The organism is Pseudomonas sp. 09C 129 (genome assembly GCF_002843625.1).
In the GTDB taxonomy this organism is placed as follows: domain Bacteria; phylum Pseudomonadota; class Gammaproteobacteria; order Pseudomonadales; family Pseudomonadaceae; genus Aquipseudomonas; species Aquipseudomonas chlororaphis.
In genome coordinates this window covers 1930634-1986964 of sequence record NZ_CP025261.1, presented here as the reverse complement: position 1 = coordinate 1986964, position 56331 = coordinate 1930634, and the positions used below count along the sequence as shown (strand labels likewise).

At 62.9% G+C, this 56331-nt stretch carries 53 protein-coding genes (2 of these 53 only partly in view); 28 read left to right on the top strand and 25 right to left on the bottom strand.

Annotated elements, in window-relative coordinates:
* Positions 1-236 carry the end of a lysophospholipid acyltransferase family protein gene (locus tag CXQ81_RS09145; RefSeq protein WP_101337047.1) on the top strand. Its footprint begins 559 nt before the window's first position, so only the last 236 of its 795 coding nucleotides appear in the window; its start codon lies beyond the left edge, outside the window; it ends in the stop codon at positions 234-236.
* Between the two features lie 27 nt (positions 237-263).
* Here the strand turns inward: CXQ81_RS09145 and CXQ81_RS09140 are convergent, their stop codons facing one another.
* The gene (locus CXQ81_RS09140) at positions 264-845 is read right to left on the bottom strand and encodes an ACP phosphodiesterase (RefSeq protein WP_007926560.1); all 582 of its coding nucleotides are present in this window, start codon (positions 843-845) and stop codon (positions 264-266) included.
* A 153-nt stretch (positions 846-998) separates the two neighbouring features.
* Between CXQ81_RS09140 and CXQ81_RS09135 the strand changes: the two genes are divergently transcribed.
* The 3 genes from CXQ81_RS09135 to CXQ81_RS09125 are packed head-to-tail and all read left to right on the top strand — an operon-like array spanning position 999 to position 3571.
* Complete coding sequence (locus CXQ81_RS09135; RefSeq protein WP_007926562.1) at positions 999-1313, top strand: helix-turn-helix transcriptional regulator; 315 nt, start codon at positions 999-1001, stop codon at positions 1311-1313.
* Between the two features lie 13 nt (positions 1314-1326).
* Positions 1327-2493 carry an MFS transporter gene (locus CXQ81_RS09130; RefSeq protein ID WP_007926564.1) on the top strand — a complete coding sequence of 389 codons (1167 nt, stop codon included), beginning with the start codon at positions 1327-1329 and terminating at the stop codon, positions 2491-2493.
* A gap of 28 nt (positions 2494-2521) precedes the next feature.
* Positions 2522-3571: an alkene reductase gene (locus CXQ81_RS09125; protein ID WP_007926565.1), complete on the top strand. Its 1050-nt coding sequence runs from the start codon at positions 2522-2524 to the stop codon at positions 3569-3571.
* A gap of 77 nt (positions 3572-3648) precedes the next feature.
* On the opposite strand, the gene CXQ81_RS09120 is transcribed toward CXQ81_RS09125, so the two are convergent.
* Together CXQ81_RS09120 and emhR are read right to left on the bottom strand one after the other, a co-directional pair.
* Positions 3649-4536 (bottom strand): DMT family transporter, encoded by an 888-nt coding sequence (locus CXQ81_RS09120; protein ID WP_101337046.1) that lies wholly within the window; start codon positions 4534-4536, stop codon positions 3649-3651.
* A 162-nt stretch (positions 4537-4698) separates the two neighbouring features.
* Entirely contained in the window at positions 4699-5331 is a 633-nt protein-coding gene (gene emhR, locus CXQ81_RS09115) for an efflux system transcriptional repressor EmhR (protein ID WP_101337045.1), read from the bottom strand.
* 264 nt (positions 5332-5595) lie between these two features.
* Between emhR and emhA the strand changes: the two genes are divergently transcribed.
* The 4 genes from emhA to CXQ81_RS09095 all read left to right on the top strand — a co-directional run bounded on the left by emhA (position 5596) and on the right by CXQ81_RS09095 (position 12925).
* Entirely contained in the window at positions 5596-6753 is a 1158-nt protein-coding gene (gene emhA / locus CXQ81_RS09110; RefSeq protein ID WP_009047413.1) for an efflux RND transporter periplasmic adaptor subunit EmhA, read from the top strand.
* A 3-nt stretch (positions 6754-6756) separates the two neighbouring features.
* The gene (gene emhB, locus CXQ81_RS09105) at positions 6757-9903 is read left to right on the top strand and encodes an efflux RND transporter permease subunit EmhB (RefSeq protein ID WP_101337044.1); all 3147 of its coding nucleotides are present in this window, start codon (positions 6757-6759) and stop codon (positions 9901-9903) included.
* A complete protein-coding gene (adeC, locus tag CXQ81_RS09100) occupies positions 9900-11360 on the top strand; it encodes an AdeC/AdeK/OprM family multidrug efflux complex outer membrane factor (protein WP_053259877.1) in 1461 nt (486 codons plus the stop codon). Before emhB ends, adeC begins: the two co-directional genes overlap by 4 nt.
* Before the next feature lie 299 nt (positions 11361-11659).
* On the top strand, positions 11660-12925 hold the full coding sequence (locus CXQ81_RS09095) for an OprD family porin (RefSeq protein WP_101337043.1): 1266 nt from the start codon (positions 11660-11662) through the stop codon (positions 12923-12925).
* A gap of 223 nt (positions 12926-13148) precedes the next feature.
* Here CXQ81_RS09095 and pcaC read toward each other — a convergent pair whose 3' ends face one another.
* The 11 genes from pcaC to pcaR form a co-directional block, all read right to left on the bottom strand.
* Positions 13149-13541: a 4-carboxymuconolactone decarboxylase gene (gene pcaC / locus CXQ81_RS09090; protein WP_007926582.1), complete on the bottom strand. Its 393-nt coding sequence runs from the start codon at positions 13539-13541 to the stop codon at positions 13149-13151.
* Positions 13542-13551: 10 nt separating this feature from the next.
* Complete coding sequence (gene pcaD / locus CXQ81_RS09085; RefSeq protein ID WP_101337042.1) at positions 13552-14352, bottom strand: 3-oxoadipate enol-lactonase; 801 nt, start codon at positions 14350-14352, stop codon at positions 13552-13554.
* Positions 14353-14363: 11 nt separating this feature from the next.
* On the bottom strand, positions 14364-15728 hold the full coding sequence (locus tag CXQ81_RS09080; RefSeq protein WP_101337041.1) for a 3-carboxy-cis,cis-muconate cycloisomerase: 1365 nt from the start codon (positions 15726-15728) through the stop codon (positions 14364-14366).
* Between the two features lie 47 nt (positions 15729-15775).
* Positions 15776-17071: an MFS family transporter gene (locus tag CXQ81_RS09075; protein WP_007926588.1), complete on the bottom strand. Its 1296-nt coding sequence runs from the start codon at positions 17069-17071 to the stop codon at positions 15776-15778.
* 130 nt (positions 17072-17201) lie between these two features.
* Entirely contained in the window at positions 17202-17768 is a 567-nt protein-coding gene (gene pcaG / locus CXQ81_RS09070; protein WP_101337040.1) for a protocatechuate 3,4-dioxygenase subunit alpha, read from the bottom strand.
* Between the two features lies 1 nt (position 17769).
* On the bottom strand, positions 17770-18474 hold the full coding sequence (gene pcaH / locus CXQ81_RS09065; RefSeq protein WP_101337039.1) for a protocatechuate 3,4-dioxygenase subunit beta: 705 nt from the start codon (positions 18472-18474) through the stop codon (positions 17770-17772).
* A gap of 29 nt (positions 18475-18503) precedes the next feature.
* Positions 18504-19709 carry a 3-oxoadipyl-CoA thiolase gene (pcaF, locus tag CXQ81_RS09060; RefSeq protein WP_178081096.1) on the bottom strand — a complete coding sequence of 402 codons (1206 nt, stop codon included), beginning with the start codon at positions 19707-19709 and terminating at the stop codon, positions 18504-18506.
* Positions 19706-20488, bottom strand: coding sequence for a CoA-transferase subunit beta (locus tag CXQ81_RS09055; protein WP_172833204.1), 783 nt, complete (start codon positions 20486-20488; stop codon positions 19706-19708). The genes pcaF and CXQ81_RS09055 overlap by 4 nt, the downstream gene beginning before the upstream one ends.
* Positions 20485-21342 (bottom strand): CoA transferase subunit A, encoded by an 858-nt coding sequence (locus tag CXQ81_RS09050; RefSeq protein ID WP_009042497.1) that lies wholly within the window; start codon positions 21340-21342, stop codon positions 20485-20487. The genes CXQ81_RS09055 and CXQ81_RS09050 overlap by 4 nt, the downstream gene beginning before the upstream one ends.
* 312 nt (positions 21343-21654) lie before the next feature.
* Entirely contained in the window at positions 21655-23001 is a 1347-nt protein-coding gene (locus CXQ81_RS09045; RefSeq protein ID WP_101337037.1) for an MFS transporter, read from the bottom strand.
* A gap of 310 nt (positions 23002-23311) precedes the next feature.
* A complete protein-coding gene (gene pcaR / locus CXQ81_RS09040; RefSeq protein ID WP_007926599.1) occupies positions 23312-24154 on the bottom strand; it encodes a pca regulon transcriptional regulator PcaR in 843 nt (280 codons plus the stop codon).
* Between the two features lie 626 nt (positions 24155-24780).
* On the opposite strand from pcaR, the gene CXQ81_RS09030 reads away from it, so the two are divergent.
* Positions 24781-24981, top strand: coding sequence for a hypothetical protein (locus CXQ81_RS09030; protein WP_009042495.1), 201 nt, complete (start codon positions 24781-24783; stop codon positions 24979-24981).
* A 353-nt stretch (positions 24982-25334) separates the two neighbouring features.
* A complete protein-coding gene (locus tag CXQ81_RS09025) occupies positions 25335-26810 on the top strand; it encodes an inorganic phosphate transporter (RefSeq protein WP_007926602.1) in 1476 nt (491 codons plus the stop codon).
* Positions 26811-26962: 152 nt separating this feature from the next.
* On the opposite strand, the gene ccoM is transcribed toward CXQ81_RS09025, so the two are convergent.
* The 3 genes from ccoM to CXQ81_RS09020 all read right to left on the bottom strand — a co-directional run bounded on the left by ccoM (position 26963) and on the right by CXQ81_RS09020 (position 27956).
* Positions 26963-27079, bottom strand: coding sequence for a cytochrome c oxidase subunit CcoM (gene ccoM / locus CXQ81_RS31615; RefSeq protein WP_007926603.1), 117 nt, complete (start codon positions 27077-27079; stop codon positions 26963-26965).
* A gap of 145 nt (positions 27080-27224) precedes the next feature.
* Positions 27225-27383, bottom strand: coding sequence for a hypothetical protein (locus tag CXQ81_RS31185; RefSeq protein ID WP_023968072.1), 159 nt, complete (start codon positions 27381-27383; stop codon positions 27225-27227).
* A gap of 225 nt (positions 27384-27608) precedes the next feature.
* Positions 27609-27956, bottom strand: a complete 348-nt coding sequence (locus tag CXQ81_RS09020; protein WP_085530013.1) for an aspartate-semialdehyde dehydrogenase — start codon at positions 27954-27956, stop codon at positions 27609-27611.
* A gap of 219 nt (positions 27957-28175) precedes the next feature.
* Here CXQ81_RS09020 and rapA point away from each other — a divergent pair, with 219 nt between their 5' ends.
* Complete coding sequence (gene rapA / locus CXQ81_RS09015; RefSeq protein WP_101337036.1) at positions 28176-31022, top strand: RNA polymerase-associated protein RapA; 2847 nt, start codon at positions 28176-28178, stop codon at positions 31020-31022.
* Between the two features lie 76 nt (positions 31023-31098).
* Here rapA and CXQ81_RS09010 read toward each other — a convergent pair whose 3' ends face one another.
* On the bottom strand, positions 31099-32445 hold the full coding sequence (locus CXQ81_RS09010; RefSeq protein WP_101337035.1) for an MFS transporter: 1347 nt from the start codon (positions 32443-32445) through the stop codon (positions 31099-31101).
* A gap of 337 nt (positions 32446-32782) precedes the next feature.
* On the opposite strand from CXQ81_RS09010, the gene CXQ81_RS09000 reads away from it, so the two are divergent.
* Together CXQ81_RS09000 and CXQ81_RS08995 are read left to right on the top strand one after the other, a co-directional pair.
* Positions 32783-33142 carry a YkgJ family cysteine cluster protein gene (locus CXQ81_RS09000; RefSeq protein ID WP_007926609.1) on the top strand — a complete coding sequence of 120 codons (360 nt, stop codon included), beginning with the start codon at positions 32783-32785 and terminating at the stop codon, positions 33140-33142.
* A gap of 143 nt (positions 33143-33285) precedes the next feature.
* A complete protein-coding gene (locus tag CXQ81_RS08995; RefSeq protein WP_101337033.1) occupies positions 33286-35574 on the top strand; it encodes a bifunctional diguanylate cyclase/phosphodiesterase in 2289 nt (762 codons plus the stop codon).
* Here CXQ81_RS08995 and CXQ81_RS08990 read toward each other — a convergent pair.
* Positions 35465-36361, bottom strand: a complete 897-nt coding sequence (locus CXQ81_RS08990; protein ID WP_101337032.1) for an NAD(P)-dependent oxidoreductase — start codon at positions 36359-36361, stop codon at positions 35465-35467. The genes CXQ81_RS08995 and CXQ81_RS08990 overlap by 110 nt on opposite strands.
* Before the next feature lie 192 nt (positions 36362-36553).
* Between CXQ81_RS08990 and CXQ81_RS08985 the strand changes: the two genes are divergently transcribed.
* Positions 36554-38737 carry a hypothetical protein gene (locus tag CXQ81_RS08985; protein WP_007926612.1) on the top strand — a complete coding sequence of 728 codons (2184 nt, stop codon included), beginning with the start codon at positions 36554-36556 and terminating at the stop codon, positions 38735-38737.
* 328 nt (positions 38738-39065) lie between these two features.
* Here the strand turns inward: CXQ81_RS08985 and CXQ81_RS08980 are convergent, their stop codons facing one another.
* On the bottom strand, positions 39066-39377 hold the full coding sequence (locus CXQ81_RS08980) for a DUF2288 domain-containing protein (protein ID WP_007926613.1): 312 nt from the start codon (positions 39375-39377) through the stop codon (positions 39066-39068).
* A gap of 339 nt (positions 39378-39716) precedes the next feature.
* Between CXQ81_RS08980 and CXQ81_RS08975 the strand changes: the two genes are divergently transcribed.
* The 9 genes from CXQ81_RS08975 to CXQ81_RS08935 all read left to right on the top strand — a co-directional run bounded on the left by CXQ81_RS08975 (position 39717) and on the right by CXQ81_RS08935 (position 47523).
* Positions 39717-40844, top strand: a complete 1128-nt coding sequence (locus CXQ81_RS08975) for a branched-chain amino acid ABC transporter substrate-binding protein (RefSeq protein ID WP_007926614.1) — start codon at positions 39717-39719, stop codon at positions 40842-40844.
* 231 nt (positions 40845-41075) lie between these two features.
* Entirely contained in the window at positions 41076-41999 is a 924-nt protein-coding gene (livH, locus tag CXQ81_RS08970) for a high-affinity branched-chain amino acid ABC transporter permease LivH (RefSeq protein ID WP_007926616.1), read from the top strand.
* A complete protein-coding gene (locus tag CXQ81_RS08965; RefSeq protein WP_101337031.1) occupies positions 41996-43252 on the top strand; it encodes a high-affinity branched-chain amino acid ABC transporter permease LivM in 1257 nt (418 codons plus the stop codon). Before livH ends, CXQ81_RS08965 begins: the two co-directional genes overlap by 4 nt.
* Positions 43249-44016, top strand: a complete 768-nt coding sequence (livG, locus tag CXQ81_RS08960; RefSeq protein ID WP_009047385.1) for a high-affinity branched-chain amino acid ABC transporter ATP-binding protein LivG — start codon at positions 43249-43251, stop codon at positions 44014-44016. Before CXQ81_RS08965 ends, livG begins: the two co-directional genes overlap by 4 nt.
* Complete coding sequence (locus CXQ81_RS08955; RefSeq protein ID WP_007926621.1) at positions 44017-44718, top strand: ABC transporter ATP-binding protein; 702 nt, start codon at positions 44017-44019, stop codon at positions 44716-44718.
* A 298-nt stretch (positions 44719-45016) separates the two neighbouring features.
* Positions 45017-45322 (top strand): DUF2282 domain-containing protein, encoded by a 306-nt coding sequence (locus CXQ81_RS08950; protein ID WP_101337030.1) that lies wholly within the window; start codon positions 45017-45019, stop codon positions 45320-45322.
* 28 nt (positions 45323-45350) lie between these two features.
* Entirely contained in the window at positions 45351-46235 is an 885-nt protein-coding gene (locus tag CXQ81_RS08945; protein WP_256593466.1) for a DUF692 domain-containing protein, read from the top strand.
* Positions 46232-47017 (top strand): DNA-binding domain-containing protein, encoded by a 786-nt coding sequence (locus tag CXQ81_RS08940; RefSeq protein ID WP_101339393.1) that lies wholly within the window; start codon positions 46232-46234, stop codon positions 47015-47017. The genes CXQ81_RS08945 and CXQ81_RS08940 overlap by 4 nt, the downstream gene beginning before the upstream one ends.
* A gap of 2 nt (positions 47018-47019) precedes the next feature.
* The gene (locus CXQ81_RS08935) at positions 47020-47523 is read left to right on the top strand and encodes a DoxX family protein (RefSeq protein WP_101337028.1); all 504 of its coding nucleotides are present in this window, start codon (positions 47020-47022) and stop codon (positions 47521-47523) included.
* A gap of 133 nt (positions 47524-47656) precedes the next feature.
* Here CXQ81_RS08935 and CXQ81_RS08930 read toward each other — a convergent pair whose 3' ends face one another.
* Positions 47657-48565 carry a LysR family transcriptional regulator gene (locus CXQ81_RS08930; RefSeq protein WP_101337027.1) on the bottom strand — a complete coding sequence of 303 codons (909 nt, stop codon included), beginning with the start codon at positions 48563-48565 and terminating at the stop codon, positions 47657-47659.
* Positions 48566-48671: 106 nt separating this feature from the next.
* On the opposite strand from CXQ81_RS08930, the gene CXQ81_RS08925 reads away from it, so the two are divergent.
* The 3 genes from CXQ81_RS08925 (at position 48672) to CXQ81_RS08915 (ending at position 51826) form a co-directional block, all read left to right on the top strand.
* Positions 48672-49271, top strand: a complete 600-nt coding sequence (locus tag CXQ81_RS08925; RefSeq protein WP_101337026.1) for a short chain dehydrogenase — start codon at positions 48672-48674, stop codon at positions 49269-49271.
* A 147-nt stretch (positions 49272-49418) separates the two neighbouring features.
* A complete protein-coding gene (locus CXQ81_RS08920) occupies positions 49419-50102 on the top strand; it encodes a COG3650 family protein (protein ID WP_101337025.1) in 684 nt (227 codons plus the stop codon).
* A gap of 110 nt (positions 50103-50212) precedes the next feature.
* Positions 50213-51826, top strand: coding sequence for an NAD(P)/FAD-dependent oxidoreductase (locus CXQ81_RS08915; RefSeq protein ID WP_101337024.1), 1614 nt, complete (start codon positions 50213-50215; stop codon positions 51824-51826).
* A gap of 66 nt (positions 51827-51892) precedes the next feature.
* On the opposite strand, the gene CXQ81_RS08910 is transcribed toward CXQ81_RS08915, so the two are convergent.
* Positions 51893-52987 carry a PLP-dependent cysteine synthase family protein gene (locus CXQ81_RS08910; protein ID WP_101337023.1) on the bottom strand — a complete coding sequence of 365 codons (1095 nt, stop codon included), beginning with the start codon at positions 52985-52987 and terminating at the stop codon, positions 51893-51895.
* Between the two features lie 324 nt (positions 52988-53311).
* Between CXQ81_RS08910 and nhaA the strand changes: the two genes are divergently transcribed.
* Positions 53312-54499, top strand: coding sequence for a Na+/H+ antiporter NhaA (nhaA, locus tag CXQ81_RS08905; RefSeq protein WP_087089228.1), 1188 nt, complete (start codon positions 53312-53314; stop codon positions 54497-54499).
* A gap of 79 nt (positions 54500-54578) precedes the next feature.
* Here the strand turns inward: nhaA and CXQ81_RS08900 are convergent, their stop codons facing one another.
* Positions 54579-55043 carry a glycine zipper 2TM domain-containing protein gene (locus CXQ81_RS08900; protein ID WP_007923357.1) on the bottom strand — a complete coding sequence of 155 codons (465 nt, stop codon included), beginning with the start codon at positions 55041-55043 and terminating at the stop codon, positions 54579-54581.
* A 173-nt stretch (positions 55044-55216) separates the two neighbouring features.
* Between CXQ81_RS08900 and CXQ81_RS08895 the strand changes: the two genes are divergently transcribed.
* On the top strand, positions 55217-55453 hold the full coding sequence (locus CXQ81_RS08895) for a hypothetical protein (RefSeq protein ID WP_009047374.1): 237 nt from the start codon (positions 55217-55219) through the stop codon (positions 55451-55453).
* A gap of 13 nt (positions 55454-55466) precedes the next feature.
* On the opposite strand, the gene pdxH is transcribed toward CXQ81_RS08895, so the two are convergent.
* Both pdxH and CXQ81_RS08885 read right to left on the bottom strand, forming a co-directional pair.
* Positions 55467-56114, bottom strand: coding sequence for a pyridoxamine 5'-phosphate oxidase (gene pdxH / locus CXQ81_RS08890; RefSeq protein WP_009047373.1), 648 nt, complete (start codon positions 56112-56114; stop codon positions 55467-55469).
* Between the two features lie 31 nt (positions 56115-56145).
* On the bottom strand, positions 56146-56331 hold the end of the coding sequence (locus tag CXQ81_RS08885) for an OmpA family protein (RefSeq protein ID WP_101337022.1). The gene runs 993 nt beyond the window's last position; only the last 186 of its 1179 coding nucleotides appear in the window; the start codon falls outside the window, past its right edge — the gene reads right to left on this strand; the stop codon is at positions 56146-56148.

Below are 56331 nucleotides of genomic sequence, written 5' to 3'. Positions count from 1 at the left end.
ATATCGATCCGCTGGCGCCGTTCATCGGCGACGACGACTTGCTGTCGCACCTGATGCGCCTGTTCGCCAACGATCAGGGCCGGGTGGAAATCCATTTGCTGCAGCCGATTGCCTGTCAGGGCCAGGAGCGCGCCGCGCTGGCGTTCCAGGCGCAACAGGCGGTGCAGAAGGTTCTGTTTGGCGACATCGCCCAGCCAGCCGAACCACGGCGTGCCGGCGACCTGATCGCTGCCTGAGCCTGGAGGAGCCGGCCTTGCCGGCTCCTACCGCGGCTGCATATGTTGCGCGGCGAATGCCTGCAACTGCGGGTAGAACGCCCGGAAGTCTTCGCTCAACGGCTGATACAGCCGCTCCAGCTCGCCCATCGCCGCCGCCAGTTCTTCCGGGCGTGACAGGCGCCGGGCAATCCCCCGCAACACCTGCTCCAGCACCTCGAACTCGCGGTAGGAACCCAGCCAGTCATGGGCGGCCATATGCGGTGCGATCTGCGCCAGACGCCCAGGCAACCGGGGTTCGGCCGCCAGCACCCGGTACACATCCGAAGTGAACAACTCCAACGGCCGGTCGGCATAAAGCGCCCAGTCCCGGGCCAGGCAGTGGTCGAAAAACACGTCCAGCACGATGCCGGCATAACGCCGGCGGGTCAGGGAAAAACGCGACAGCGACTCGCCCACCAACGGATGGCGGTCGGTAAAGATATCGATGCTGCGATGCAGCTGGATCGCCGCCTCGATTTCCGGGTCGAACTGGCCCTGCAGGCGCCCTTTGACAAAGTCGCCATACAAACTGCCGAGTAATTGACCGGGGCGCTGGCCGCCGAGATGCAGATGTGCGAGATAATTCATTCGCGCAGCTTAGCACCGCGCCTAACATATCGTTATAACCCGATATACCGATTAACGCTGATCTCAGATCAAAATCATATTGGTATATCGCGAAATAGCGATTTAAAGTTCGCCTCATCGCGATATAACGTTTTACGGAAAACGAGCACCGCCATGTCCATCGACCTCGACGAAATAATAAAAGCCCTGGCGCACCCAGTACGACGAGACATCCTTATCTGGCTCAAGGACCCGAAGGTCCAGTTCCCCGATCAGACCCACAACCACGAGTACGGCATCTGCGCCGGACAGATCGACCAACGCTGCGGCCTGTCGCAGTCGACCGTCTCCGCGCACCTGGCGACCTTGCAGCGGGCCGGCCTGATCAGCAGCCAGAAAGCCGGCCAATGGCACTTTTTCAAACGCAACGAAGATGTGATCCAGGCCTTCCTCGAGAAGCTGACCGCAGAACTTCGCATCAAAGACTGACAAGGACCCGACAATGCCCCTCTCGCTTCTCATCCTGGCCTTGAGCGCCTTCGCCATCGGCACCACCGAGTTCGTCATCATGGGCCTGCTGCCCGATGTGGCGAACGACCTGGGTGTGTCGATCCCCGGCGCCGGCTGGCTGGTGACCGGCTACGCCCTGGGCGTGGCGATCGGCGCGCCGTTCATGGCCCTGGCCACCGCCAGGCTGCCGCGCAAGGCCGCCCTGGTGGCGTTGATGGGGATTTTCATCGTCGGCAACCTGCTGTGTGCGCTGGCCAGTGACTACGACGTGCTGATGTTCGCCCGTGTGGTCACCGCCCTGTGCCATGGCGCCTTCTTTGGTATCGGTTCGGTGGTCGCGGCAGGCCTGGTGCCCGCCAACAAGCGTGCCTCCGCCGTGGCCCTGATGTTCACCGGCCTGACCCTGGCCAACGTGCTCGGCGTACCGCTGGGCACCGCCCTGGGCCAGCAGGCCGGCTGGCGCTCGACCTTCTGGGCGGTGACCGTGATCGGCGTGATTGCCCTGATCGGCCTGATCCGCTTCCTGCCCGCCAAGCGCGACGAAGAGAAGCTCGACATGCGTTCGGAACTGATCGCCCTCAAGGGCGCCGGGATCTGGCTGTCGCTGAGCATGACCGCGCTGTTCTCCGCCTCGGTGTTCACCCTGTTCACCTATGTCGCCCCGCTGCTGGGCGAGGTGACCGGCGTCTCGCCCCAGGGCGTGACCTGGACCCTGGTGCTGATCGGCCTGGGCCTGACCCTGGGCAACATCATCGGCGGCAAGATGGCCGACAAGAGCCTGTCGGGAACCCTGGTCGGCGTGCTGATCGCCATGGCCGTGACCAGCTCCGTGCTGACCTGGACCAGCGTCGCGCTGATCCCCACCGAAGTCACCCTGTTCCTCTGGGCCACCGCCTGCTTCGCCGCGGTGCCCGCCCTGCAGGTCAACGTGGTGACCTTCGGCAAGGCCGCGCCGAACCTGGTGTCCACGCTGAACATCGGCGCCTTCAACATCGGCAACGCCCTGGGCGCCTGGGTCGGCGGCAGCGTCATCGCCCACGGCTACGGCCTGGTCAACGTGCCGTTGGCGGCCGCCGCGCTGGCGGTCCTGGCCCTGCTGGTGACGCTGATTACCTTTCGCCAGGGCGGCAATGCCGAACTGGCTCCTGCCACCAACTGATACGTTCATCTATAGAAGGGTGTATTCCATGACGACTATTTTCGATCCGATCAAACTCGGCGACCTCGAGCTGGCCAACCGCATCATCATGGCGCCGCTGACCCGCTGCCGCGCCGACGAAGGCCGCGTGCCGAACGCGCTGATGGCCGAGTACTACGTACAACGCGCCTCCGCCGGCCTGATCCTCAGCGAGGCCACCTCGGTGACCCCGATAGGCGTGGGTTACCCGGACACCCCGGGCATCTGGTCCAACGACCAGGTGCGCGGCTGGAGCAACGTGACCAAGGCCGTTCATGGCGCCGGCGGCAAGATCTTCCTGCAACTGTGGCATGTGGGCCGGATCTCCCATCCGAGCTATCTGAACGGCGAAGCGCCGGTCGCGCCCAGCGCCATCCAGCCCAAGGGCCATGTCAGCCTGGTGCGTCCGCTGGCCGACTTCCCGACCCCGCGTGCCCTGGAAACCGCTGAAATCGCCGACATCGTCGACGCCTACCGCGTCGGTGCCGAGAACGCCAAGGCCGCCGGCTTCGACGGCGTGGAAATCCACGGCGCCAACGGCTACCTGCTCGACCAGTTCCTGCAAAGCTCCACCAACCAGCGCACCGACCAGTACGGCGGCTCCCTGGAAAACCGTGCGCGGCTGATGCTGGAAGTGACTGACGCGGCGATTGAAGTCTGGGGCGCCGGCCGTGTGGGCGTGCACTTGTCGCCCCGTGCCGACTTGCACGACATGGGCGATGAGAACCTCTCGGAAACCTTCACCTACCTCGCCCGCGAGCTGGGCAAACGCGGTATCGCCTTTATCTGCTCGCGCGAAAAAGAAGGCGCCGACAGCCTCGGCCCACAACTGAAAGAAGCCTTCGGCGGCCCCTACATCGCCAACGAACGCTTCACCAAGGACAGCGCCAACGCCTGGCTGGCCAGCGGCAAGGCCGATGCCGTGGCCTTCGGTGTGCCCTTCATCGCCAACCCGGACCTGCCGGCCCGCCTGAAGGCCGATGCGCCGCTGAACGACGCGCGTCCCGAGCTGTTCTACGCCAAGGGCCCGGTCGGCTATATCGACTACCCGACGCTGTAACAGGCCTCAATAAAAAAGCCCCGGATTCGCAAGAGCCGGGGCTTTTTCATGCACGTTCACCTGAAGGTGGGGCGCGATCAGCCGCGTTTGCGCTGGCCCCAGGCCACGGCCAGGCCGCTGAGGCAGATCACCGCGATCCCGACTATGGCGAAGCTGTCCGGGGTGTGATCGAAAATCAGGTAGCCGTACATGCCGGCGAACAGGATCTGCCCGTAGCTGAATGGCGCCAGCATCGCCGGCGCTGCATGGCGGAAAGCCTGGGTCAGCAACAGGTGGCCGAGCATGCCGCAGGTCCCTAGGCCGATCATGAACAGGGCATGCCCCAGGGTCGGCGTGCTCCAGAAGAACGGCAGCGCCGCGCTCATGATCAGGCTGTTGAGAATCCCGGTGAGGAAGTTGCTGGTGGTGGGGCTGTCGACACCGCTGAGCTTGCGGGTGAGTAACTGATAGAAGCCGAAACACAAGGCCGAGCACAGCGGCAGCAGGATCGCCGGGGTGAACAAGGCGCCGCCCGGACGAATCACGATCAATACCCCGACGAAACCGGCCAGCACCGCCAGCCACTGGCTGCGGGTCACCCGCTCGCCCAGCAGCGGTACGGACAAGGCGGTAACCAGCAAAGGCGCGAGGAAGTTGACCGCGGTGGCCTCGGCCAGGGGGATATAACGCAGGCCGGTGGTGAAAAACAGGCTGGTGCCGATCAGGCACAAGGCGCGCAACAGTTGCAGGCCCGGACGCTTGGTACGCACCACGGCGGAGAAACCGCTGCGCGGCACGAACACCACCAGCATCAACAGTGTGTGCACCACATACCGGGCCCAGACCACCATGACGATGGGATAGAACCCGGACAGGTATTTGGACAGGGTGTCATGACTGGCGAACAGCAAAACCGCCAGGCAAATCAGTGCTATACCTTTGACCGGTTGCTCGGTGCCCTTGTAAGCCGCGGTACTCACACTCATTCACATACTCGCAACAATTTCCCTACAAAATACGTAGCTCGCTATCTATCAAGATAAGGTCGGCACGTATATAAAGGCATCCCGGTGAGCCGTGACGAATGAAACATCGCGTTTTATAACGCGCAAACGTTGACATCTGCCGACGTAATTCCGCATTTTGTCTCAATTACGCAGGCTGGGACTCAGGCGCAGCATGTCCAATCCGGTATCGATCCAGCGCTCCGCTTCCTTATGGAGTTCGAAACTGTCCGGCGCCAACAGCCACTGATAAAGAATGCCATCAATATAGGCGTGGATGCTGATGGCCGCCCGGGCAGTATCGAGGTTCTCGGGCAGTTGTCCCCGCTTCACGGCATTGCGCAACCCCAGCTCGATATGCACGTTGCAATCCAGGCTGGCCGCGCGACGCTGGCGCCGCATGTCGCACATTTCATCGGTGATTTCGCACTTGTGAAACAAAATCTCATTAATGCGTCGGGTTTTCGGGTCCAGGGCAATTTGATGAAACAAATGAATCAGCAGCTTGCGCATGCACCCCAGCGGATCGACTTCTTCTTCGTCTTCACTGGCCCTGGCCATTTCATTCAGCGGCTCGCGCAAGGTATCGAGCATGGCCTGTACCAGATCCGCCTTGTTGCTGAAATGCCAGTAAATAGCTCCACGCGTGACACCGGCCAAAGTCGCGATATCGGCCAGGGTGGTACGCGCCACACCGCGCTCATAGAAGGCTTTTTCGGCCGCCTCGAGTATCTGTTTGCGGGTTTCTTGAGCTTCCTCTTTGGTACGACGGACCATGGCAGTAAACCTCGATCAGGATGTTTCAGCGATGCATGAAGCTCATCTGAATAAATATGGAACGGCATCTCGGGTGCCGTTTGCCCAGCCTACAATTCAACGTTTGCAACGGCTTTTGTAACCGAATGGGTACGCCGCCAAGGTATTTACAAACAACCATGAACGTAAGTATATTCCTTAGCAAGCTACTTATCCACTCAGCACCCGTTTTTTACCCTTCCACTTTTCGAGTGCGCATTTTGCGCGCCTGACCCGAGGATCTTCATGCAACTCAAGCCAGCTGTTACCGCTCTGGTCACTGCCGTCGCCCTGGCATCGCTGCTCAGCGGATGTAAAAAGGAAGAGGCGGCTCCCGCCCCACAAGCCCCTCAGGTCGGCGTAGTCACCCTGCAACCTCAAGCCTTTACCCTGACGTCCGAGCTTCCAGGGCGCACCACTGCGTTCCGGATCGCCGAAGTCCGTCCTCAGGTCAACGGCATCATTCTCAAGCGTCTGTTCAAGGAAGGCGGCGACGTCAAGGAAGGTCAGCAGCTCTATCAGATCGATCCGTCGGTCTATGAGTCGACCCTCAAGAGCGCCCAGGCCAACCTGCAATCGACCAAGTCGATCTCCGATCGCTACAAGCAGCTGGTCGACGAGCAAGCCGTAAGCCGCCAGGAATACGACACCGCCGTCGCCAACCGCCTGCAATCGGAAGCCGCGCTGCAGAGCGCCCAGATCGACCTGCGCTACACCAAGGTGCTGTCGCCGATCTCCGGGCGTATCGGCCGTTCTTCGGTCACTGAAGGCGCATTGGTCAGCAACGGTCAATCCGCCGCCATGGCAACCATCCAGCAGCTCGACCCGATCTACGTCGACGTCACCCAGTCGTCGGTGGAACTGCTCGAACTGCGCCGCGAGCTGGAAAGTGGTCGCCTGCAGAAGGCCGGCGACAACGCCGCCAAGGTCAAGCTGACCCTGGAAGACGGCAGCCAGTACAAGCTCGACGGCAAGCTGGAGTTCTCCGAAGTGTCGGTCGACGAAACCACCGGTTCCGTGACCCTGCGCGCGGTGTTCCCGAACCCGGAACACACCCTGCTGCCCGGCATGTTCGTGCATGCGCAACTGCAGGCCGGCGTGAATGCCGCGGCGATCCTCGCCCCGCAACAAGGCGTGACCCGCGACCTCAAGGGCACACCGACCGCCCTGGTGGTTGGTCCGGACAACAAGGTTGAACTGCGTCAGCTCAAGGCCAGCCGCACCGTCGGCAACCAGTGGCTGATCGAGGACGGCCTGAAGGCCGGTGATCGCCTGATCACCGAAGGGCTGCAATTCGTCCGACCTGGCGTCGAAGTCAAAGCCAGCGAAGCGACCAACGTTCCAGCCAAAAACCCGGCCACTGCACAGGCAACTGACAAAGCTGCAGGCGGCAAAGGGGAGTAAACCATGTCGAAATTTTTTATCGACCGTCCGATTTTCGCCTGGGTAATCGCCCTGGTGATCATGCTGGTCGGGGCTCTATCGATCCTCAAATTGCCGATCAACCAATACCCGAGCATCGCGCCTCCAGCGATCGCCATCTCCGTGACCTACCCAGGCGCTTCCGCACAGACCGTGCAGGACACCGTGGTCCAGGTCATCGAGCAGCAGCTCAACGGTATCGACAACCTGCGTTATGTGTCATCGGAAAGTAACTCCGACGGCAGCATGACCATTACCGCGACCTTCGAGCAGGGCACCAACTCGGACACCGCGCAGGTCCAGGTACAGAACAAGCTGAACCTGGCCACCCCGCTGCTGCCGCAAGAAGTGCAGCAACAGGGTATCCGCGTGACCAAGGCGGTGAAGAACTTCCTGTTGGTGATCGGTGTGGTTTCCGAGGACGGCAGCATGTCCAAGGACGACCTGTCGAACTACATCGTGTCCAACATGCAGGACCCGATCTCGCGGACCGCGGGCGTGGGTGACTTCCAGGTGTTCGGCGCCCAGTACGCCATGCGTATCTGGCTCGACCCGGCCAAGCTGAACAACTTCAACCTGACTCCGGTCGACGTGAAAACCGCCGTGGCGGCGCAGAACGTCCAGGTGTCGTCCGGCCAGATCGGTGGTTTGCCAGCCCTGCCAGGCCAGCAACTGAACGCCACCATCATCGGCAAGACCCGCCTGCAGACTGCCGAGCAGTTCAAGGCGATCCTGCTGAAGGTCAACGCGGACGGCTCGCAAGTGCGTCTGGGCGATGTCGCGGATGTGGCCCTGGGGGGTGAAAACTACTCCGTCAGTGCCCAGTTCAACGGTGCCCCGGCTTCCGGCCTGGCCGTGAAACTGGCCAACGGCGCCAACGCCCTGGACACCGCCAAGGCCCTGCGCAAGACCATCAGCGACCTGGAGCCGTTCTTCCCGGAAGGGATGAAAGTGGTATTCCCGTACGACACCACCCCGGTGGTGACCGAGTCGATCAAGGGTGTGGTTGAAACCCTGGTCGAAGCGATCGTGCTGGTGTTCCTGGTGATGTTCCTGTTCCTGCAGAACTTCCGCGCCACTGTCATCACCACCATGACCGTTCCGGTGGTGTTGCTGGGTACCTTCGGTATCCTTGCGGCCGCCGGCTTCAGCATCAACACCCTGACCATGTTCGGCATGGTGCTGGCCATCGGCTTGCTGGTGGACGACGCCATCGTCGTGGTGGAAAACGTCGAGCGGGTAATGGCCGAGGAAGGCCTGTCCCCCAAGGAAGCGACCAAGAAGTCCATGGGCCAGATCCAGGGCGCCCTGGTCGGCATTGCCCTGGTGCTGTCGGCGGTACTGCTGCCAATGGCGTTCTTCAGCGGTTCCACCGGTGTGATCTACAAGCAGTTCTCGATCACCGTGGTCTCGGCCATGGCCCTGTCGGTACTGGTTGCCCTGATCTTCACCCCGGCCCTGTGCGCCACCATGCTCAAGGCCATTCCCCACGGCGAACACGCCGCGCCGAAACGCGGCTTCTTCGGCTGGTTCAACCGTACCTTCGACCGCAGCGTCAAAAGCTACGAGCGTGGCGTGGGCAACATCCTGCGGCACAAGGCGCCTTATCTGCTGGCCTACGCGCTGATCGTGGTCGGCATGATCTGGCTGTTCGCCCGCATCCCGACTGCGTTCCTTCCGGAAGAAGACCAGGGCGTACTGTTCGCCCAGGTACAGACCCCGGCCGGCTCCAGTTCCGAGCGAACCCAGGTGGTAGTCGATGAAATGCGCGCCTACCTGCTGGACAAGGAAAAGGACACCGTGGCCTCGGTCTTCACCGTGAACGGCTTCAACTTCGCCGGTCGTGGCCAGAGCTCGGGCATGGCGTTCATCATGCTCAAGCCGTGGGACGAACGCTCCGTGGAAAACAGCGTGTTCAACCTGGCCGCCCGTGCCCAGCAGCACTTCTTCAGCTTCCGTGACGCGATGGTGTTCGCCTTCGCCCCGCCGGCGGTACTGGAGTTGGGTAACGCCACCGGTTTCGACGTGTTCCTGCAGGACCGCGCCGGTATCGGCCACGAGAAACTGATGGAAGCGCGCAACCAGTTCCTCGGCATGGCGGCGCAAAGCAAGATCCTGTCCCAGGTGCGTCCGAACGGCCTGAACGACGAGCCGCAGTACCAGCTGGAAATCGATGACGAGAAGGCCAGCGCCCTGGGCGTGACCATCTCCGACATCAACAACACCTTGTCGATTGCCCTGGGCAGTAGCTACGTCAACGACTTCATCGACCGCGGTCGGGTGAAGAAGGTGTACATCCAGGGTCAGCCTAACGCTCGCATGAGCCCCGAGGACCTGAAGAAGTGGTACGTGCGCAACAGCGCCGGGACCATGGTGCCGTTCGCCTCCTTCGCCAAGGGCACGTGGATCTACGGTTCGCCGAAACTGGCCCGTTACAACGGCGTGGAAGCGGTGGAAGTCCTGGGTGCCCCAGCACCGGGCTACAGTACCGGTGAAGCCATGGCCGAAGTCGAAGCCATCGCCAAGAAGCTGCCGGCCGGTGTCGGTATCTCCTGGACCGGTCTGTCCTACGAGGAACGTCTGTCGGGCTCGCAGGCACCTGCGCTGTACGCCTTGTCGCTGCTGATGGTGTTCCTGTGTCTGGCGGCGCTGTATGAAAGCTGGTCGATTCCGATCGCGGTCATGCTGGTGGTGCCGCTGGGGATCATCGGTGCGCTGATGGCAACCAGCCTGCGCGGCCTGTCCAACGACGTGTACTTCCAGGTGGGGCTGTTGGTGACCATCGGCCTGGCGGCGAAAAACGCCATTCTGATCGTCGAGTTCGCCAAGGAACTGCACGAAGAGGGCCGCAGCCTGGTGGACGCGGCGATCGAAGCCTGCCGCATGCGTCTGCGTCCGATCGTCATGACCTCCCTGGCCTTCGTGCTCGGTGTGGTACCGCTGGCCATCTCCACCGGCGCCGGCTCGGGTAGCCAGCATGCGATCGGTACAGGGGTGATTGGCGGTATGCTCACCGCGACTGTCCTGGCGATATTCTGGGTACCTTTGTTCTTCGTCACCGTGTCGTCGATGAGCCGCCGCAAGGCAATCGAAGCGCAACCTACCGAAACTCCTGAAGAGGCTGGCCAATGAGCAAGTCGCTACTCTCCCTCGCAATCACCGCCGCCGTGCTGAGTGGTTGCTCGCTGATACCGGATTATCAGCAGCCGCAAGCGCCGGTCGCGGCGCAATACCCGCAAGGGCCGGCCTATTCGCCTGCGGAGGCTGCCAACCAGGCAGCCGCCGAACAGGGCTGGCGGCAGTTCTTCCATGACCCTGCCCTGCAGCAGCTGATCCAGACCGCGCTGGTGAACAACCGTGACCTGCGGGTCGCGGCGCTGAACATCGACGCTTACGCCGCGCAGTACCAGATCCAGCGCGCGGATCTGTTCCCGGCGATCTCGGCCAACGGCAGCGGCAGCCGTCAACGCACCCCGGCACGGCTGTCGCAGACCGGTGAAGCGGCCATCTCCAGCCAGTACTCGGCAACCCTGGGTGTCAGCGCTTATGAGCTGGACCTGTTCGGTCGCGTTCGCAGCTTGAGCGAGCAGGCCTTGCAGACCTACTTCTCCAGCGAAGAAGCCCGGCGCAGCACGCAGATCAGCCTGGTGGCCAGTGTGGCCAACGCCTACCTGACCTGGCAGGCCGACAAGGAACTGCTCAAGCTGACCCAGGACACCCTGGCGGCCTACGAGGAGAGCTACCGCCTGACCTCGCGCAGCAACGAAGTTGGCGTGGCCTCGGCCCTGGACCTGAGCCAGGCGCGGACCTCGGTGGAAAACGCCCGGGTGCAACTGGCGCGTTATACCCGCCAGGTGGCCCAGGACGAAAACAGCCTGACCCTGCTGCTGGGTACCTCGATCCCGGCCAACCTGCCGAGCCCGCAGCCATTGTCGGCCGACCTGCTCAGCGAGTTGCCCGCCGGCCTGCCGTCGGAACTGCTGCAACGCCGTCCAGACATCCTCGCCGCCGAGCACAACCTGAAAGCCGCCAACGCCAGTATTGGCGCGGCACGCGCGGCGTTCTTCCCGAGTATCAGCCTGACCGCCAATGCCGGGACCTTGAGCCCGGATATGGGCGGCCTGTTCAAGGGCGGCTCGGGCACCTGGTCGTTCGCGCCGCAGATCAATATCCCGATCTTCAACGCCGGCAGCCTGCGCGCCAGCCTGGATTACTCGAAAATCCAGAAAGACATCAACGTCGCGCAGTACGAGAAGTCCATCCAGACCGCCTTCCAGGAAGTCTCCGATGGCCTGGCCGCACGCCAGACCTACAACCAGCAGTTGCAGGCCCAGCGTGACTTCGTCAATGCCAACCAGGATTACTACCGCCTGGCCGAGCGTCGCTACCGCATCGGTGTCGACAGCAACCTGACCTTCCTCGACGCTCAGCGCTCGCTGTTCAGCGCGCAGCAAGCGTTGATCACCGACCGGCTTGCGCAGCTGACCAGCGAGGTCAACCTGTACAAGGCCCTGGGCGGCGGTTGGAACGAGCAAGGTTCGCAGCAAGCGGAAGTGAGCAAAGAGGCACCGCCACTGAAGCTGTTCTGAGTGCATGACGCTTGAAAAAAACCCACCTTGCGGTGGGTTTTTTTATGGGCCGCAGACCGCCGTCACTTGTGTTCGTTAATCGCCCAAAACCCGCCAAGGCCAATTGAACAGGGCCGTTGATCCAACGCACCATTCCCCGCACCTACAAAAACCAATAACAACAGGTTCGTCATCATGACCCCGCGCCCTGCCCGCTCCGGCTGATTCCGTTCCCTCCACCCTCCCGGTTTCAACCTTGTCTGCAACCTGACGTTGCGGCAGCGCCCAGCCTCACCCCTAACAATTAGAGAGCCCGATCCATGAAGCCATCCACTCGCACTCCCTATTCACTGCTGCCCAGCCTGCTGGCTGTCAGCATCGCCAGCACGGCCCTGCCGGTCATGGCCGCGGAGTCCGGCTTTCTCGAAGACACCAAGGTCAACCTGAACCTGCGCAACTTCTACATCAACCGCAACTTCACCAACCCGGGCAAGGCCCAGGGCAAGGCTGAAGAATGGACGCAGAGCTTCATCCTCGACGCCAAGTCCGGCTTCACCCAGGGCACCGTCGGGTTCGGCATGGACGTGCTGGGGCTGTATTCGTTGAAGCTCGATGGCGGCAAGGGCACCGGCGGTACCCAGTTATTGCCGCTGGATCACGACGGGCGCCCGGCCGACCACTTCGGCCGCACGGGCGTGGCATTCAAGGCCCGCCTGTCGCAGACCGAGCTCAAGGTCGGCGAATGGATGCCGGTGCTGCCGATCCTGCGCTCGGACGACGGTCGCTCCCTGCCCCAGACCTTCCGCGGCGGCCAGGTCACCTCGAAGGAAATCGACGGCCTGACCCTCTACGGCGGCCAGTTCCGCGCCAACAGCCCGCGTGACGACAGCAGCATGAGCGACATGTCGATGACCGGCAAAGCGGCCTTCACCTCCGACCGCTTCAACTTCCAGGGCGGCGAATACAGCTTCAACGACAAGCGCACCCAGGTCGGGGTGTGGAACGCCCAGCTCAAGGACATCTACAGCCAGCAATACCTCAACCTGATCCACAGCCAGCCGCTGGGCGACTGGACCCTGGGCGCCAACATCGGCTTCTTCTACGGCAAGGAAGATGGCAGCGCTCGCGCCGGCGACCTGGACAACAAGACCTGGTCGGGCCTGTTCTCGGCCAAGTACGGCGGCCACACCTTCTACGTCGGCCTGCAGAAGCTCACCGGCGACAACGCCTGGATGCGCGTCAACGGCACCAGCGGCGGCACCCTGGCCAACGACAGCTACAACGCCAGCTACGACAACGCCCAGGAAAGATCCTGGCAGCTGCGTCATGACTACAACTTCGTCGCGGTCGGCATCCCCGGCCTGACCCTGATGAACCGCTACATCAAGGGCGACAACGTGCACACCGGCACCATCACCGACGGCAAGGAATGGGGACGCGAGAGCGAGCTGGCCTACACCGTGCAAAGCGGCACGCTCAAGAACCTCAACGTCAAATGGCGCAACTCGACCATGCGCCGCGACTTCAGCACCAACGAGTTCGACGAGAACCGCCTGATCATCAGCTACCCGATCAGCCTGCTGTAAGCCCACTCGCTCGCCCACACCAAAAACAAGGCCAGCCCCGTTCCCCGGGGCTGGCCTTGTTTTTGTAGGAGCGAAGCTTGCTCGCGATGATCGTCGACGATGGCGCGTATTGACGGGCTGAACGCGGCACCCTCAGGTTCATCGCGAGCAAGCTCGCTCCTACAGGGCAAACGCAGCGGCGCCGAGTTGCTCGGCGCCGCGTTTGTTTATAGGTCGTGGGTTATCAGCCGCGGGATTCGACGCCCAGTTCGTCCCACACCGACTCGGCGAGGTGGAAGGTCGCGTTGGCCGCCGGAATGCCGCAGTAGATCGCGCTCTGCATGATCACTTCCTTGATCTCGGCGCGGCTCACGCCATTGTTCGCGGCGGCGCGCAGGTGCAGCTTGAGCTCTTCGTTGCGGTTCATGCCGATCAGCATGGCGATGGTGATCAGGCTGCGGGTATGGCGCGGCAGGCCCGGACGCGTCCAGATATCGCCCCAGGCATGCCGGGTGATCATTTCCTGGAACTCCGAGTTGAACTCGGTCAGGGTGCTCAGGCTGCGATCGACATGGGCATCGCCCAGCACCGCGCGACGCACTTGCATGCCTTCGGCGTAACGTTGTTTCTCGTCCACGGGGGGCTCCTTAAATACGCTGGTCGGCCAGCAAAAATGCCACGACCCGCTCGCTGAACGCAGCGCCAGCCTGGACGTTGGACAGGTGCGCCGCATGGAACTCGGCGTATTCGGCGCCGCGCACGCGCTCCTGGATAAAGTGCCCGCCCGCGGGCGGCGTGACCGCGTCTTCAGTTCCGGACACCACCAGGGTCGGCGCCTCGATCGCCGACAATTGATCACGGAAATCCGCATCGCGCACCGCCGCGCAGTTGGCGGCATAACCCTCGGGCGAGGTGGCCGCCAGCATGTCGGTGATCAGCTTGGCCTGGTCCGGGTGCGCCGCGGCGAAGTCCGGGGTGAACCAGCGGGCGATCGAGGCATCGCGCAATGCGACCATGGCCGCCTGGCCATCGCGCAGCACGGTTTCGATGCGTGGATTCCATACCGACGGGTCGCCGATCTTCGCCGCGGTGTTGCATACCACCAGTTTGTTCAGGCGCTCGCCGGCATTGATACCCAGCCACTGGCCGATCAACCCGCCCATGGACAGGCCGCAGAAATGCGCGCGCTGGATATGCAGCGCGTCCAGTAGCGCCAGCACATCGTGCCCCAACTGCTCGATGCTGTAGGGGCCCTCGGTGACCAGGGATTTGCCGTGGCCACGAGTGTCGAAACGCAGCACCCGGAAGTGCTTGGTAAAGATCGGAATCTGGATGTCCCACATGTGCAGGTCGGTACCCAGGGAGTTGGACAGGACCAGCACCGGCGCATCGGCCGGGCCGTCCAGTTGGTAATGCAGTTCGCCATCGGCGAGTTGTACGAATCCCACGGCAGTCTCCTTCAGGCGTTCAAAGCTAAATGTTCGGCCACGGCGCGCTCGACCCAGGCGTGCGCCTGGCCGAGGTAATGCGCCGGGTCCAGCAGGCGATCCAGTTCCGCCGCCGACAGCTCGGCGGTCACTTGCGGCTCGTCCCCCAGCACCGCGCGCAGATGCCGCTGTTCGGCCACCGCGCGCTTGCAGCATTGCTCCAGCAGATGGTGCGCGGTCTCGCGGCCCAGGCGCTGGGCCAGAGCGATGCTCACGGCTTCCGCCAGCACCAGCCCCTGGGTCAGGTCGAGGTTCCTGGCCATACGCGCGGCGTCGACTTCCAGCCCATCGGCCACCAGCAGCGCCTGTTGCAAGGCGCCGGACACCAGGCAGCAGATCTCCGGCAGGGTTTCCCATTCGGCGTGCCACAGGCCCAGGCTGCGTTCGTGCTCCTGGGGCATGGCGCTGAACATCGTCGCCAGCAGCCCGGGAACCCGGGTCGCCGCGCCGATCAACACCGCCGCGCCCACCGGGTTGCGCTTGTGCGGCATGGTCGAGGAGCCGCCCTTGCCCGGCGCCGACGGCTCGAAGACTTCCACCGCCTCGGTCTGCATCAGCAGGCTGATGTCACGGCCGAGCTTGCCGAGGCTGCCGGCGATCAGGCCGAGTACCGAGGCGAACTCCACCAGCCGGTCGCGCTGGGTGTGCCAGGGCTGTTCCGGCAGGTTCAGTTGCAACTCCTCGGCCAGAGCCTGGGCAATCGGCAGGGCCTGCTCGCCCAGGGCCGCGAGGGTGCCGGAGGCCCCGCCGAACTGCAGCACCAGCAGGCGTGGCTTGAGTTGCGCCAGACGCTCGCGGCTGCGGGTCAGCGCCCCCAGCCAGCCGGCGATCTTCATGCCGAGAGTGACCGGCGTGGCATGTTGCAGCCAGGTGCGGCCGGCCATGGGGGTGGTGGCATAGCGCTGGGCCTGCGCGGCCAGGATGCCGCCCAGGCGCGCCAGGTCGTTGTCGATCAGGTTCAGCGCCTGCCGCACTTGCAGGACCAGCCCACTGTCCATCACATCCTGGCTGGTGGCGCCCAGGTGCACATAACGCTCGGCGCTGGCGTCGCTCTTGGCGATCTGTTTGCCCAGGGCCTTGACCAGTGGAATCGCCGAGTTGCCCGCCGTGGCGATAGCCTGGCCCAAGGCGGAAAAATCATAGAGCCCGGCCCGGCAGGCCGCCTCGATCGGCGCCACCGCAGCGGCCGGGATCACCCCGACCCGGGCCTCGGCCCGGGCCAGCGCGGCCTCGAAGTCGAGCATTGCCTGGACCCGCCCCTGGTCGCAGAACACCGCGCGCATATCGCGGGTGGTGAAGTAGGCATCGAACAGTTGGTTGCTCGCCGGTGTGCTCATAAACAATCCTTTGGGGCGTGCGTCCGCGACGGACGCACGCGGACAGGTCACAGATCGTGGTGCAGGTACGCCGCCTGCTTCGGCAGGCGCAGGCTGAACAGGAAGGCAATCGCCATCATCGCCGTCACGTACCAGTAGAAGGTGTTTTCCATGCCCAGGGATTTCAGGCCCAGGGCCACGTATTCCGCCGAACCGCCAAACAGCGCATTGGCCACCGCATAGGCCAGGCCGACCCCCAGCGCCCGCACTTGCGGCGGGAACATCTCGGCCTTTACCAGGCCGCTGATGGAGGTGTAGAAACTGACGATCGCCAGGGCCAGGGTGATCAGCACGAAGGCCAGGAACGGGCTGGTGATGGTTTTCAGGGTCAGCAGGATAGGCACGGTGCACAGCGTGCCCAGCGCGCCGAACCAGAGCATCGAGTTACGCCGGCCGATCTTGTCCGCCAGCATGCCGAACAGCGGCTGCATGCACATATAGAGAAACAGAGCGCCGGTCATGATGTAACTGGCGGTCTTGGCGTGCATGCCGGCGGTGTTCACCAGGTATTTCTGCATATAGGTGGTGAAGGTGTAGAAAATCAGCGAGCCGCCGGCGGTGTAGCCCAGCACGGTGACAAAGGCCTTCGAGTGATGCTTGAACAGCGCGGCCACGCTGCCGGCGTCCTTGTCTTCACGCATTTCCTTGCTGGTGGTTTCTTTCAGCGAGCGCCGCAGCAGCAGGGAGATAAGGGCCGCAATGGCGCCGATCACGAACGGAATCCGCCAGCCCCAGGCCTTGAGCTGCGCCTCGTCGAGAAACTGTTGCAGGATCACCACCACCAGCACCGCCAGCAATTGCCCGCCGATCAGGGTCACGTACTGGAAGGACGCGAAGAACCCGCGCTGGCCCTTGAGTGCGACTTCACTCATGTAGGTCGCGGTGGTGCCGTACTCACCGCCCACCGACAGGCCCTGGAACAACCGCGCCATCAACAGCAACGCCGGCGCCCAGGCGCCGATGCTGGCGTAGGTCGGCAGGAAAGCGATGACCAAGGAGCCGGCGCACATCATCAGCACCGAAATCATCATGGAATTCTTGCGCCCGTGCTTGTCGGCCACTCGGCCGAACAGCCAGCCGCCGATAGGACGCATCAGGAACCCGGCGGCGAACACGCCGGCGGTATTGAGCAGTTGCACCGTGGGGTCGTCGGAGGGGAAAAACGCCGGGGCGAAATAGATCGCGCAGAAGGCGTAGACGTAGAAGTCGAACCATTCGACCAGGTTGCCGGAGGAAGCACCGACGATCGCGAAGATCCTCTTGCTGCGCTCCTCGGTCGTGTAGTGACTGGTTAACGTTGTCATGGCTTTTCACTCTTTGGGGACGTGGTGAGTCTAGACATACTTTGTAACAGTCCCGTTCCGCAAGACGACCTTGGGGGGAGCGACCGGTTCAGCCTTATCGCGAACCAGCCCGCACTCCCCCCAGGCACACTCAATAATCGAAGAACACCGTTTCCGCGTCGGTACCCTGCAGGATCACGTTCCACTGGTAGTGGCCCGGTGCATCCGCCTTGGCCAGCAAGGTGGCGCGACGCTCTTCAGGCACGCAGGCCAGCAGCGAGTCGGTGGCGTTGGCCGGCTCGCCGTCGAAGTAGATACGGGTCAGCAGGTGCTTGACCAGGCCTCGGGCAAATACCAGTACCACCAGGTGCGGCGCCTGGGTCGAGCCTTTCAGGCCAGGTACGGTACCCGGCTTGATGGTGGTGAAGCGGAAACGCCCTTCTCCATCCACCGGCACCCGGCCGAAGCCCTGGAAGTTCGGGTCCAGGGCCTTGGCCTGATCGTCTTCCGGGTGGTCGTACTTGCCGAGCGCGTTGGCCTGCCAGATTTCCAGCATGGCGTCGTTGACGAAATCGCCGTTGCCGTCCACCACCTGGCCGCTGATCGCCACCCGCTCGCCGAGGGTCTCGGCCCGGGTCAGGTCTTCGCGGTTCAGCCAGGTCAGGCCGATGTGGTAGTACGGGCCGACGGTGTGGGATGTGGTCGCAGTCAGCGTCATCTTATTTCTCCATCGGCGTGGCATCGCGGCCGCGCAAGACGATGTCCCAACGGTAGCCGAGGGCGTAGGACGGAATGGTTTTCTCCAGGTCGAAGCTGGCGATCAGGCGTTCCTTGGCGCGGGTGTCCGGCACGCAGTTGTAGATCGGGTCGTAGGCCAGCAGCGGGTCGCCGGGGAAGTACATCTGGGTCACCAGGCGCGTGAGGATGCTCGGGCCGAACAGCGAGAAGTGGATATGCGCCGGACGCCAGGCGTTGTGGTGGTTACCCCAGGGGTAGGCACCGGGCTTGATGGTCTGGAACTGGTACCAGCCATCGGCATCGGTGACGGTGCGCCCGGTGCCGGTGAAATTCGGGTCCAGCGATGCGTCGTGCAGGTCGCGGTCGTGGTTGTAGCGACCGGCGGCGTTGGCCTGCCAGATCTCCACCAGGATCCCCGGCACCGGCAGGCCGTTCTCGTCCAGCACCCGGCCGTGGATGATGATGCGTTCGCCCTGGGGCTCGCCGGCATGCTGGGCAGTCAGGTCGTTGTCCTTGTCCTGCAGGTAATCGGCGCCGATGGTCGGGCCGGTGATTTCCGACAGCGAATGGGGCAGGAACACCAGCGGCTTGGACGGCGAGCGGGTGTTGGTGGATTTGTAGGCCGGGTGCAGGTAATCAGGCTGAGTACCTGGTTGCGGGCGCCGGTAACCGGGCTTGTCGGTCATGCTCGTTCCTCGTTCTTATAAGAAGCGCGTCAGACGCGCTCGATGGCCAATGCCAGGCCCTGGCCGACACCCACGCACATGGTCGCCAGGCCTTTTTTGCCACCGGTCTTTTCCAGGTGGTGCAGCGCGGTCAATACCAGGCGCGCGCCGCTCATGCCCAGCGGATGGCCGAGGGCGATGGCGCCGCCGTTGGGGTTGACCTGTGGCGCGTCGTCCGCCAGGCCCAGTTCGCGCAATACTGCCAGGCCCTGGCTGGCGAAGGCTTCGTTGAGTTCGATCACATCGAAATCGCTGACCGCCACGCCCAGGCGCTCGGTCAACTTGCGCACCGCCGGCACCGGGCCGATGCCCATCACCCGTGGCGCCACGCCGGCGCTGGCCATGCCCAGCACCCGGGCACGGGCGGTCAGGCCGTGCTTTTTCACCGCCTCGGCCGACGCCAGGATCAGCGCCGCCGCCCCGTCGTTGACGCCCGAGGCGTTGCCGGCGGTGACGGTCTTGTCCGGGCCGTTGACCGGCTTGAGTTTGCTCAGGGTTTCCAGCGAGGTATCGGCCCGCGGGTGCTCGTCCTGCTCGATAACGGTCTCGCCCTTCTTGTGGACGATACGCACCGGAACGATTTCCTCGGCGAAGAACCCGGCGGCCTGCGCCGCGGCGGTGCGCTGCTGGCTGCGCAGGGCGAACGCATCCTGGTCGGCACGCGACACCTGATAATCGTCGGCGACGTTGTCGGCGGTCTGCGGCATCGCATCCACGCCGTACTGAGCCTTCATCAGCGGGTTGATGAAGCGCCAGCCGATGGTGGTGTCTTCCAGCTTCATGTTGCGCGAAAAGGCGGTGTCGGCCTTGCCCATGACAAAGGGCGCGCGGGACATCGACTCGACGCCGCCAGCGATGGCCAGCTCCATCTCGCCACTGGCGATGGCGCGGAAGGCGGTGCCGATGGCATCCATGCCCGAAGCGCACAGGCGGTTGAGGGTCACGCCCGGAATGGTGTCCGGCAGCCCGGCCAGCAGCAGCGCCATGCGCGCCACGTTTCGATTGTCTTCGCCGGCCTGGTTGGCGCAGCCGAGGAACACCTCGTCCACCGCGCGCCAGTCCACCGACGGGTTGCGCTCGATCAGCGCCTTGATCGGCGCGGCGGCCAGATCGTCGGCCCGCACCGTCGACAAACCGCCACCAAAGCGGCCGATGGGGGTACGAATGGCGTCACAGATAAACACTTCGCGCATCAGGCTTCTCCCGGGGTTTGGCCATGGGCCGCGGCGGTGCGGGCTTCCAGGTCACGCAGGGCGGTCAGCTCGATCTCGGTCGGGGCGGCGGTTTCCGCCACCTGGTCGGCGAAACGGATCGCCCAGCCAGTGGCGGCGACCACCTGCTCGCGGGTCACGCCCGGGTGCAGCGAGGTCACCACGAATTCATGGGTGCCGGCTTCCGGCTCCATGATGCACAGGTCGGTGATGATCCCCACCGGCCCGGCCCCTGGCAGGCCCAGGCGCTTGCGCGAGTCGCCGCCTTCGCCGTGACCGACCGAGGTGATGAAGTCGAGTTTGTCGACAAAGGAACGCGACGACTGCTTGAGGATGATCAGCACGCTCTTGGCCGAGCCGGCGATCTCCGGCGCACCGCCGGCGCCCGGCAGGCGGACTTTCGGCTGGTGGTAATCGCCGACCACCGTGGTGTTGATGTTGCCGAAACGGTCGACCTGGGCGGCGCCGAGGAAACCGACGTCGATCCGCCCGCCTTGCAGCCAGTAGCGGAAGATCTCGCCGGTCGGTACCACGGTGTCCGCGGTCTCGGCCAGCTCGCCGTCACCGATGGACAGCGGCAGCACGCTGGGCTTGGCGCCGATCGGGCCGGATTCGTAGATCAGCACCACGTCCGGCGACGAGGTCAGGCGCGCCAGGTTGGCGGCCTTGGACGGCAGGCCGATCCCGACAAAACACACCGAGCCGTTCTGCAGGCGGCGGGCGGCGGCAACGGTCATCATTTCATTGGTGGAGTAAGTCATTATTTGGCCCCCGTTGCTGCGGCCAGCTTGGCCTGGAATTCGCTGAAGTCAGCACTGCCGCGGATGTATTCGTTGATCCAGGCGGTGAAGGTTTCACGGTCGCGGGCGATCGGGTCCCAGGCCTGGTAGAAGATGTTGTCGCGCTCGGTATAGCCGTGGGCGTAGGACGGATGGGCGCCGCCCGGCACATGGCAGACCGCGCTCAGGGCCCAGGTCGGCAGCACGCAGGCGTTCATCGGGGCGTTCAGGTCGTCGACGATTTCTTCCACGGTGACGATGCAGCGCTTGGCGGCCAGGGCGGCTTCCTTCTGTACGCCAAGAATGCCCCACAACAGCACGTTGCCCTTGCGGTCGGCTTTCTGCGCATGGATCACGGTGACGTCAGGACGTACCGATGGCACCGCCGCCAGCACTTCACCGGTGAACGGGCAGGTCACGCTCTTGATCAGCGGGTTGACCTTCGGCAGGTCGGAACCGGCATAAGCGCGCAAGACCGCGAATGGCAGGCCCGAGGCGCCCGCCACGTAGGCATTGGCCAGGTCGGCGTGGCTGTGTTCTTCGATTTCCAGGGGGTGCGGCCATTGCTTCTCGACCGCATCCCGCAGGCGATGCAGGGAGCCGACGCCCGGGTTGCCGCCCCAGGAGAAAATCAGCTTGCGGGCACAACCGGCACCGATCAACTGGTCGTAGATCAGGTCAGGGGTCATCCGTACCAGGGTCAGGTCTTTTTTGCCCTGGCGAATGATTTCATGACCCGCGGCCGTGGGGATCAGGTGGGTGAAGCCTTCGAGCGCGACGGTATCGCCGTCGTTGACGAACTGCTTCACCGCGTCGTGCAGCGAAAGGATTTCAGCCATGGGGGATCTCCCGATTGTTATTGAGCGACTGGAAGAAAAAGGCGCCGAAGGATGCGCCGGAGTGACTGAAGATTAAGCCGAGGGAAAAACCCAAACAATCCGATAATCGACTGAGCGTTCGTTTATCGAACAGATTGTTGTCTGACTATCGATTGTGCTGTGGCCGCTGCCGCAGGCTGCGATCGACCCGGGCCGCGTTCGGAGAACGGTCGCGAAGATCTCAGGATCGCTGAAGGCCTTCGGCCTTATCGCAGCCTGCGGCAGTGGCTACAGGTATTCAGCGCTCCCTTGAGGAGCGCCTTGCTGATTCGATCAGGTCGCATCCGCATGGCTGACCATGCCCTTGATCACCACCGCCGTGGTCGCCAGCGCGGCCGGGATCACCAGCGCGGTCAGCACTTGCTCGAAATTCCAGCCCAGCCCCAGCAGCGTGGCGCCCATCCAGGCCCCGAGGATCGCCCCGAAGCGACCGATGCCAAGCATCCACGACACGCCGGTGGCGCGGCCCTGGGTCGGATAGAAGCGCGCGGCCAGGGATGGCATCGCCGATTGCGCACCGTTGACGCACATGCCGGCGATCAGCACCAGGGTCGCCAGCAAGGTGATGTTACCCAGGCTTTGCCCGACCGCGTAGGCGAAGACCCCGGCCAGCAGGTAGAAGGTGCCGATGACCTTGTGCGGGTTGAAGCGGTCCATGGCCCAGCCCACCGCCACGGCGCTGAGTACCCCGCCGAACTGGAACAGCGCACCGATAAAGGCCGCCTGCTCCATGCTCGCGCCGCTGTCGCGCATCAGGGTCGGCAGCCAGCTGGTCAGCAGGTACACGATCACCAGCCCCATGAAATAGGTCAGCCACAACAGCAAGGTACCGACGCTGTAGGTCCCGGAGAAAATCACCGCAAACACGTTGCGCGCCTTCACCGTCTTCTGTTCCGGCACACTGAAGCTCGCGGCCTGGCCGACCGTGCCCGGCTCGATGGGCGCCAGGGCCCTGCGCACCTTGTCGGTGCCACGATTGCGCACCACCAGGTAACGCGCCGACTCCGGCAGCCAGACCAGCAGCACCACTGCCAGGATCAACGGCAAAATCCCGCCGATCAGCAACAGGCTGTGCCAGCCAAATGCCGGGATCAGCTTGGCGGAAATGAAACCGCCGCCGGCCATGCCCAGGTTGAAACCACAGAACATGCTGGTCACCAGCAACGACTTGTGGCGCTCGGGGGTGTATTCGGACAGCAGCGTGGTGGCATTCGGCATGCCGGCGCCCAGGCCCAGGCCGGTAAGGAAACGCAGCACCAGCAACTGGTCGACATTACTGCTGTAGGCCGACGCCAGGCTGAAGGCACCGAACAGCAGCACCGCCCCCACCAGCACCACTTTGCGCCCGAAGCGGTCAGCCAGCGGGCCGGAGCCCAGCGCCCCGAAGACCATGCCGATCAGCGCGGCGCTCATCACCGGGCCGAGGCTGGCGCGGTCGATACCCCAATCCTGGGACAGCGCCGGCGCAATGAAGCCCATGGCCGCGGTATCGAGGCCATCGAGGAAGACAATCAGGAAACACAGGATCACCACCCGCCACTGATAGCGCGACAGCGGCTGGGCATTGATAAAGGACTGCACATCGAGGCAGTTCCCTACAGCGGATTGAGGCTGGTTCATTATTTTTATTCCACGCGAAAAACGCAGGCGCACAGGTGCCAGCCAGAGCTGGTCGGTTCAGATCGAAAAGGGTCTTGCGGGATCAGGCCGTCGGCAGGCGAAGGCAGAATAGAGGAGCGCGGCTGGGCGCGCGGGCGATGCTCATGGGGGGTTGGCCTCTTCATTATTATGGGGGCGTCACGCGGCCATTGCAGAGGCGGTGCTCCAGTGGCCGGATGACGCTGCCGCGACATTAATGAGGCAAGGGAAAGAGCGTCAATTCAGCAAGCGCGTATCTGTGCGTTTATCGAACAGCTTAAGCAGGCAGCCCTCAAGCGAACAATTGGGCGCTGAGGTCGCGACTGGCGCTGAGCAGGCCCGGCAAGAAGCGCTGCTCCAGCTCGGCGCGGCTGACGCGGCCGGCATGGGTACTGACGTTGAGCGCAGCCAGTACCTGGCCCGAAGCGTCGTACACCGGTACGGCGATCGAGCGCAGGCCTTGTTCCAGTTCCTGATCGACGATGCACCAGCCCTGCTGCCGGACCTGTTGCAGGCATTCGAGCAGCGCCTGCGGCGTGTGCAGGGTACGGCTGGTCTTGGCTTGCAGGTCGGCATGGTCGAGGTATTCGCGCAACGAGGCGTCATCCAGCGCCGCCAGCAGGATCCGCCCCATGGATGTGCAGTAGGCCGGCAGGCGCCCACCCACCGAGAGATCGACCGAGATCAGGCGCTGGGTGGTGGCCGAACGGGCGATGTACAGAATGTCGTCGCCTTCCAGGGTGGCCATGTTGCAGGCTTCGTGCAGTTGCTCGCTCATGCGGTCCAGGTAAGGCTGGGCCGATACCGCCAGCGGTGTGGAAGACAGATAGGCATGCCCCAGCGTCAGCACCTTGGGCAGCAACGAATAGGTGCGGCCATCGGTGGTGGCGTAACCGAGCTTGATCAAGGTATGCAGGCAGCGGCGCACGGCGGCACGGGGAATCTCCGTACGGTGGCTGATCTGGGCGATGGTCAGATGGCGCTTGCGCTCCTGAAAGGCCTGGACCACCGCCAGGCCGCGAGCCAGAGAGGTCATGAAATCCGGATCACCCGTCAGCGCCTGAATCCGCTTGGCCGGCGAAGCGACAATCGGCGGCGCGGCGGAAGCGAAGGAATTACGCAATTGATCGTTCATTTCAGGTTCTCTGCGACGGAAGTCCGGCTTATTACAAGCCGTACTGGAGAGGATGCACAAGCCTGCACGGCCAACATTGGGCGATTATCGAACCATCGACCGATAATCGCAATCCATCGCGATAAATGCCTGCCAGGCGATGTGCCGCTTTTTCGTCGCCAATAAAACTCTTCCGCATTAGTCCAGGCAACTTGTCAGGCCTTGTTACAGAACTGCTCTCGTCATCCGGATTAAAACTTTCGTGTAACAAAACCCTGATATCAAGTTGATGATTTTTAACTTATTGCCGATAGAGTTATTCATGGCCGCCGCTATAATGAGCAAAGTGATCACCGACGCTTTTCTGCGTCCGGCAGCATCATCAGGCTGCGTAGAGTAAATGACGCCTCCTGCAGCAAGCGCTTGACGCTCATCTCAATATGCCCGGCCAATGCGTTTGCAAAAAAGTAACTGTTGCTACGACAGCTGTTCTTGTCCGGTGGCGTGGCCGCATGCAACAAGAAGCGGTTTGGCGAGCCCCATCGCAATCCTGGCTCCTTTAATCGAGCCGAGTACGAGGCGGTTTGATAAACCCGATCTAGGCAATGCGTATCATCGGGATAATCTCAACTCAGTTAGGTAACACTGTGACGAAAGACGAACTGCGCGCGGAACTTGAGCGCCAGGAACAACGTTACAAGGAAGTTTACGGAGGCGAAGTCACCACCTACGCCGCCCAGCCTGAACCGGAACGCAAACCCTGGCGCAAGCGCGCCAGCGTTCTCGACCAGGCCTTCACCCAAGAACTGCAAAAGATGGAAAAAGAGCTCAAGGCAGACCAGCCGTGACGCTGTTCGCCTGAAACTTTCGCACGGCTCGATGCCCTTGCAGATAAAGGTCGATCGCAAGGTCGGCCTGGCATCCGCCGTGTTGCAGCGAATGGCCCCAAAGGGCTCAAAAAGTGTCATGGCACTGAAATTTCATACAAACGTTTGAGACGTTTGGCCCAGCGTTGTGCCCCTGGCCATAAGGATGAGCCCCAGTAAAATCAATGGCTTGCCCATGCCCCGAAAAAAGGCATGGCCATTGGCCTGCCTCCGGCTTTTTCGTTGAAGAATGTTACCAACCAGCACCTAGTGCATCGATTACCAGGGTTTTCTGGCATAATCGCGCCCCCTTATGACCGGGTCAGAAAACCTTCATGATCGATTTATTCAGCGGACTGGATGCTTGGGTGCTTGTGAGCCTCTTGCTCGCCCTGGCTTTTGTCCTCGCCTACGAGTTCATCAACGGCTTTCATGACACCGCAAATGCGGTTGCCACTGTTATCTACACCAAAGCCATGCCGCCGCACCTGGCCGTATTCTTTTCCGGTGTATTCAATTTCCTCGGCGTGCTGCTGGGCGGTGTCGGCGTGGCCTATGCCATCGTCCATCTGCTGCCGGTCGAGCTGCTGATCAATGTCAACACCGGTCACGGCCTGGCCATGGTCTTCTCGTTGCTGGCCGCGGCCATCACCTGGAACCTGGGCACCTGGTACTTCGGTATTCCCGCCTCCAGCTCCCACACCCTGATCGGTTCGATCCTCGGTGTCGGCCTGGCCAATGCCCTGCTCAACGACATCCCGCTGGGCGATGGCGTGAACTGGCAGAAGGCGATCGATATCGGTGCTTCCCTGGTGTTCTCGCCCATGGCCGGCTTCCTGATTGCCGCCCTGGTGCTGATCGGCCTGAAGTGGTGGCGCCCGATCTCGAAGATGCACAAGACCCCGGAACAACGTCGCAAGGTCGACGACAAGAAACACCCGCCCTTCTGGAATCGCCTGGTGCTGGTGATCTCGGCCATGGCCGTGAGCTTCGTGCACGGTTCCAACGACGGCCAGAAAGGCATCGGCCTGATCATGCTGGTACTGATCGGTATCGTGCCCGCGCAGTTCGTGCTCGACCTGAACAGCACCACCTATCAGATCGAGCGTACCCGCGACGCCACCCTGCACCTGAGCCAGTTCTATCAGCGTAACGAGGACTCCCTGGGCGAGTTCCTGGCCCTGGGCAAAAGCGTGAAAGACGACCTGCCAGGCAAGTTCCGCTGCAACCCGCAGCAGACCGAACCGACCATCGCCGCGCTGCTGGGCACCCTCAAGGGTGTCGCCGACTATCACTCGCTGCCGGCCGAAAGCCGTATCGAAGTGCGTCGCTACCTGCTCTGCCTGGATGACACCGCGAAGAAAGTCGGCAAGCTGCCGCACCTCGCGGCCCGTGAAAAGGCTGACCTGGACAAGTTGCGCAAAGACCTGACCGCCACCACCGAGTACGCGCCGTTCTGGGTGATCCTGGCCGTGGCCCTGGCCCTCGGCCTGGGGACCATGATCGGCTGGAAACGTGTGGTACAGACCATCGGCGAGAAGATCGGCAAGCAAGGCATGACCTATGCCCAGGGCATGTCGGCGCAGATCACCGCCGCCGGCCTGATCGGCATGGCCAATATCTTCAGCCTGCCGGTATCGACCACCCACGTGCTGTCGTCGGGCGTGGCGGGAACCATGGTCGCCAACAAAAGCGGCCTGCAAAGCGGCACCATACGCACCATCCTGCTGGCCTGGGTGCTGACCCTGCCGGCAACCGTGGCGCTGTCGGCCGGTCTGTTCTGGCTGGCCTCGAAAGCCCTCGGGACCTGATTCGTTCAGTCCGCGACAAAAAAGGTGCGCCCCTCGGGTCGCACCTTTTTTTGTGCCTGAAATAAATGAGGGCTTTGCCACAAAACACACAGGCAAAAAAAAGGGCAACCGAAGTTGCCCAAAATGCCTTGCGTGCTCGTTACCGGAAAGACTTAAGGTTTTTTGCGTTTATGCGCATCTTTCCAGATGAAAAATCCAAACCCGGCGAAAAACAGAACCATGAGGCCGACAGTCAGCACTCCGGCGATCACCACATTGTCGAAAAACATGACTGGCCTCCTGCTCTTGCCCTGTTGCGATGGGGCTAAGTTAACCAAAGAGGCGGCGGGGAAAATTGACCGGGGTCAATGGTCGCCCAAGACAGGACGACAGGGAGGGGAAATAACTGACTTACATCAACAGATCGCGCCCGGTTCAGCGCTTTTTCGGCTTTTTCGGTTTCTTCTTCGGTTTGCCCAGGGGCATTGCCTGCTCGAATGCCTGGCGCACTTCGTTCAGGCGCTTTTCCTTCAAGTCATGCACACGCTTGGCACGTTCGGCGTTCAGGTCGATCAGGTTGTCGTCTTGGCTCATGGCGTTGGCTTGCATCGTTCAGGTCTATGTCGACCGGAGCCTCTATATAGAGTGTGGCTACGGCCCTTGCGGGTTTGCCAATAATGCGGCGTGACGCGGCGGCTGACCAGTGATCGGCAGATATTCAGCGCAATTAAAGGTGGAGGCCCGTCGTTTGACCAGCACCGCGCGGATTGCGGTGTGTGATCCCCTGCTCCGCTCTCGCAGGTATTTAAAGAGCGGTATCTAAACCTCGACGTCGACCCACAGCCCCTGGCGTGGCGCGTCCTCGATCAGCGGCGCCACCGGCACGGTGTTGTCGGCATTCAACTCGTCCCCGGGCACAGCCAGGTGCAGTTCGGGATCGTCCGCAGCCTCGGCTTCACGCTGGCGTTTGTGCCTTTGCTGCTGGCGCTGCTGTTCTTCGCGCAGCAGTAGCGCCGACTGTTCGGCATCGCGCTTTTGCAGGTCGATGGTGCTTTCGTTGGAACTCTGTTGCACCGGCACCACCGGCGGGATATCCGGGCGCGGCCGGATCGGATCCTGCTGGGAGGTCACGGGCACGGCACTCAAGGGCAGCATCGGGGGCAGCATATTATTGGTCTCCTGTCGGCAGGCTGTCGGCTGCTGCGGGGGCGACTTGAGCCATCGGTCGCAAACTTGTGACCCAGTCGTCACCCGATAGTGCCCCGAGCCCCGACAAATGCGCCCGATACGCTACCTTCCAGCGTAGTTGTTTTTGTTAGAGTCCTTTGGCCTGAGGCCGCCGATCCGTTAACATAGTCGGCTTTTTCAAGGCGGGAGTCAGGCAGCATGGCGCAGCAGTATCAACCGGGGCAACGCTGGATTAGTGACAGCGAAGCCGAGCTAGGTCTAGGCACCGTTCTGGCACAGGACGGCCGCTTGCTGACCGTGCTCTATCCGGCCACTGGCGACACTCGCCAGTATGCGCTACGGAATGCGCCCCTCACTCGCGTGAGGTTTTCCCCGGGTGACACCATCACCCACTTCGAAGGCTGGAAAATGACCGTGCGCGAAGTCGACGACGTCGACGGCCTGCTGGTCTACCACGGCCTCAACGGGCAGAACGAAGTCGTCACCCTGCCGGAAACCCAACTCTCGAACTTCATCCAGTTCCGCCTGGCCAGCGACCGTCTGTTCGCCGGGCAGATCGACCCCCTGGCCTGGTTCTCCCTGCGCTACCACACCCTGGAACACACCAGCCGCCAGCTGCAATCGTCGCTGTGGGGCCTGGGTGGCGTACGCGCCCAGCCTATCGCCCACCAGTTGCACATTGCCCGTGAAGTCGCCGACCGTATCGCGCCGCGGGTTCTGCTGGCGGACGAAGTGGGCCTGGGCAAGACCATCGAAGCCGGCCTGGTGATCCACCGCCAGCTGCTGTCGGGCCGCGCCAGCCGCGTGCTGATCCTGGTCCCGGAGAACCTGCAGCACCAGTGGCTGGTGGAAATGCGCCGGCGCTTCAACCTGCAGGTTGCGCTGTTCGACGAAGAACGCTTTATCGAAAGCGATGCCGCCAACCCCTTCGAAGACACCCAGCTCGCCCTGGTGGCCCTGGAATGGCTGGTGGACGACGAGAAGGCCCAGGACGCGCTGTTCGCCGCCGGCTGGGACCTGATGGTGGTCGACGAAGCGCACCACCTGGTGTGGCACGAAGACCAGGTCAGCCCGGAATACGCGCTGGTGGAACAGCTGGCCGAGGTGATCCCCGGTGTCCTGCTGCTCACCGCCACCCCGGAACAACTGGGCCAGGACAGCCACTTCGCCCGTCTGCGCCTGCTCGACCCGAACCGCTTCCACGACCTGGCCGCCTTCCGCGCCGAGAGCGAAAACTATCGCCCGGTGGCCGAAGCCGTGCAGGAGTTGCTGGATAAAGGACGCCTGTCGCCCGAAGCGCACAAGACCATCCACAACTTCCTCGGCAACGAAGGCGAAGCCCTGCTCGCCGCCGTCAACGACGGCGACACTGAAGCCAGCGCGCGTCTGGTGCGCGAGTTGCTGGACCGCCACGGCACCGGCCGCGTGCTGTTCCGCAACACCCGCGCCGCGGTGCAAGGCTTCCCCGAGCGCAAGCTGCACCCGTACCCGCTGCCATGCCCGGACGAGTACCTGGAACTGCCGCTGGGCGAGCACGCCGAGCTGTACCCGGAAGTCAGCTTCCAGGCCCAGCCGGACGCCAGCGAAGAAGAGCGCTGGTGGAAGTTCGACCCGCGCGTCGAGTGGCTGATCGACCAGCTGAAAATGCTCAAGCGCACCAAGGTCCTGGTGATCTGCGCCCACGCGGAAACCGCCATGGATCTGGAAGACGCCCTGCGCGTGCGCTCCGGTATCCCGGCCACGGTATTCCACGAAGGCATGAACATCCTCGAGCGCGACCGCGCCGCCGCCTACTTCGCCGACGAAGAGTTCGGCGCCCAGGTGCTGATCTGCTCGGAAATCGGCAGTGAAGGTCGCAACTTCCAGTTCGCCCACCATCTGGTGCTGTTCGATCTGCCGTCGCACCCGGACCTGCTGGAGCAGCGGATCGGCCGTCTCGACCGGATCGGCCAGAAACACGTGATCGAGCTGCATGTGCCGTACCTGGAAACCAGCCCGCAAGAGCGCCTGTTCCAGTGGTACCACGAAGCGCTGAACGCCTTCCTCAATACCTGCCCGACCGGCAACGCCCTGCAGCATCAGTTCGGCCCGCGCCTGCTGCCGCTGCTGGAAGAAGCCGACGACGGCGAGTGGCAAGCACTGATCGACGAGGCGCGCACCGAGCGCGAGCGCCTGGAAGCCGAGCTGCACACCGGTCGTGACCGTCTGCTGGAGCTCAACTCCGGCGGTGCCGGCGAAGGCGATGCACTGGTGGAAGCGATCCTCGAGCAGGACGACCAGTTCGCCCTGCCGATCTACATGGAAACCCTGTTCGACGCCTTCGGCATCGACAGCGAAGACCATTCGGACAACGCGCTGATCCTCAAGCCGAGCGAAAAAATGCTCGACGCCAGCTTCCCGCTGGGCGACGACGAAGGCGTGACCATCACCTACGACCGCAACCAGGCGCTGTCTCGCGAAGACATGCAGTTCATCACCTGGGAGCACCCGATGGTGCAAGGCGGCATGGACCTGGTGCTGTCCGGTTCCATGGGCAACACCGCCGTGGCGCTGATCAAGAACAAGGCGCTGAAACCCGGCACCGTGTTGCTGGAACTGCTGTACGTCAGTGAAGTGGTGGCACCGCGCTCGCTGCAGCTGGGCCGCTACCTGCCTCCGGCCGCCCTGCGCTGCCTGCTGGACGCCAACGGCAACGATCTGTCGGCACGGGTCGCCTTCGAGACCCTCAACGACCAGCTGGAAAGCGTGCCACGGGCCAGCGCCAACAAGTTCATCCAGGCCCAGCGCGACCAGCTGACGCCGAAGATCAACGCCGGCGAAGCGAAGATCGCCCCGCGTCACGCCGAGCGCGTGGCCGAGGCGCAACGTCGCCTGGCCGCCGACACCGACGAAGAGCTGGCGCGCCTGACCGCGTTGCAGGCGGTCAACCCGACCGTGCGCGACAGCGAGCTGGTGGCCCTGCGCCAACAACGCGAACAAGGCCTGGCCATGCTTGAGAAAGCGGCGCTGCGCCTGGAAGCGATCCGGGTACTGGTAGCGGGCTGATCCCCCTGCTCTGCCGGTAAATGAAAAGGCCCGCACAATGCGGGCCTTTTTTTATCTGCTTCTGTAGAAGCACTGTTCAAGCCGCCACCGCCGCCCCCGCCGGCTCGCCCGGTACCAACCCGTCCTTCATCCGCTGCGCATCGCGCACGAAGCAGCGCGAGGCCAGGAACAGGAACAGCATGGTCAACAGCAACGCCACCGGGATCAGGTACATGGCGTCATGCAGGCCGACCGCCTTGAACGCCTCGGTCATCTGCCCGGCTCCTGCGGCGTACATCGCCGCATGGGCGAAGTGATCGGACAGCGCCCCCACCACCACCGGCCCCAGGCCTCCGCCCAGCAGATACAGGCCGGCGAAGAACAGCGCCATGGCCGTGGCCCGCAGACGTGGTTCGACCACATCCTGGATCGCCGTGTAAACGCAGGTATAGAAGTTGTAGGCGAACAGCCAGCCGACACTGAATACCGCGACGAATACCCCGATCTCGATGCGCCCGGCATGCAGGGCCCAGGCGGTGCACAGGGTCGAGATCAACATGCTGAAGGCGGCGAACAGCAACCGGCCATTGGCGACACGCTGGTGAATCTTGTCGGCGACCCAGCCGCCCAGGGTCAGGCCGAACAGGCCGGTCACCCCAACTATCACCCCGGTCGCCACCGCGGCTTCCTGTAACGGCATCAGGAAGTAGCGCTGCAACATCGGCACCAGGAACGAGTTGCAGGCGTAGGTGGCGAAGTTGAAAGTCAGCCCGGCCAGCACCAGCCAGAGAAAGGTCGGAATCGCCAACACCCGGCGGATCGGCCGGTCGACGCGCTCCTGGGAGACCTTGACGGCTTCCGCCGCCCCACGCTTGGGCTCCTTGATGAAGAACATGAACACCGCCAGCAACAGCCCCGGCACCGCGGCGATAAAGAACGGCGCGCGCCAGCTGTCGAAGGCCTTGACCATGGCGCCGATGGTGAAGAACGCCAGCAACAGGCCCAGCGGCAGGCCAAGCATGAAGATGCCCATGGCCCGGGCCCGGCGATGGGCCGGGAACAGGTCGCCGATCAGCGAGTTGGCCGCCGGCGCATAGCTGGCTTCGCCGATGCCGACGCCCATGCGCACGACGAGGAAACTCCAGAAGCTGCCCACCAGGCCGTTGACCGCGGTCAGCCCACTCCACACCGCCAGGCCCCAGCCCATGAGCTTGCTGCGCGACCCGGTATCGGCCATGCGCCCCAGGGGCAGGCCGGCAATGGCGTAGACGATGGTGAAGGCGGTACCGATGATGCCGATCTGGAAGTCGCTCAGGTGCCACTCCATGCGGATCGGCTCGATGATGATGGCCGGAATGGTGCGATCGAAGAAGTTGAACAGGTTAGCCAGGAACAACAGGAACAGAATGCGCCAGGCATTCGCCGCTTGGGTCGAGTTCTGCATGGGTCGGTCTCTTTATTGTTATTCGGCCAGACGCAACCGAGCCTGGAAGTTGCAATCTAGTCAGCCCCGCCGCGCTTGTCTGTAATGATTCGTAAGGCTGATACCAGGCAATCCGAAGCACAGGCCATCGACCGCGCTCGACGGCCGCCCGAACAACGCCATCGCCCCCGCCAAATTCGCCGAAAGCCCCCGGATACCGGGGCTAAAGCCCGATTTTTCAAGGGCTTGCACAGGGCCTGAAAAATACCTCGCGCGCCCCCTTCCCAAGGCCGTTGCGAAGCCTAGAATAGCGGCCTTGCTGCCCCCCTCATCAACCTCCTCCCCTTTGAATACGCCCATGTCCGAAGCCAGTCCGTGTCTGAATTGCGGTGCCTGCTGTTCACACTTTCGTGTGTCTTTTTTCTGGGGTGAATGCGCCTCTTCCGGCGGTACGGTCCCCGACGATCTGGTGGCGTCCATCAGCCCCAGCCGGGTCGCCATGCTCGGTACCGATTGCAAGCCGACCCGCTGCACCGCGCTGACCGGCGAGGTCGGCAAGGAAGTCAGCTGTTCGATCTATCACCAGCGTTCCAGTACCTGCCGCGAGTTCGAGGCGTCCTGGGAAAATGGCCAACAGAACGTCGATTGCGACGCCGCGCGCGCGGCATTCGGGCTCGCGCCCCTGGAGCCGACGCTGTACTTCGAACAGAGTGCTTAGCTCGATTGGCTATGGGATGAATTCCAAAATCATTTAAGTCAATCTGCCACCATCGCTCCCGGCCTTGCCTCGGCTCCCTATACTCACTCCCATTGGTCAGCCATCAGGGCTGGCCCTGGATGACTCAAGAAACGGGGCCTGCGATGGAATGGCTTGGTCTGCATTTTTTTACCGAGCTCCCCGAAGGCGGGCAGGTATTACTCACCTGCAGCCACAACCCCGTGCTGGTGATCCTCGCCTATCTGGTGGCCTGCGCTGGCAGCTTCGCCACCCTGGACATGGCCGAACGGGTGCGCCACGTCGACCTGGCAGCCGCCCAGCAACGCTGGCGCTGGATCGGCGCCTTCTGCCTGGCCGGCGGCATCTGGGCCATGCATTTCATTGGCATGCTGGCACTGCAAATCCCCATCGAAACCCATTACGACCTGCCGATGACCCTGCTGTCGCTGCTGATCGCGGTGATTGCATCCTGGCTGGCGATGAAGACCCTCAGCCATACCCAGCTGCAACTGTGGCGCTACCTGCTGGCGTCGATCTGGATCGGACTGGGCATCTGCGTCATGCATTATGTCGGCATGGCGGCGATGCGCTCACAAGCCACGGCCTACTACCAACCCGACCTCTTCGGCCTGTCGATTGCCATCGCCATCAGCGCGAGCCTGGTCGCCTTGCTGCTGTCCCGCTACCTGAGCAATGGCAGCGGCGTGCTCCACCAGCTGCTCAAATACGCGGCCAGCCTGCTGCTGGGGGGCGGCATAGTCGCCATGCATTTCACCGGCATGTGGGCGCTGAAACTGGTGATGCCAGTGGCGGGCACGCCTTCGATAGCGGTGGACGACAACCCCTTGCAACTGGGCCTGACCATCGCCGTCATCGCCCTGTTGATCATCGGTAGCAGCATCAGCGCGGCCCTGGCGGACAAGAAACTCCAGCACAAGGAACAGGACCTGCGCCGGGTCAACACCCTGTTGAGCCAACTGGACCAGGCCCGGGTGGCGCTGCAACAGGTGGCGCATTACGACGCCCTGACCAACCTGATCAATCGTCGTGGCTTCAATCAGCTGTTCGCCGAAAAGCTCATCGAAAAGACCGTGCAGGGCGGCATGCTGGCGGTGATGTTCCTCGACATCGATCACTTCAAGCGGATCAACGACAGCCTCGGCCACGATGCCGGCGACCAACTGTTGAAGGTGATTGCCGGCCATATCAAAAGCTCCACCCGCAGCCATGAAGACGTGGTGGCGCGTTTCGGTGGAGACGAGTTCTGCATCCTCATGAGCTTGAGCCACCGCGACGAAGCCCAGCACATGGCGCAACGCATCATGAACAAGATGAAAGAGCCCATCGAGCTGGCAGGAAGGCGCATGGTGATGACCACCAGTATCGGCATCAGCGTCTTTCCCGACGATGGCACAACCTGCGAAGAACTGCTCAAGCATGCCGACCTGGCGCTCTATCAATCCAAGGGCAGCGGTCGCAACAGCCTGCATTTCTTCAGCACCAACCTGAAGACCCGGGCGAGCCTGGAACTGCAACTGGAGGAAGAATTGCGCAACGCCCTGCGCCACGAAGCCGGATTGACCCTGTATTACCAACCCATCTACGACCTGGGCAGCCGCAAGGTCAGCAAGCTCGAAGCGCTGGTTCGCTGGCGGCATCCGTTGCACGGGCTGCTGGCCCCGGATCGCTTCATCGGGATCGCCGAAGCCAACGGGCTGATTGCCGAACTGGACAACTGGGTCCTGCGCAAGGCCTGCGAGGACCTGGCCGCCCTGTCCCGCCACGGCTTTGCCGAGCTGAAAATCGCGGTGAACTGCTCGGCCCTGAACCTGGCGCGGGAGGAGTTGGCCGAGGAGATCGCCAACACCCTGAGCAGCGCCGGTGTCGCGCCCCAGCGCCTGGAACTGGAAGTCACGGAAAACGCCCTGATGGGCAACATCGACAGCACCGTGGCCCTGTTGCGGCAGATCCGCAATCTTGGGGTGTCACTGTCGATCGACGACTTCGGCACTGGCTATTCGTCCCTCGCCTACCTCAAGCGCCTGCCGCTCAACACCCTGAAGATCGACCGCTCGTTCATCCAGGACGTGCCCCAGTCGACCCAGGACAAGGAAATCGTCCAGGCGATCATCGTCATGGCCCATACCCTGCACCTGCAGGTGGTGACCGAAGGCGTCGAGAGCCTGCAGCAGTACGAGTTTCTCGCCCAGTACGGCTGCGACTTCATCCAGGGTTACCTGCTCAGCCGGGCGCTGCCCCTGGAAGAGTTGCCCGGGGTGATCGACGAGATCGAGCAGCGCATGCTGCCCGCCGTCGCCGCGGTCAGCCCTCTGACGTCGGTTCGCGATACAGGCGGATCAGGGTCGCGGGATCCTGCTCCAGATAGCCCTGGCCGCCATGCAGGCGCATCAGTTGTGCAGCCAATCCGCTGATCGGCGTGGCCGAGCCCTGTTCGCGGGAGAACTTCACCGCCCCGTCCAGATCCTTGAGCAGGGTGCGCACATGCCATTTGATCGGTTCGAAGCGGCTTTCGGCCATCTGCGGGGCGAGAATCTGCAACGGCCTGGAATCGGCGAAACCACCGGCCAGCGCCTCCGCCAGCAATGACGCATCGACCCCGGAACGCTCGGCCAGCGCCACCACTTCGGCGATCACCAGGGCATTGCAGGCGACGATCATCTGGTTGCAGGCCTTGGTCACCTGGCCGGCGCCAACGCCGCCCATATGAGTCACCCGTTGCCCCAGATTGAGCAGGACCGGGCGCACCCGTTCGATATCCGCCGCCTCGCCGCCGACCATGATTGCCAGGCTGCCAGCCTCGGCACCGGGCGTGCCGCCGGACACCGGGGCATCGACCCAGCCCATGCCGGTGCTGCTGGCCAGTTGCGCGGCCATTTCCCGGGTGGCGGTCGGCTCCAGGCTGGAAAGGTCCACCAGCAGTTGGCCGGCCCGGGCTCCCTGGGCGATACCCTCGGCACCGAACACCACCTCACGCACCACCTCGGTATTGGCCAGGCACAGCAGCACCAGGTCCGCTGCCTCGCATAGCCGGGCCGGGGTCTCGGCCAGTCGCGCGCCCGCCTCCAGCAGCGGCGCGCATTTTTCCCGGTTGCGATTCCACACCACCAGGGGATAACCCGCCGCCAGCAGACGGCGACACATGGGCAAGCCCATCAGGCCAATACCGGCGAACCCGAGGGTGGGTAACGTTGCCATCATCTTGCCTCCTTTTGATTAAAGATCACCAAAAACTGGCCGATTTATCTGAGCTTAGGAAAGGATTCCCCCTAGCGGCCATCAGACTTATCCCTATCGCTGGGGCCAATATCGCGCTGTAAAGTCGCGAGATCCCACTTGATGGCTCTTTGATATCTTGTCACCGAGCCGACCAGTCCAGACACACGGCGCACAATGACTTCTAAAAACAATTCTGCCAACGCAGTATCCGAACTGACGCTGACCCCGGGCAGCCAGAGCTTTTCAGATTCGAAGCCATTGTCCAGCTCGCGCCCGCAGGCGCCCCAGCAATACCTCTACTTCACCGAAACCAACACCGACCGCATCCTCGACAACCTCGACGGCCTGCGCGACTCGGTATTTCCCCGCGCGCCGCACCTGGAAGACGAACTCGAGGCGCGCCGCGAGCAGGAGTTTCCCTCGGTCTGCCTGATCGGCCTGGGCCGCTGCGGGTCGAACATCGCCCTGGATGTGGCGGAGCTGGTGTACAACGCCCGCAAGTTCTACCTCAACGAATTCAACACCGACGACAAGGCCTATGCCGACAAGGGCTACAGCCCCGCCCAGTGGATCCGCCACAACCTGCGCCTGGGCCAGAGCAAGGCCAGCAAACCGGTGTTCCTGGTCGAGCCGCTGGTGATGCTGGGCGACCTGGACAAGGACATCGCCGGGCGCATCCGCTTCTCGCGCAAGGGCGAAAAAAGCGGCTTCATCCGCGACTACAGCAAAATGAAGATCATGGACCTCTCGGAAGTCCATGCCGGCGGCGCCGGCAACGCGCCGATCCTCGGCCAGTACCTGGCCAAGATCATCCTCAACAAGGACACGCAGCGCTTCTCCAGCCCCGACTGGAAAATGATCCACTCGTACCTGATCGACTCCTGCGGCATCAAGGCCAACCAGTCGCGCCTGTACTTCTCGATCTTCAGCGCCGGCGGCGGTACCGGTTCGGGCATGGCCTCGGAGTTCGGCCTGGCCCAGCAGTACTCGTACATGAACAAGACGTTCGACACCAAGCCGATCGACGAGCACGACAGCAAGAGCGGCCACTCCTTCGTCTTCGAGCCGATCTTCACCAGCGGCATCTGCGTACTGCCGAACATCTCCGATCACCGCAGCGAAATGTCCGAAGCGTTGCACATCAACGCCGGACGCTTGCTGTGCAAATACCTGTCGGAAGAATGGGACTTCTCCTACAACTTCGATAACGAAGACAGCAGCGAAGCCAGCGTCATGGGGCGCATCCGCCCATGGAACGCGATGATGCTGATCTCCAACGACATCATGCGTTATGCCGAAGAGAGCGATGACGGCAACATCCAGAACATCGACGTCAACGCCATGGAGAAGCACGCCAACCAGTACATCTCCCAGCAGATCTTCAACATCCTCACTGCCCAGGCGGTGACCACCGACTACGACCAGAACTACTTCCGCCGCGCCGGCATCGACATCGGCGAGACCATCCGCCTGGATGCCAACGACCTGTTCATGAGCCTGGCCGGCCCGGTGGCGATCGCCTATGCCGAGTCCGTGGTCCCGGAAACCCCGGTGCCGAGCGGCGACAAGTTCAAGGTGTTCGAGAAAGAGCCGCAGCGCCTGAACATCGACGACCTGTTCTTCCGCTCCATCGACCTGCCGCACTTCAACAAGGTGACCCAGGCCATCGAAGGCATCAGCCTGCTGCCGATCGAGTCCAAGCGTTATCGCGCGGCGCTGGAGCAATACAAGGCATCCGGTTACGACGCCGCCGCGCTGCACGACCTGCACTTCTTCAAGAACTGCTCGTCGGTGGTGTCGATCGTCTCCCTGCCCAAGGACTACAAGCTGTCGTACATGGACCTGAACCGGCTCAAGACCCACCTCAACAGCCTGTTCCCCAATACCACCCTCAAGCGTTACGCCCTGGTGATCGGCGCTTCGGCCAACCTGTCGCTGACCACCCTGATCGCCAAGAGCCCGTGCCTGTCGGACGACTTCCTGACCCTGATCGTGGCCTTTATCAAGCGTTGCTTCGCCCGCAACCCGTACCGCTTCGACGAGACCCTGGACAACTCGATCCTCGACTTCATCGTCAGCGAGGCATTCGATGAAAGCCGCATCGACGAGTTGCTCAACGAGTTCGAGAACCCGGCGAAGATCCTCGATACCAACTGGTACGCGATCAAGCCGATGTACGAGAAGAAGTACCGCGAGCTGATCAACGACAAGGACAAGTTCGTCTCGATCAACGACATCCGCCTGTCCCGCGATTGCGTGAAGAAAGCCATCAAGTACCTGCGCGAGATCTACCGCCACCGCATCGGCAAGACCAAGGTCATCTCGCTGAACAACCATACGGGCAGGACGGCTTACTAACCAGCTGCCCCCCTCACCTGTAGGAACAGCGGGTCGACGCTCGATTGCTCGCGATCAGCGGCATCGAGCTCAAGCGATGTCGACTAGGCTGGACGCGATCGCGAGCAAGCTTCGCTCCAGGGGAAATGGCGTTTACAGGGAAGTGATGTTAATCCCCTGAAACAATCAGGCAGCCCTCGGGCTGCCTTGCAAACTGTTCCCATTCCGCTTACGTCACCGTCAGCCTGAAATGGGTGGGGCCTTTCTCCACGGGCAACTTGCCAGCACCCTGATCGCGGTTACTCGGCTACACACTTTTAGCTGGAAAAACCAGGCACTATTTTGGTGCTCAATCTTCGCCCTGCGCCCTTTCCTGGACCAGAATCCACGGCGAAACCACCACCGCCCACAGCAGCGGATCGCGCTCCACCAGATCCAGCGCCCGCGTCGCAGACACCTTGCCCACCTTCTCGGCGGCCAGCCAGGCAGAGACTTTCTCGGCCTGGTTCTCGGCCATGGCCTCGGCTGCCTCGATCAAATCCAGGCTGGCGTCGACCCACAATAGGGCACCCTTGGCGAAGAACGGTTCCAGCTCCTTCCAGGTAATGGATGCGGTTTCACCAAGCAGCTTGGCATAGAGGGTGCTAGGTTCTTGAGTCATGGGCCTGTCCCGAAAAGAAATCGGCGCAATGATAACGTCGGTGCTCTGGCAGACAAACCCGGTTGCAATTGCGTCAACGATAGAGAAGTGCAGGAGAGCCAGGGATTGCTCGCTGAATACGGTCAAAACCCCGCCGCGATTCTGTCTTTTTCTTTCAATAAAGCGACACCCCCTGATTTTGCCCCCTGGCGCCAGCTTCCCAGGCTAACAATCGGCGCTCTACACTGTACCGGTACAGTTGCCGGGGGCATTTTCCGGGGATATCCAAGAGATATCTGACCCGGTTCTGCTGCTACGGCGCCAGGACTATAAAAATTACAACAGTAAGAGTGGAGCACTATGAATAAGGCTACTAAGCAGATTTCCAAACTGTTTGCCGCTATGGTTCTGGCCGGAGTCGCCAGCCATTCGTTCGCAGCTGACACCATCAAGATCGGCATCGCCGGCCCCAAGACCGGCCCTGTAGCCCAGTACGGCGACATGCAGTTCAGTGGCGCCAAAATGGCCATCGAACAAATCAACGCCAAGGGCGGCGTCGATGGCAAGCAGCTCCAGGCCGTCGAATACGATGATGCCTGCGATCCGAAACAAGCCGTCGCCGTAGCCAACAAAGTCGTCAACGACGGCGTCAAGTTCGTGATCGGTCACCTGTGCTCCAGCTCCACTCAACCGGCTTCGGACATCTACGAAGACGAAGGCGTGGTCATGATCACCCCCGCCGCCACCAGCCCGGACATCACCACCCGTGGTTACAAGATGGTGTTCCGCACCATCGGCCTGGACAGCGCCCAGGGCCCTGCCGCCGGCAACTACATCGCCGACCACGTGAAGCCGAAAATCGTTGCCGTGCTGCACGACAAGCAGCAGTACGGTGAAGGCATCGCCACCGCCGTGAAGCAGACCCTCGAGAAGAAAGGCACCAAGGTTGCCGTGTTCGAAGGCATCAACGCCGGCGACAAAGACTTCTCCTCGATGATCGCCAAGCTCAAGCAAGCCAACGTCGACTTCGTCTACTACGGCGGCTACCACCCGGAGCTGGGCCTGATCCTGCGCCAAGCCCAGGAAAAAGGCCTGAAAGCCAAGTTCATGGGTCCGGAAGGCGTGGGTAACGACTCCATTTCGCAGATCGCCAAGGACGCTTCCGAAGGCCTGCTGGTGACCCTGCCGAAATCCTTCGACCAGGATCCGGCCAACGTAGCCCTGGCGGATGCCTTCAAGGCCAAGAAAGAAGACCCGAGCGGTCCGTTCGTGTTCCCTTCCTACTCGGCTGTCCAAGTGATTGCCGAAGGCATCAAGGCCGCCAAGTCCGAAGACGCCACCAAAGTGGCCGAAGCCATCCACGCCGGTACGTTCAAGACCCCGACCGGCGACCTGAGCTTCGACACCAAGGGCGACCTGAAAGACTTCAAGTTCGTGGTCTACGAGTGGCACTTCGGCAAACCTAAAACCGAAGTCTCGCCTCAATAAGGCCCTGTCTGACTGACTGCCAATAAAGCCCACGGCGTGCCGTGGGCTTTGTTTTGCGAACGTATTGGGCCTGTTTTCCGTGATCCGGAAGCCCGCCCACCTGAAAATCTCAAAACCGTCATCAGCGGTTCGCTGGCAAAACCTGACCCGAAGTGGATGCAGATCCACGGGGCACAGGCGGGAAAATGACTCCACCAGTGAAATGCGTATCAGGTTTTTAGGAGCGCTGTAATGCCTGACCTCTATCACTTTTTCCAACAGCTGGTTAACGGTCTCACCGTTGGCAGCACGTATGCCCTGATCGCCATCGGCTATACGATGGTTTACGGCATCATTGGAATGATCAACTTCGCCCACGGCGAGGTGTACATGATCGGTTCCTATGTGGCGTTCATTGCCATCGCGGGCCTGACCATGATGGGACTCGACAGTGTCCCGCTCTTGATGACCGCGGCCTTCATCGCGACCATCGTCGTTACCAGTGCCTACGGCTACAGCATCGAACGGATCGCCTACCGCCCCCTGCGCGGCAGCAACCGTCTGATCCCGCTGATCTCGGCCATCGGCATGTCGATCTTCCTGCAGAACACGGTTCTGCTGGCGCAAGACTCCAAGGACAAATCCATCCCCAACCTGATCCCGGGCAACTTCTCCATCGGGCCGGGTGGCGCACATGAAGTGCTGATCTCCTACATGCAAATCGTGGTGTTCGTGGTGACCCTGATCGCCATGCTCGGCCTGACCCTGTTCATCTCCCGTTCCCGCCTGGGCCGCGCCTGCCGTGCCTGCGCCGAGGACATCAAGATGGCCAACCTGCTGGGTATCAACACCAACAACATCATCGCCCTGACCTTCGTGATCGGTGCCGCGCTGGCGGCGATCGCGGCCGTGCTGCTGAGCATGCAATACGGCGTGATCAACCCCAACGCCGGCTTCCTGGTCGGTCTCAAGGCCTTCACCGCCGCGGTACTGGGCGGCATCGGCAGCATTCCGGGCGCCATGCTGGGCGGCCTGGTACTTGGGGTGGCGGAAGCCTTCGGTGCCGATATCTTCGGCGACCAGTACAAGGACGTCGTGGCGTTCGGCCTGCTGGTTCTGGTGTTGTTGTTCCGGCCAACCGGCCTGCTGGGCCGTCCGGAGGTTGAGAAAGTATGACTAGGAATCTTCGACAGGCGTTCTTCAGCGCCTTGCTGGTGTGGGCCGTCGCCTACCCGATACTCGGTTTGAAACTGACCATCGTCGGCATCAACCTGGAAGTCCATGGCACCAGCCCCACCACCCTGATGATCATCGCCGCGTGTTCGGTGCTGATGTTCCTGCGGGTGCTGTTCGACCAGCAGATCAGCGCGGCCTGGAAGTCCTCGCCCAACATGCCGGTGATCCCGGCCAAGGCCAGTAACTTCCTGACCCTGCCGACCACCCAGCGCTGGATCATCATTGCGTTGATCATCGGTGCGCTGGTCTGGCCGTTCTTCGGCTCCCGCGGCGCGGTGGACATCGCCACCCTGGTGCTGATCTACGTGATGCTCGGCCTGGGCCTGAACATCGTGGTCGGCCTGGCCGGCCTGCTGGACCTGGGGTACGTCGGCTTCTACGCCGTGGGCGCCTACAGCTACGCGCTGCTGTCGCACTACTACGGCTTGAGCTTCTGGATCTGCCTGCCTATCGCCGGCCTGATGGCGGCCACTTTCGGCTTCCTGCTGGGCTTCCCGGTATTGCGCCTGCGCGGTGACTACCTGGCGATCGTGACCCTGGGCTTCGGTGAGATCATCCGCCTGTTCCTGCGTAACCTGACCGACCTCACCGGTGGTCCGAACGGTATCAGCAACATCGATAAACCGACGTTCTTCGGCCTGTCCTTCGAACGCCGGGCCGCCGAGGGCGTGCAGACCTTCCACGAGTACTTCGGCATCGAATACAACTCGATCAACAAGGTGATCTTCCTTTACCTGGTCGCGCTGTTGCTCGCGCTGTTCGCCCTGTTCGTCATCAACCGCTTGCTGCGCATGCCCCTGGGGCGTGCCTGGGAAGCCCTGCGTGAAGACGAAATCGCCTGCCGCGCACTGGGCCTGAACCCGACCGTGATCAAGCTGTCGGCCTTCACCCTGGGTGCCTGCTTCGCCGGTTTCGCCGGCAGCTTCTTCGCCGCGCGCCAGGGCCTGGTGACGCCGGAGTCCTTCACCTTCATCGAGTCCGCGACCATCCTCGCCATCGTCGTGCTGGGCGGCATGGGCTCGCAGCTGGGCGTGGTCCTGGCGGCCACCGTGATGATCCTGCTGCCTGAACTGATGCGCGAATTCAGCGAATACCGCATGTTGATGTTCGGCGCCATGATGGTGCTGATGATGATCTGGCGTCCTCAAGGCCTGCTGCCCATGCAACGCCCACACATGGAGTTGCGCAAATGAGCCGTGAGATCCTCAAAGTAACGGGCCTGAGCATGCGCTTCGGCGGCCTGCTGGCGGTCAACGGCGTGGCCCTGACCGTCAAAGAGAAACAAGTGGTATCGATGATCGGCCCGAACGGCGCCGGCAAGACCACGGTGTTCAACTGCCTGACCGGTTTCTACCAGCCCACCGCCGGCAGCATCCTGCTCGACGGCGAGCCGATCCAGGGCCTGCCCGGCCACAAGATCGCCCTCAAGGGTGTGGTGCGCACCTTCCAGAACGTGCGGCTGTTCAAGGACATGACCGCGGTCGAGAACCTGTTGATCGCGCAGCACCGTCACCTGAACACCAACTTCCTGGCCGGCCTGTTCAAGACCCCGGGGTTCCGCAAGAGCGAGCGCGAGGCCATGGAATACGCCGAGTACTGGCTGGAAAAGGTCAACCTCAAGGAGTTCGCCAACCGTCCCGCCGGCACCCTGGCCTACGGTCAGCAACGGCGCCTGGAAATCGCCCGCTGCATGATGACCCGTCCGCGGATCCTCATGCTCGACGAACCGGCCGCCGGCCTCAACCCGCGGGAAACCGAAGACCTCAAGGCGCTGATCGGCGTGCTGCGCGAAGAGCACAACGCCACGGTGCTGCTGATCGAACACGACATGAAGCTGGTCATGAGCATTTCCGACCACATCGTCGTGATCAACCAGGGCACGCCCCTGGCCGACGGCACGCCGGAACAGATCCGCGACAATCCTGAAGTGATCAAAGCCTACCTGGGGGAAGCGTAAATGCTGCAGTTCGAAAACGTTTCCACCTTCTACGGCAAGATCCAGGCGCTGCACAGCGTCAACGTCGAGATCCGCCAGGGCGAGATCGTCACCTTGATCGGTGCCAACGGCGCCGGCAAATCCACCCTGCTGATGACCCTCTGCGGTTCGCCGCAGGCCCACAGCGGCAGCATCCGTTACCTGGGTGAGGAACTGGTGGGGCAAACCTCGGCGCAGATCATGCGCAAGAGCATTGCCGTGGTGCCGGAAGGTCGTCGGGTGTTCGCCCGCCTGACCGTGGAGGAGAACCTGGCCATGGGCGGGTTCTTCACCGACAAGGGCGATTACCAGGAGCAGATGGACAAGGTCCTGGGCCTGTTCCCGCGTCTCAAGGAACGCTTCAACCAGCGCGGCGGCACCATGTCCGGCGGCGAACAGCAGATGCTCGCCATCGGCCGCGCGCTGATGAGCAAGCCCAAGCTGTTGCTGCTCGACGAACCGTCCCTGGGCCTGGCGCCGATCATCATCCAGCAGATCTTCGACATCATCGAACAGCTGCGCCGTGACGGCGTGACGGTGTTCCTGGTGGAACAGAACGCCAACCAGGCGCTGAAGATCGCCGACCGTGCCTATGTACTGGAAAACGGCCGGGTGGTGATGCAAGGCACCGGCGAAGCCCTGCTGACCGACCCCAAGGTGCGCGAAGCCTATCTGGGCGGCTGAGCACTTGCTGCAAACAAGAACGGCCCTGCGGGGCCGTTTTTTTTCGCCTGGAAATCGCCCCCCTGTAGCCGCTGCCGCAGGCTGCGATCGGGGCAACGCCCCGCACAGGCTGACCACTCGGAAGGCTCGGTACACCGTGCTGCCAGTGATTGCGCCGGCTTCGCCGTCGATCGCAGCCTGCGGCAGCGGCTACAGAAAAATTTCCACCGCGGCTTGTAACAAACCCCAGCGACCTTTCTCTAGAGGGGTAAGCAGGCACGAATGCCTGCCTACCCACTACCTTTTCTGGAGAAACACCATGACCGCTACCACTCGCACCCTGTCCGCCGCCGCCCTGGCCCTGGCCCTCGGTTCTGCCTTGAGCATCGCCGTGCTGCCGACCACCGCCCAGGCCGCCGACGACATGGAGAAATGCTTTGGCGTCGCCATGAAGGGCAAGAACGATTGCGCGGCAGGCGCGGGCACCACTTGTGCCGGTACCGCCAAGGTCGACCACCAGGCCAACGCCTGGAAGCTGGTTCCTAAAGGCACCTGCGAGAAAACCGCCAGCAGCACCTCGCCTACCGGTTTCGGCCAACTGCAAGCCTACAAAGCCAAGTCGTAAGCAACCTGCCTGAGTGTCGATGATGAACATGGCCGTACCACTCCCCCTCCATCCCGCCACTCAGGCGACCGTCTCCAGCCTGCCGCAACGCGCCGGGCTGGGGCTCAAGACCGAGCACTTTCGCCAGGTCCTGAAGGAACAGCCCGATATCGGCTTCTTTGAAGTCCATGCGGAAAACTACATGGTCGCTGGCGGGCCGTTCCATCACTACCTGGGGCTGATCCGCGAACAGTATCCGTTGTCGCTGCACGGCGTCGGCCTGTCGATCGGTGCCGAAGGTCCGCTGGACCAACAGCACCTGAAACGCCTGGCCGTGCTGATCGAGCGGTATCAACCCCAGTCCTTTTCCGAACACCTGGCCTGGTCCAGCCATGGCCCGGTGTTTCTCAATGACCTGCTGCCCCTGGCCTATGACCGGCCGACCCTGAACCGCGTCTGCGAACACATCGACCAGGTGCAGAGCACACTGCGCCGCCCCATGCTGCTGGAGAACCCGGCGACCTACCTGGAGTTTCGCCAGTCGAGCATGGACGAGGCCGAATTCATCCGCGAGGTGATACGCCGCACCGGCTGCGGCCTGTTGCTGGACGTGAACAATGTCTACGTGGCGTGCATCAACCACCGGCGCGACCCGCTGCCCTATATCGATGCCCTGCCGCTGCACGCGGTGGGCGAGATCCACCTGGCCGGGTTTGCCGAAGACACCGACAGCCTGGGCGACCGGCTGTTGATCGACGATCACGGCGCGCCGATCGATAACGCCGTATGGGCGCTGTACCTGCGGCTGCTGGAACGGATCGGAGCGACCGCGACCCTGATCGAGCGCGACAACCAGGTGCCGGCGTTTTCCGTGCTGCACGCTGAAGTACGCCAGGCGGATGAGCTGCTGCAATGCGCCAGGAGGCTGCCGTGAACACACAAGCCAGCTTCGCCAGCGCCCTGTTCGACTCCGAGCAACCCTGCCCTGCGGACCTGTACTGCGGCAACGGCGCCGACCCGGCCAGCCGCTTCGCGGTGTACCGCAACAATGTGCAGAGCTCGTTGATCAACGCCCTGGCCGATGCCTATCCGGTGGTGGCGCAACTGGTGGGCGATGAGTTCTTCCGGGCCATGGCCGCGCTCTACGTCAGGTGCTTCCCGCCCACCAGCGCCGTGCTCAGCGACTATGGCCATGACTTCGCCGATTTCATCGGCGGTTTCCCTCCCGCCGCCGGCGTGCCTTACCTGGCCGATGTCGCGCGCCTGGAGCGCCTGCGGGTCACCGCCTACCACGCCGCCGACGCCTGCCCGGTGCCACTGGCGCAGCTCGCGACGGCCATGGCCGAGCCGCAAACGCTGGGGCAATTGCTCCTGGAACTGCATCCCTCGCTCGGCCTGCTGAACTCGCCCTATCCGGTGGTCGATGTATGGGCCGCCCACCAGGGCGATGACGACTGGCAAGGCGTCGACCTAAAGAACATCGACCTGTGCCAAGGACAAGACGCCCTGGTACTGCGTCATGAGCTGGAGGTCGAGGTGTTCGCCATCGACGCCGGGGTCGCCTGCTTCATCCATGCCCTGCACCACTCGCAGCCACTGCAAGTCGCCGCGGCCAATGCCTTGGCTGTCGATCCGGCGTTCGAGCCGAGCCAGGCCCTGGCGCTGCTGATCGGTCGCGGCGCCATCACTCGCCTGTCCCCCCATTCCGAGGTCTGAACATGCACACCCACTGCACCAAGCATCACCCGCTCACCCATGGGGTGAACCGGCTCATCCAGCTGCTGGAGCGTATTCCCCACAGCCTGATCGCCTTTATCGCGCGCTTCTCCATTGCCGCGGTGTTCTGGAAGTCCGGCCAGACCAAAATCGAGGGCCTGGCCATCGACCTGTTCTCCGGGACGTTCGAGTTCGGCATGCCGCGCCTGGCCGACTCGACCATTCCCTTGTTCCAGAGCGAGTACCAGGTACCGCTGCTCTCCCCCGAACTGGCCGCACACCTGGCGGCATTCGCCGAGCATCTGTTCCCGCTGCTGCTCCTGGTCGGTTTCGCCACGCGCTTCTCTGCCCTGGCGCTGCTGGGCATGACCCTGACCATCCAGCTGTTCGTCTACCCTGACGCCTACCCGACCCACGGCACCTGGGCGGCGGTCCTGCTGTACCTGATGGCCCGCGGCCCCGGCAAGCTGTCCATCGACCACCTGATCGCCCGCCGCTATCGCTGAGCCCCCGCTGTAGCGCTGTAGCCGCTGCCGCAGGCTGCGATCGGCCCCGAAGGGGACGCAAGGTCTTGAGATCGCTGAAGGCCTTCGGCCTTATCGCAGCCTGCGGCAGCGGCTACAGGCGCAAACCGTCAGGTCAAAGGCGATCCAGCGCTTCGCCGCTGCGCTTGAACCAGCCGATCAGGTAATCGGCCAGGACCTGGGTACGCCTGGGCAACCCGCCCTGATACGGATGCACCAGGTACATCGGCATGCTGCGGGTCTGGTAATCGCGCAGCAGCCCGCGCAAACGCCCGTCGGCCAGTTCCGCCTGCAGCAGGTAGGACGGTAGTCGGGCGATCCCCGCCCCCACCAGCGCGGCCTTTTTCAGCAGGTTGTAGTGATTGCTGGCGAAAGGTCCCGACACCCGTACCCGAAACAGTTCGTGCTGCTGGTGATAGAGCCACTCCTCACGGCCGCTGTAATGGCTGTTGAGCAGGCAGCGATGCTCGGCCAGGTCCCTGGGCGCCTGTGGCTCGCCATACTGTTCCAGGTAAGCCGGGCTGGCGCAGGTCATCTCGTGCCAGGCCAGCAGCGGCCTGGCCACCAGTCGTTGGTCATTGGCCACTTCCGAACGGATCGCCAGGTCGAAACCGTCCCGGGACAGATCGCGGTAGTTGTTGTTCAGCTCCAGCTCGATCTGCACCTCGGAGTACTGCCGGGAAAACTCCAGCAGCAGGCCTTCGAAGAAAGTCTCGCCCAGGGACACCGGCACCGTCAGCCGCACCGGCCCGGCCATGTCGTCCTTGAGCCGCGCCAGCGCCTGGCGCGCCCGCTCGACCTGAACCAGCAGCGCCTGGGCCTGGGGCAACAAGGCGGCGCCCGCCGCGGTCAGGCTCAAGCGCCGTGTGGTGCGCTGCAACAGCACCACCGCGAACTGCGTCTCCAGGGCGCTGATGCGCTTGGACAATTGCCCCTTGCTGCACCCCAGTTGCTGGGCGGCCAGGGTAAAACTGCCTGCCTCGATCAGCACGGCGAACGCCGCCAGGTCATCCATCTCACTCATGGATTGTTTCCATTTGAAAACCAAAGGTTGCCTATTAACGCGCTAATCAACAGGAAAAACCAGCACTAGACTGCAACCTCGTTCAACCCACGCGAGGAACAACCCCATGAAAATTCTTCTGATCGGCGCCAACGGCACCATTGGTTCGGCCGTCGACAAAGAGCTGTCGCAACGCCATGAAATCATCCGCATCGGCCGCAACAGCGGTGATTTCCAGGTGGATATCAGCGACAGCGCCTCGATCCGCGCACTCTTCGAGCAAACCGGCACATTCGACGCGCTGATCTGCGCCGCGGGCAATGTCACCTTCGCGCCGCTGGGCGAGATGAGCGCCCAGCACTTCGCCCTGGGCCTGCAGGACAAGCTGATGGGCCAGGTCAACCTGCTGCTGATCGGCCGCGAGTTCGCCAACGACGGCGCCTCGTTCACCTTCACCTCCGGCATCCTCAACCGCGACCCGATCCGCAGTGGCGCCTCGGCGGCCCTGGTCAACGGCGCCATCGACGGCTTCGTCCGCGCCGCCGCCATCGAACTGCCACGCGGCCTGCGGGTGAACTCGGTGAGCCCGACCGTGCTGGAAGAAGCCATGGACAGCTACGCCCCGTACTTCCGTGGCTACAAACCGGTTCCCGGCGCCGATGTGGCGCTGGCCTACGCCAAGAGCGTGGAAGGCCTGCAGACTGGCCAGACCTTTATCGTCGGCTGACCCACGCCTCTGCAGGAGCGAAGCTTGCTCGCGATAGCGCTGCACCCGGCACACCGCAGCGCCTTCCTACAGAGACGTAAATGGATCCAGGGTTGTGATGAACGGTCAGGCTGCGTAACGTGGCGGCACTTGATTGGAGACCCGACGATGCGTGCCGCCCGTTCCCTTGTTTGTATTGCCCTGCTCCCCCTGTTTGCCGGTTGCCAGATGCTGTCGGTGTTCGATGGCCAGTCCCGGACGCAGTCCCAGGCCGGCCAGACCCGCATGCAGGGCACGCTGACCGCCGCCGACGGCCAGTTGCTGTTCAAGCCCTGCATCGGCGAGCAGCGTTATGTGGTCAAGGACAACGGCGGTACCAGCATCCTCCAGGAAGCTGCCAGCCTGGCCGACCAGCAGGGCACGCTGTTCGCCGACCTGCGCGGGCATTTCTCCCCGAGCAAGTCCGGCGGCGCCGACAGTGAAGTGGCGCTGAGCCAGCTGTACCGCATCGAACGCTCGAACGACGCCTGCAGCGATCCCGACTTCCCGCGCCTGATCCTGCGGGCCAGTGGCAAGTCCCCGGACTGGAACGTCGACGTCAGCGCCAAGGGCATGCGCATCGAACGCGCCGGCCAGCCGGCGCTGGCGCTGCCCTACCTGGAAGAGCAACTGGGCGACGGCCGTTTCAACCTCAGCAGCGAAGCCAACAACCGCCACGTCGAACTCTGGGTCGCGCCGCAGCGCTGCGTGGACAGCAAGACCGGCAGCGTGCAGCACCTGACGGCGGAACTGCGGGTCGATGGCCAGGTCCAGCGCGGTTGCGCCTATTTCGGCGGCTCGCGCAGCGACTGAGGCGACGGGCAACCGTTTTAACCTCACGGGGTCCGGGCTTTGCGGCTTATAATCGCCGGTTTGTAAAACCGCCCTGACGCATTGGTGCGTCCCGCGAACCGGACCCTGTCATGTTACGAATCACCGAACTCAAGCTGCCGATCGACCATCCCGATGAAGACCTGCGCCCTGCCATCCTGCAGCGCCTGGGCATCGCCAGCGAGGACCTGCTCGACTTCACCCTGTTCAAGCGCAGTTACGACGCGCGCAAGAAGTCATCCGAGCTGTGCTTCATCTATACCCTCGATCTGAACGTGCGCGACGAGGCCAGGCTGCTGCACAAGTTCGCCGACGACCGTAACGTCAACCCGGCGCCGGATGTCAGCTACAAGGTCGTCGGCCAGGCGCCCACCGACCTGGAACAGCGCCCGATCGTGGTGGGTTTCGGCCCCTGCGGGATTTTCGCCGGCCTGCTGCTGGCGCAGATGGGCTTCAAGCCGATCATCCTCGAGCGCGGCAAGGAAGTGCGCCAGCGCACCAAGGACACCTGGGGCCTGTGGCGCAAAAGCGTGCTCAACCCGGAATCCAACGTGCAATTCGGCGAAGGCGGCGCGGGGACCTTCTCCGACGGCAAGCTGTACAGCCAGATCAAGGACCCGAAACACCACGGCCGCAAGGTCCTGCACGAGTTCGTCAAGGCCGGCGCGCCGGAAGAGATCCTCTACGTCAGCAAGCCGCACATCGGCACCTTCCGCCTGACCGGCGTGGTCGAGAACATGCGCCAGCAGATCATCGCCCTGGGCGGTGAAGTGCGCTTCGAGCAACGGGTGACCGACGTGCTGATCGAAGACGGCCAGCTGGTCGGCGTCGAGCTCAACAGCGGCGAACAGATTCACTCGAAACACGTGATCCTGGCCCTCGGCCACAGCGCCCGCGACACCTTCCGCATGCTCCACGGCCGTGGCGTGTACATGGAGGCCAAGCCGTTCTCCGTGGGTTTCCGCATCGAACACCCGCAGTCGTTGATCGACAGCGCACGCCTGGGCAAGTACGCCGGTCACCCGAAGCTCGGCGCCGCCGACTACAAGCTGGTGCACCACGCGAAGAACGGCCGTTCGGTCTACAGCTTCTGCATGTGCCCGGGCGGCACCGTGGTGGCGGCGACCTCCGAGCCGAACCGCGTGGTCACCAACGGCATGAGCCAGTACTCGCGCAACGAGCGCAACGCCAACTCCGGCATCGTGGTCGGCATCACCCCGGAAGTGGATTACCCGGGCGGCCCGCTGGCCGGTATCGAGCTGCAGGAACGCCTGGAATCCCACGCCTTCGTGCTCGGTGGCAGCAACTACGAAGCACCGGCGCAACTGGTCGGCGACTTTATCGCCGGCAAGCCGTCCACCGCCCTGGGCAGCGTCGAGCCGTCCTACAAGCCGGGCGTCGCCCTGGGCGACCTGGCCCTGGCCCTGCCGGACTTCGCCATCGAGGCGATCCGCGAAGCGCTGCCGGCCTTCGAGCGGCAGATCAAGGGTTACTCCCTGCACGACGCGGTGCTGACCGGGATCGAGACCCGCACCTCGTCGCCGCTGCGCATTACCCGCGACGAATCGATGCAGAGCCTGAACGTGAAAGGCCTGTACCCGGCCGGTGAAGGCGCCGGTTATGCCGGCGGCATTCTGTCGGCCGGTGTCGACGGGATCCGCATCGCCGAAGCGGTGGCGCGCAATATCCTCGGCATCGAGGCGTAAAAAAAGGCCCCTTTACAGGGGCCTTTTCACAGGCAGGCTCGCTCCCCAAGGAGCGGGCTTGCAGCCTCAGATGCCAGCGCGCAATACGCTGGCCGGCAACGCCTCGCCACGTTCCACACTCGCCGCCACCGACTCGATCAAGGCCGTCAACTGGTAACCCTGGGCGGTCAGCCAGTCCTGATCGTAATAGGTGGTTGCATAACGCTCGCCACCGTCACACAGGATGGCGACGATCGAACCACTCTCGCCGGCCTGTTTCATCTGCTGCGCCGCCATCAGCGCGCCGATCAGGTTGGTACCGCTGGAACCGCCCACCCGCCGTCCCAGGCGCTGCGCCAGGTAATGCATGGCCGCCAGCGACAGGGCATCCGGCACCTTGACCATCGCATCGATCACCTTGGGCAGGAACGACGCCTCGACCCGTGGCCGGCCGATCCCTTCGATGCGCGAGCCGCAATCCAGGCGCAGGCTGGCGTCACCGCTCTGGTAGTAATCGAAGAACACCGAACGCTCGGCGTCGGCGCAGAGTACCCGGGTGCAATGCTGGCGATACCGCACATAACGCCCCAGGGTAGCGGTGGTGCCGCCGGTGCCCGGACTGGAGATCAGCCATTTGGGCTCCGGGTAGCGCTCGAAGCGCAGCTGCTGGAAGATCGACTCGGCGATGTTGTTGTTCGCCCGCCAGTCGGTGGCGCGCTCGGCGTAGGTGAACTGGTCCATGAAATGCCCGCCGCCCTCCCGGGCCAGGCGCTCCGACTCGGCGTAGATCTGCGTCGGGTCCTGCACCAGGTGGCTCTTGCCGCCGTAGAAGGCGATCTGCGCGATCTTTTCCTGGGACGTGGTGGCCGGCATCACCGCAATGAACGGCAAGCCCAGCAGGCGCGCGAAATAGGCCTCGGAAATCGCCGTCGAACCACTGGACGCCTCGATCACCGGCGCCCCGGGCTTGAGCCAGCCGTTACACAGCGCATAGAGGAACAACGAACGCGCCAGGCGATGCTTGAGGCTGCCGGTGGGATGGCTGGACTCGTCCTTGAAATACAGCTCGATGCCCGGCAGGCCCGGCAGGGGCAAGGGGATCAGGTGGGTGTCGGCGCTGCGCTGGAAGTCGGCTTCGATGATCCGGATGGCCTCGCGGGCCCACTGACGGTTGTCGCTCATGGTGTTTTCTCGTTGGCTCGAACGCCACACAGGACGCAGAAAGATGAAGTGCACCCAGCATAGGCGATCCAGGCACAAGGAAAATCGGGCGCTGCAACAGGCAAAAGTCCCCGGCCCGTCGGGATGGGGCCGGACATGTTAGGAAACATCCCCGGTCTCTCACAGGTACAGTTTTGAATCAATTGGATACACAACTGCTAGGCTGGTTTTCCAGCAGGCCGCTGCCGCGCTGCATATAACAAAAAAGAATATAACTTTTGTTTTAACAACTAACAGTACGGGTTAGGGTGTGCCACCTTTTTAGTTTTCTGATGGAGAGCGACCTTGCCTCTGCGTAGTACTTTCACGCGTTTCTTTCAGTTGGAAGCTGCCAGCGGTCTGTTATTGATTGCCGCTGCCGTGCTTGCCCTGATCATCAACAACTCACCGCTGTCCTGGCTGTACAACGGCCTGCTGGACACTCCCGTGGTCGCCCAGATCGGCGCCCTGAAAATCGCCAAGCCCTTGCTGCTGTGGATCAACGACGGCCTGATGGCCATGTTCTTCCTGCTGATCGGCCTGGAGGTCAAGCGCGAGCTCCTCGACGGCCACCTGTCCAAGCCTTCACAGATCGTCCTGCCGGGCGCCGCCGCCATCGGCGGCATGGTGGTACCGGCGCTGATCTACTGGTTCCTCAACAAGGACAACCCGCCGGCGCTCAGCGGCTGGGCGATCCCCATGGCCACCGACATCGCCTTCGCCCTCGGCGTGCTGGCCCTGCTGGGCAAGCGGGTTCCGGTGTCGCTGAAGCTGTTCCTGATGACGCTGGCGATCATCGATGACCTGGGGGCCATCATCGTCATCGCGATTTTCTACTCCGGCGCCCTGTCGACCCTGTCGCTGGTACTCGCGGCTGCCTGCCTGGCGGCGCTGGTGGCGATGAACCGCCTGGGGGTGGTCAAGCTCGGGCCGTACATGATCATCGGCCTGATCCTCTGGGTCTGCGTGCTCAAGAGTGGCGTCCACGCGACCCTGGCCGGCGTGACCCTGGCATTCTGCATCCCGCTGCGCACCCGCAATGCCGAGCCTTCGCCGCTGCTGAGCCTGGAACATGCGCTGCATCCGTGGGTCGCCTACGGCATCCTGCCGCTGTTCGCCTTCGCCAATGCCGGCCTGTCGCTGCAGGGCATCACCGTGGAAAGCTTCACCCACTATGTGCCCATGGGCATCGCCATCGGCCTGCTGCTGGGCAAGACCGTCGGCGTGTTCGGCCTGACCTGGCTGGCGGTGAAGATGGGGCTGGCCGCCCTTCCCGGCGGCGCCAACTGGGGCCAGGTGCTGGGCGTGGCGATCCTCTGCGGGATCGGCTTCACCATGAGCCTGTTCGTGGGTTCCCTGGCCTTTGTGCCCGGCAGCAGCGAATACGCCGGCATGGACCGCATGGGCATCCTCACCGGCTCGCTCTTCGCCGCCCTGATCGGCTACGCGGTGACGGCCGCGGCCAGCCGCAAGAACCCACAACTGCCGGCATAACCGCCGGCGTTGCCAGGGCTGAAAACACAAAACCCCGACCAGTTGCCTGGCCGGGGTTTTGTTTTGTCGCGGTTAACGCTTAGTGGGCGACACGGCTGGTGCCGTTGACGCTCATGATGCGTACGCGCTCGCCAACGCGGAACACTTCGTTTTGTTCAACTTGTTGTACATAGGCACGCATGCTGCCGTCGTCTTCACGCACGGTGATTTCCACGCCCTGGGTACGGGTCAGGCCTTCCTCGGTGGCGGAACCGATCAGGCCGCCCGCCACCGCACCGATGACCGCCGCCACGATGCTGCCTTTGCCGCCGCCGATGGCGCTGCCGCCAACGCCGCCGACCGCTGCACCAGCGAGGCCGCCGATCGGGGTCTTGGTGCCTTCGATTTTCACCGGACGCAGGGATTCGATGGTGCCCATGCGAACGGTCTGTACGCGACGCGCCTCGTCACGGGAGTAAGAGTCACCGGACAGATTGGATTGGCAACCGGTGAGCAACATGGCCATCGTGGAAAAGGAAGCAACCAGCAAAACAGACTTACGCATAGGATCAACTCCAAAGGACAGATAATCATTAAACTCCGCAGCTTGACGCCTGTCACGGCGTCGCCCGGATAAAATGTGTTCCATTCAGCAGCAGTACAGACTGCTTGCCTATAAAAACTCTTCACACGGTAGCGCTTATTTCCCGAGTTGCGCCACCGGCCAAAGGATTTTCCATGGATTACTTCATCATCGTCGTGACCACCGTTGCCGGCCTGTACTTCCATTGGTGGCTGTATGTACGGATCAAGCGCTGGATGGACCGGGACCTGGCGCTGTCGCTGGCCGGCGGGGACGAGAAGAAGAAATCCTTCATGCTGCAACAGCTGGCGAATGCTCATCGCCAGAAAGTAAAACGCCGGGACCTGCCACAGTGGCTAGAAGCCGCCGCGGCCGGTTATCCCGGCGAATGACCTGATTCCTGGTTCAGGGGGCCAGGCGCTCACGCACCCAGTCGGCACCTTGCAGGCGGTAGTTCAAGCGATCGTGCAAACGGCTCGCGCGCCCTTGCCAGAACTCGATGCGCTCCGGTAACAGGCGATAACCACCCCAGTGCTCGGGGCAATGGGGCTGGGTATCGCTGAAGCGCTCCTCGGTGTTCTTGAGCAAGGCTTCCAGCTCCTGGCGATCGGCGATCACCTGGCTCTGCGGCGATGCCCAGGCGCCCAGGCGGCTGCCCAGCGGGCGGACCTGGAAGTAGGCATCGGACTCCTCGGCGGTGACCTTGACCACCCGCCCCTCGATACGCACCTGACGCTCCAGGGCCGGCCAGAAGAAGGTCATGGCGGCAAAAGGCCGTGCGGCCAGTTGCTGTCCCTTGGCGCTGTCGTAATTGGTGAAAAAGGTGAACCCCTGCGCATCCAGCCCCTTGAGCAGCAGGATGCGGCAATGGGGGCGCCCCTCTTCGTCAACGGTCGCCAGGGTCATGGCGTTGGCCTCGACCGGCGGCTGCTCGGTTTTCACCGCCTGTGCGAACCACTGGTGAAACAGTGTGAAGGGCTCGACCGGAGCCTGGGCTTCGGTCAGTCCGTCACGGGTGTAGTCGCGGCGCATGTCCGCCAGTCCCTGGGTCATTGCAGGTTCCTTTTGCCCGATGCCTGATGAATCAGTTCTTCGCCTGTTCGGTCGCGGCCTTGGCCGGAGCCTTGGCAGTGGTGGTCTTCTTGGCGGTTTCTTTCTTCGCTACAGGCTTCTTGGCTGGGGCTTTTTTCGCCGGAGCGGCTTTCTTCGCCGCGACGGCTTTCTTCGAGGAAGCAGCAGGAACGACTGGTTTCACATCCTGTACGGCAAC

Excerpts from the sequence above, each read along its gene's own strand:
- CXQ81_RS09140 (WP_007926560.1), bottom strand. The coding sequence starts at position 845 with ATGAATTATCTCGCACATCTGCATCTCGGCGGCCAGCGCCCCGGTCAA.
- CXQ81_RS09135 (WP_007926562.1), top strand. The coding sequence starts at position 999 with ATGTCCATCGACCTCGACGAAATAATAAAAGCCCTGGCGCACCCAGTA.
- CXQ81_RS09130 (WP_007926564.1), top strand. The coding sequence starts at position 1,327 with ATGCCCCTCTCGCTTCTCATCCTGGCCTTGAGCGCCTTCGCCATCGGC.
- CXQ81_RS09125 (WP_007926565.1), top strand. The coding sequence starts at position 2,522 with ATGACGACTATTTTCGATCCGATCAAACTCGGCGACCTCGAGCTGGCC.
- CXQ81_RS09120 (WP_101337046.1), bottom strand. The coding sequence starts at position 4,536 with ATGAGTGTGAGTACCGCGGCTTACAAGGGCACCGAGCAACCGGTCAAA.
- emhR (WP_101337045.1), bottom strand. The coding sequence starts at position 5,331 with ATGGTCCGTCGTACCAAAGAGGAAGCTCAAGAAACCCGCAAACAGATA.
- emhA (WP_009047413.1), top strand. The coding sequence starts at position 5,596 with ATGCAACTCAAGCCAGCTGTTACCGCTCTGGTCACTGCCGTCGCCCTG.
- emhB (WP_101337044.1), top strand. The coding sequence starts at position 6,757 with ATGTCGAAATTTTTTATCGACCGTCCGATTTTCGCCTGGGTAATCGCC.
- adeC (WP_053259877.1), top strand. The coding sequence starts at position 9,900 with ATGAGCAAGTCGCTACTCTCCCTCGCAATCACCGCCGCCGTGCTGAGT.
- CXQ81_RS09095 (WP_101337043.1), top strand. The coding sequence starts at position 11,660 with ATGAAGCCATCCACTCGCACTCCCTATTCACTGCTGCCCAGCCTGCTG.
- CXQ81_RS09080 (WP_101337041.1), bottom strand. The coding sequence starts at position 15,728 with ATGAGCACACCGGCGAGCAACCAACTGTTCGATGCCTACTTCACCACC.
- CXQ81_RS09075 (WP_007926588.1), bottom strand. The coding sequence starts at position 17,071 with ATGACAACGTTAACCAGTCACTACACGACCGAGGAGCGCAGCAAGAGG.
- pcaG (WP_101337040.1), bottom strand. The coding sequence starts at position 17,768 with ATGACGCTGACTGCGACCACATCCCACACCGTCGGCCCGTACTACCAC.
- pcaH (WP_101337039.1), bottom strand. The coding sequence starts at position 18,474 with ATGACCGACAAGCCCGGTTACCGGCGCCCGCAACCAGGTACTCAGCCT.
- CXQ81_RS09050 (WP_009042497.1), bottom strand. The coding sequence starts at position 21,342 with ATGGCTGAAATCCTTTCGCTGCACGACGCGGTGAAGCAGTTCGTCAAC.
- CXQ81_RS09045 (WP_101337037.1), bottom strand. The coding sequence starts at position 23,001 with ATGAACCAGCCTCAATCCGCTGTAGGGAACTGCCTCGATGTGCAGTCC.
- pcaR (WP_007926599.1), bottom strand. The coding sequence starts at position 24,154 with ATGAACGATCAATTGCGTAATTCCTTCGCTTCCGCCGCGCCGCCGATT.
- CXQ81_RS09025 (WP_007926602.1), top strand. The coding sequence starts at position 25,335 with ATGATCGATTTATTCAGCGGACTGGATGCTTGGGTGCTTGTGAGCCTC.
- ccoM (WP_007926603.1), bottom strand. The coding sequence starts at position 27,079 with ATGTTTTTCGACAATGTGGTGATCGCCGGAGTGCTGACTGTCGGCCTC.
- CXQ81_RS31185 (WP_023968072.1), bottom strand. The coding sequence starts at position 27,383 with ATGAGCCAAGACGACAACCTGATCGACCTGAACGCCGAACGTGCCAAG.
- CXQ81_RS09020 (WP_085530013.1), bottom strand. The coding sequence starts at position 27,956 with ATGCTGCCCCCGATGCTGCCCTTGAGTGCCGTGCCCGTGACCTCCCAG.
- rapA (WP_101337036.1), top strand. The coding sequence starts at position 28,176 with ATGGCGCAGCAGTATCAACCGGGGCAACGCTGGATTAGTGACAGCGAA.
- CXQ81_RS09010 (WP_101337035.1), bottom strand. The coding sequence starts at position 32,445 with ATGCAGAACTCGACCCAAGCGGCGAATGCCTGGCGCATTCTGTTCCTG.
- CXQ81_RS09000 (WP_007926609.1), top strand. The coding sequence starts at position 32,783 with ATGTCCGAAGCCAGTCCGTGTCTGAATTGCGGTGCCTGCTGTTCACAC.
- CXQ81_RS08995 (WP_101337033.1), top strand. The coding sequence starts at position 33,286 with ATGGAATGGCTTGGTCTGCATTTTTTTACCGAGCTCCCCGAAGGCGGG.
- CXQ81_RS08990 (WP_101337032.1), bottom strand. The coding sequence starts at position 36,361 with ATGATGGCAACGTTACCCACCCTCGGGTTCGCCGGTATTGGCCTGATG.
- CXQ81_RS08985 (WP_007926612.1), top strand. The coding sequence starts at position 36,554 with ATGACTTCTAAAAACAATTCTGCCAACGCAGTATCCGAACTGACGCTG.
- CXQ81_RS08980 (WP_007926613.1), bottom strand. The coding sequence starts at position 39,377 with ATGACTCAAGAACCTAGCACCCTCTATGCCAAGCTGCTTGGTGAAACC.
- CXQ81_RS08975 (WP_007926614.1), top strand. The coding sequence starts at position 39,717 with ATGAATAAGGCTACTAAGCAGATTTCCAAACTGTTTGCCGCTATGGTT.
- livH (WP_007926616.1), top strand. The coding sequence starts at position 41,076 with ATGCCTGACCTCTATCACTTTTTCCAACAGCTGGTTAACGGTCTCACC.
- CXQ81_RS08965 (WP_101337031.1), top strand. The coding sequence starts at position 41,996 with ATGACTAGGAATCTTCGACAGGCGTTCTTCAGCGCCTTGCTGGTGTGG.
- livG (WP_009047385.1), top strand. The coding sequence starts at position 43,249 with ATGAGCCGTGAGATCCTCAAAGTAACGGGCCTGAGCATGCGCTTCGGC.
- CXQ81_RS08955 (WP_007926621.1), top strand. The coding sequence starts at position 44,017 with ATGCTGCAGTTCGAAAACGTTTCCACCTTCTACGGCAAGATCCAGGCG.
- CXQ81_RS08950 (WP_101337030.1), top strand. The coding sequence starts at position 45,017 with ATGACCGCTACCACTCGCACCCTGTCCGCCGCCGCCCTGGCCCTGGCC.
- CXQ81_RS08945 (WP_256593466.1), top strand. The coding sequence starts at position 45,351 with ATGGCCGTACCACTCCCCCTCCATCCCGCCACTCAGGCGACCGTCTCC.
- CXQ81_RS08935 (WP_101337028.1), top strand. The coding sequence starts at position 47,020 with ATGCACACCCACTGCACCAAGCATCACCCGCTCACCCATGGGGTGAAC.
- CXQ81_RS08930 (WP_101337027.1), bottom strand. The coding sequence starts at position 48,565 with ATGAGTGAGATGGATGACCTGGCGGCGTTCGCCGTGCTGATCGAGGCA.
- CXQ81_RS08925 (WP_101337026.1), top strand. The coding sequence starts at position 48,672 with ATGAAAATTCTTCTGATCGGCGCCAACGGCACCATTGGTTCGGCCGTC.
- CXQ81_RS08920 (WP_101337025.1), top strand. The coding sequence starts at position 49,419 with ATGCGTGCCGCCCGTTCCCTTGTTTGTATTGCCCTGCTCCCCCTGTTT.
- CXQ81_RS08915 (WP_101337024.1), top strand. The coding sequence starts at position 50,213 with ATGTTACGAATCACCGAACTCAAGCTGCCGATCGACCATCCCGATGAA.
- CXQ81_RS08910 (WP_101337023.1), bottom strand. The coding sequence starts at position 52,987 with ATGAGCGACAACCGTCAGTGGGCCCGCGAGGCCATCCGGATCATCGAA.
- CXQ81_RS08900 (WP_007923357.1), bottom strand. The coding sequence starts at position 55,043 with ATGCGTAAGTCTGTTTTGCTGGTTGCTTCCTTTTCCACGATGGCCATG.
- CXQ81_RS08895 (WP_009047374.1), top strand. The coding sequence starts at position 55,217 with ATGGATTACTTCATCATCGTCGTGACCACCGTTGCCGGCCTGTACTTC.
- pdxH (WP_009047373.1), bottom strand. The coding sequence starts at position 56,114 with ATGACCCAGGGACTGGCGGACATGCGCCGCGACTACACCCGTGACGGA.